This window comes from Chryseobacterium sp. S0630, from assembly GCF_024158915.1.
In the GTDB taxonomy this organism is placed as follows: domain Bacteria; phylum Bacteroidota; class Bacteroidia; order Flavobacteriales; family Weeksellaceae; genus Chryseobacterium.
The window spans coordinates 1-57,671 of the sequence record NZ_JAMZGF010000030.1; the positions used below are offsets into that span (position 1 = coordinate 1).

Sequence of the window (57,671 nt, forward strand, 5' to 3'; positions counted from 1 at the left end):
AAAAATCATCCTAAAAAAATAATATGGGTAGTTTATAAACAAAAACCGCCTCAAGGAAAATGAGACGGCTTCTTTTAGTTTATTTTAATACTTTTAAATAGATTTTCTGGGTTTCATTGTTCAGTTTCACATTGGGGAACTGTTTGTCATAATCAATGAAGATATCACCTTTCTCATCTGCTTTTCCATTTCCATCCGAATCCCAGCTTATGGTTACATAGTATTTTGCCGGACCAGCAGGTTTTGGATTGATTTTACTTTCAGCATCCTTGGGTACCGGAAGATCAATGGTGAATGGCACAGATTTCTGCTCAAATTCTTTCTCTGTAATTAAGCTGGCAGGAGCATCAGCCAGTTTTTCATCCATCCCATACAGGCTAACCTTCAGTTTTGGATTTTTAATGGTAAAATTCTCCGCCCCTGAAAATTCTATTTTAAGATTTTCAGAAGAAGTTTCAGATGTTGAAACTGCTGGAGACGGATTTTCAGCTGTACTTTTGTTTTGTGGCTTGGTGCAGCTTGACAACGTTATTGCCCCTACTGCTAAGAATAATAGAAGATGGTTTCTCATTTGTTATTTATTTTATTATTAAAATTTATATTTCACTGATGAAAGATAACAAATACCGTACCTCAATATTTTCTTATCTTCTATAGAGAATTCACTTCATTCTGTGCTTTCTTGGTCAGGGATTTAAAAACCAGATCATAGGAGTGGTCAATAAGTTTAAAGATCAAATCTCTTTTCAATCCATCTATTGCTACAGAATTCCAGTGGGTTTTATTCATATGATAAGCACCTGTGATCTGAGGATATTGTTCGCGAAGTTCTGCACTCCATTCAGGATCAGTTTTCACATTTACTGATAACGGTTGTCTTTCAAGCCCCATCAGTAAAAATATTTTGGTATCTACTTTCAGTACAAGTGTTTCGTTATCAAACGGAAAACTTTCCGTAACTCCTTTTTTGGCAAGACAGTAATCTAAAATTTCGTTGGCATCCATGTTCTATATGAGTAATAAGTGATAAGTAATGGGTAATGGGTAATGATTAAATTAATTCTTGAATCTTTAATTCAAATTTAGTAAATTTAAGAAAGAAATAATCTCACAAAATCGCAATTATTATGAAAGCTCTGGTAATAGGTGCTACAGGCGCTACAGGAAAAGATCTGGTGAATCAGTTACTCAATGATAAAGAATTTGATGAAGTGGATATTTTCGTCAGAAAACCTGTTGATATTCAGAATAATAAACTCAAAGTTCATGTGGTGAATTTTGAAAAGCCTGAAGAATGGAAAGATATGGTGAAGGGAGATGTGGCATTTTCGTGTCTGGGAACTACCTTAAAAGATGCCGGAAGCAAAGAAGCTCAGAAGAAAGTAGACTTTGATTATCAGTATGAATTTGCAAAAGCCGCAAAAGAAAATGAGGTGGAAGATTATATTCTGGTATCGGCTTATGGTGCAAATCCGCAGTCTAAAATTTTCTATTCTAAAATGAAAGGTGAACTGGAAGAGGCCGTAAAACAATTGCATTTCAACAAGATTACCATTTTTAAACCAGGAATGCTTGAGCGAAAAGATTCTGAGAGAACCGGAGAAGTTTTAGGCAGCCGCATTATTAAATTTGCTAATAAACTTGGGCTGTTAGAAAGTCAAAAACCTTTGCCAACAGATATTTTAGCAAAGGCTATGATCAATTCTTCGAAAATAAAAAGCAATGGCTATTCGAGTATCAAGCTGGGGAACATTTTCTGCTTTGCAGAGAAGAGTAATGAATGATTCGGGGTGCGAGGTAATTGGGTTCGGGTTAAAGATGAAGTTCTCATTATTAATTCCCCTAAACCCTAAATCCTGCTACCTTTCATCTATTACCTATTTTGTTGTTTTGCTGTTCATTTTCTGTCCTAATTTTTCATATTCAATATCATTAGGTTCCCATAGTTCTATTTTATTTCCTTCAATATCCATGATATGGACAAATTTTCCATATTCATAAGTCTCGATTTTATCAACTACAGTTACATTTTCTTTTTTTAACTGCTCAACCAGTTTTTCAAGGTTATCCACTCTGTAATTGATCATAAAATCTTTCTCAGAAGGCTGAAAATATTTTGTTTTTTCACTGAATGGACTCCACTGGCTAAATCCTTTTTTAGAATTATCCGCACCCTGGAACCATTCAAATACAGCTCCATATTGATTGGTATTAAGTCCCAGATGACTTTCATACCATTCTCTCATTTTCTTAGGATCTTTACATTTAAAAAAGATTCCGCCAATACCAGTAACTCTTTTCAAATCATCAGACTTATTTTCCGTAACAGCCTTAAAAGCAAATCCTAACATAAAAGAAGCCAGGATACAAAGGGTAAAAATTATTTTTTTCATAGGGAGCAATTATTAGATTTAAAAATAAAAAAAGTGGATGTAAACACCCACTTGTAAAAATATAGTTTTTTATCTTTATTTCAGATACTTTGTAATAGCTACATCCGTAGGATTTGTAGTGCTTACAAAGGTGTCAATCAATTTTCCGTTTTCATCTACCAGAAATTTCGTAAAATTCCAAAGGATGCTTGTATTTTTTACTCCGTTCAGTTCTTTCTCTGTTAAAAATTTAAAGATAGGTGCTGTATCATCGCCTTTTACAGAAACTTTGGCAGCCATCGGGAATGTTACGCCATAATTTTTCTGGCAGAAAGCCCCAATTTCAGTATTGGTTCCGGGTTCCTGTCCTCCAAAGTTATTGGCCGGGAAACCTACCACTACCAATTTATCTTTATATTGTTCATATACCTTTTCAAGATCTGCATACTGTGGGGTAAATCCACACTCTGAAGCTGTATTGACAATCAGGATTTTCTTTCCTTTGAAATCTGCAAAATTGATTTCTTTGCCATCAAGACTTTCTACTTTGAAGTCATAAATTGTTTTTCCCATAAGTTCTGTGGTTTTAGCTTTAGAAATTTCACTTTTTTGGTTGGTGCAGCTTTGCAGAAATGCCATGAAAGAAAGCAGCAGTAAAAAAATCTTTTTCATGTCTTATAAGTTTATGCAGAGAACTGCAGTTGAATTAAAACTTAAAAATATTAGCCGGGAATACTTTATTGATGTCTACTCTGTTTAATAACATCACATAATCTCCATCTTTTTTAGCACTTGAAGATTCAATTCTGAAAGGCATTACAATGTTTCCCACTTTTTTAAAATCAGAATAGATCAATGTTTCATCTTTTTTCACTTCCTTGATCAACATATAAGTTTTTGTATCAAAATAATACATATTCTTATTTACATTCTTGGTAAGCTCTACTTTATGGCAGTAGATCTCTCCTACTTTTTCTTTTCCAAGATATTTGGCATCAAATCCTTTATTTTCCCAATCAATGAAGTCATTATCAAAGCTTTCCGGCACATATTCAGGATACTCCTGAAGCTTGTTGGCGGCATAATTCATTGCATACCCTTTGGTACCGTCAAAACCTTCAATTGCGGTTTCTTTTCCTCCGGTAGTAATCAATGTTTTAGTAAGATTTGGACGTTGCTGGAAAATTCTTATCGGATATTCATCTTTAATTCCCAAGATTACTTTTCCCTGAAGCAATACTGAGTTTAACAGTTTCCAATTGGTTAACCCTCCGGATAATTCAATGTTTTTGTCAATAATTTCCTTTGCGGTCTGTCCGAATATCACGTGTGAAAATATCAGTCCAAATACTAATAATAACTTCTTCATTAATTTTATTTATAAATTCAAATATAGGGGGATTTATGTAAAATTGCAAAAACGCAAAACAACTAAAAGGCTAATTTGTTTTGCTGATTTTTTTGATTTTAAATTAACTTTCGGGCTTTTTCAAGATCTTCCGGAGTATCAATGCCTACTCCTACGAAATTGGTTTCTATCATTTTGATTTTCATTCCATATTCAAGATAACGGATGCATTCAATTTTTTCTGATATTTCCAATGGTTTCATAGCCAGCTTTGAAAACTGCAATAAGGCTTCTTTCCTGAAAGCATATACTCCAATATGTTTAAAATAGCTTACATCATAAGAAACTTCTCTGTGGAAAGGAATTACGGAACGGCTGAAATACAAGGCAAAACCATTATTATCAGTAATTACTTTTACATTATTCGGATTTTCAATTTCCTCTTTTTCATGCAGTTGTATTTTTAAAGAAGCTAGAGAGATTTCCTGTTGGTTATCATTTCTGAAAACTTCAATCAGCTGACGTAAAGGTTCTAACTTAAGGAAAGGCTCATCTCCCTGAACATTGATCACGATATCACAGTCTATATTCTGTACTGCTTCAGCAATACGGTCGCTTCCGGTCTCGTGCTGTCCTGTCATTACGGCTTTTCCTCCGTTTTTTACGATTTCATCAAAAATAATTTCAGAGTCTGTGGCTACGAATACTTCGTCAAACAGTCCGGTTTCCACTACATTCTGATAGGTTGTGGTAATCACGGTTTTTTCTCCTAAAATCTGCATTAATTTCCCTGGAAAACGGCTTGCTTCGTAACGGGCAGGGATGACAGCGATTATTTTCATTTAATACAATATTAAGTAATTCTTTTTAAATCAGGAGGTTTCATTCCGGCATGTATAAAAGTCCGAAAAAACCTTTTATCCTGAGACCAAATGTAGTGAAAAGTATCTTATTTCCTCTACAAAACAGAGATTTCAGAGTTTAAAAAGAGAGTTTTACGCCTACCATATTGTATTCCCATTGGCGGGATGCAGTGAAGTTGAGACTATATTTTGTCTTTCCTATTGTTCCTTCTGAAGAAGTATATCTGCTTTTTGAGATGGTTTTTCCTATAAAATATCCCATTAATAGAGCCAGCGGATAGTCTGAAGCCCAGTGAACTTTGCTTTGCATCATTTGAAAGCATAATGCTCCTGCCAGTGTATATCCTACAGGTTTGATCCATTTTGCATCCGGATAGTTATCTGCAATCACAGTGATCCCAGCCATGAAAGTGGTTAAATGTCCGGACGGCATTGCATCGTAATTCGAGGTATTTTTACTGAATGCAGAGAAACTTGGAAACGGATTCCATGCGCCTCCTTTATGTCCATATTCTTCAGCAATAAACGGGCTTTCTCTTCCGGTAATTCTTTTAAGGGTTTGAGTGAAAACTCCGGAAAGAATTAAACTTTCCATCAAACCGCTCGCTGTGGCCTGTGCTCTGTAATCATTTTTAATCAATCCATACGTTCCGAAACCAATACCTAATAATACTAATGTAGAACCATTTCCTATAAGATACAGAGTAGATCCGATATCCTTAGGGATTTTAAAAACTCCTCCTACTTTGTGATAGTTGTTATCTTTATCCATTCCCCATTGTTCAGCCAGCTCTCTTGAGTTGTCTATCAGTTTCTGGTCAAATGGCAGGAGAATCAAAGTAGCTGCCACAGCTCCTCCCAGATAATAAGCATGATCTTTGGCTACAAAGTCTTTATTGGTATTGATAAAGTTTCTGGGTAATTTGGTTACAAAATCCAATAATTTAGGTTTCGGATAGGTGCGGACAGATCCGTCTTTTAAAGTGTAGGTTTGTACTTGTGGTAATTCGAGTTCCTTGGGAAGCTCCTTTACCTTCAGTGTATCAACCTCTTGTGAGCATACCAATATTGAAACTGGTAAGAGTAGAAATCTCAGTTTTTTCATCGTGTAATTTTCGACTTTATTATATTCAGGTGTGTAAAAGTCTCAAAGATAATTCCTTGTTAAGTATCTTACAAAGTGATTATTTAACTTTTAATATTTATTTAATTTTTTGATTAATAAACGCAACTTTAATTCAAATATTTGATCAGAAAAATAATTCCATACATCCAGGAGATATAGAGAAAAGAGTAAAAAAGTCCGAATCCAAAACTTTTTAGCAAATTGCCCTTGCATTTTCCTGAGTTTTTGAAAACCAATCTGAAAGCTCTGAAAAAAATCCAGTACAAAGTAGCTCCTAATAATAATACTGACGACCAAAAGAAAAGACCAAAAAAGTAGGAAAGAAAAATGAGTAGAATTGAAATTACAATAATTGCCAGCGTTGAAAAAAACACATATTTTGTTTCAAGAAAAGATTTTCGCGGAAGTTTCATGGTGCTATAAGATATGCAAAAAATGCTTCGACTCCGCTCAGCCTGACATTGCTAATACTAAAAGATATATTTTAACGATGTCATGCCGGACAGAGTCGAAGCATTTATATTTTATGTAAAGATTACTTTAATTTGTTCAAAGCACTTTCCAGTTTTGGAAGCATTACTTTGATCTCATCTACAGCTAATCCTCCTACAGAAGCACGGAACCAAGGTTCAGTTTTTTCTTCTCCGAAGGCTGAGAATGGTACTAATGCCACTCCTGCTTCATTAATTAAATAGAATACCAGGTCTGAAGAGTTTTCAAGTACAGCTCCGTCTGGTTTTGTTTTCCCAATATAGTCTAATTTAATAGTAAGATAAAGAGCTCCCATTGGTTCAATACTATCAACAGCAAGTCCTTTTCCTTTTAAATCCTGAACTCCGTTGTGAAGTACTTTTAAGCTGTTTTCAAGTTTAGCTTTAAAATCATTCACGAAAGTATCTACATTCTCTGAATTTTCATAGAATTTAGCCGTTGCTTCCTGCTCTGGTTTTGGTGCCCATGCTCCAACGTGAGTAAGAAGCGCCTTCATTTTATCAAGGATATGAGCAGGCCCGAATCCCCATCCAACACGTACTCCTGTTGCTGCAAGGCATTTTGAAATACCGTCGATATAGATGGTATAGTCTTTCAGTTCAGGGAAAAGAGAAACCGGATCTACATGCTCAGCACCGAATGTAAGGCAAGAATAGATCTGGTCATACATTAAGTATAGCGGTTTCTGATCTTCACCTCTTTTTTTGTTTTCAGCAATTACGAGTTCACAGATCTCAGAAAGCTGTTCTTTTGTAAACATGGTTCCTGTAGGGTTCAATGGAGAACACAAAGCTAATAACACAGCTCCATCCAAATGAGGTCTTAAATCATCAGCAGTCGGAAGGAAATTGGTTTCAGGCTTTGTTTTTACTTCTACAGCATTGGCTGAAGTAAGGTAAGCATAGTGATTATTGTTCCAGGATGGTGTAGGATATACTACTTTATCTCCTTCATCTACGATCGTTTTGTATACGGCATAGATCAAAGGTCTTGATCCTGCAGTAATCAGAATATCTTCAGGAGAATAGTCAAGATTCCATCTTTTTTTAAGGTCTTTGGAAACTTCTTTTCTTAAAGATAAAAGTCCGTTGGCAGGCGGATAGTTCGTCAGATTATTCTGATATGCTTTCTGAATCTCTTCCTTCAGTAATGCCGGAATAGGATAGATATTAGAATTCAGATCACCAATAGTAAGATTGGCAATTTCCGCTCCTTTTGCTTTTAGATCATTTACTTCGTTACCAATTTTTACAATTTCAGAACCGATCAGGTTCGCTGCTAATTTTGAAACTTTCACTTTTTCTTATTTTAAATTTATATTATCGTTCTCCATGAATCTTCTCATATATTTGATCTACCGGTGTTTGCGCATCAAAAAGGGTGATTACTTCTTTTGCTTTTTTTGCCGTGTTGGAATTCGGATATTTTTTAATCATCCTGTTGAATTCCGCTCTGTTTTCATCGTTTAGTTTTCCGGTTCCTTTGTCCTGTTCTCTTTCGTAAGTGGGTGTATTATCCATTCCTAAAAGATAATCGGACAAATAGTAGTTATAGTCTTGTCTTACAGTCTTTATCAGCTTGCTATCAGGATATTTATTCATGAAATTCTCCCAGAAAATCAATCTATTACCTAATTGTTCCCAGCTGATTATCAATCCTGCATCTGCTGCATAATTGGTTTCACTCTCTTTATCAGTTTGTGAAATATAAGCTTCATAATCCGGAGTTACTTTATTCTTAAAAATAGAAGGATAATATCCCGGAATGGTCCATATTTCAGTTATTCCTTCTCCTACTTCTCTGAATTCAAGACCTGCTTTCTTCAGTTCTGAGGCTATTTTTTTAACGTTATCCGGAAAGTTGTACTGATCCTTATCATAGTTATAATAATTCACATATTTATCCAGGACATCAGTATGAAGGTTCATCAGACATTCTGTATACTTTCCTCTTATTTTTAAATAATTTTCGTATACTCTGTCGTTCTGTTCCGGGCTGTTAGCTGCCATCTCTTTTTCGATTTTGGTACGATACCATTGAAGAGATGTGATATAATCCTCCGTTTTGTTAGCGGATGAACAAGCTGTGTCTATGGGTTTGTACTGATCTTCTTCGAATTCAGTTTTGGTAATCGAATCGTTTACCTGTTTTACTTCTGAAACTGCAGTTTCCTTTTTACAGGAAACTACAGCTGCAGAGAGTATGCATATTGCTATAATTCTTTTTATCATCTGCTGTATTTCAGCGCATTAATCCAGTTTCAAATCTGTTTTAACTGCTCCTATTTTAGCTTCCAATGATTTTAATTTGTCTCTGAAATCGGCTTCTGAAGTAATGGAATCCTTCACTGAAACATAGAACTTGATTTTCGGTTCTGTTCCTGAAGGTCTTACACATACTTTTGTTCCATCCTGTGTGTAATAGATCAAAACATTAGACTTCGGAATATCATTCATTACTTTTTTCTCGTTGGTAGAAACGGTAAGGCTTGTCTGTTCCTTAAAGTCTTTCACTTCTTCTACTAATGAACCAGCCAGTTCTTTCGGAGGATTCTCACGGAAGTTTTTCATCATATTCTGAATTTCTTCAGCGCCTTCTTTTCCTTTTCTTACGATATTGATCAATCCTTCGTAATACATTCCAAGGTCTTCGTAGATCTCAATCATGTACTGATACATTGTTTTTCCGTTGGCTTTGCACCATGCAGCAATTTCACAAGCTACAAGGATACTTCCACAAGAGTCCTTATCACGAACAAAATCCCCGGTCATGAATCCGAAACTTTCCTCACCACCACACACAAATTTTTGTGTTCCTTCTGCTTCGCGGATCATTTTTCCGATCCATTTGAATCCGGTAAGACCTACTTTGCATTCTACTCCGAATTTCTGTGCAATATCAAAGAATATATCGGAAGTTACGATTGTAGAACCGATGAACTCTTTTCCGGTAATTTTCCCTTGTTTTCTCCACTCATTCAGAATATAATATGTAAGGATTGTATTGGTTTGGTTACCGTTTAATAATTGCATTTCACCATCAAGGTTTCTTACTGCAATCCCTAATCTGTCTCCGTCCGGATCTGTTCCGATCACGATATCCGCATTGGTAATTCTTGCCAGATCCATTGCCATTTCCAAAGCTGCAGGTTCTTCCGGGTTTGGAGAATCTACGGTAGGGAAATTTCCACTTGGGATCATCTGTTCTCTTACAAGATCTATTTTTTTGAATCCTGCTTTTTCTAAAGCTTTTGGAATGGTAGTATAGGTTGTTCCGTGGATAGAGGTGAAAACAATATTTAAATTTTCTTTTCCAACATTCTGATACGTAGAATTTTCAATACAAGCATCGATGTAAACATCATCCTGCTCCTCTCCGATCCATTCGATCAGATCATCATTTCCGTTGAATTTAATTTCCTCAAATTTTACAGAATATACTTCATTGATAATGGCTTCATCATTAGGTGGAACAATTTGTGCTCCGTCATTCCAGTATACTTTATAACCATTGTATTCAGGCGGGTTGTGAGAAGCTGTCAATACAATTCCTCCATTACATTTTTTATCACGTACCGTGAAAGACAATTCAGGAGTCGGTCTGTGATCTTTGAAAAGCAGTACTTTGATTCCATTCGCTGTCAGAACATCTGCAACTAGTTTCCCGAATTCTTTTGAGTTATTACGAACATCATAAGCGATGGCCACTTTAATCTCTTCTCCCTTGAACTGCTGAAGCATATAATTAGCCAATCCCTGAGTAGCCTGTCCTAATGTATATTTATTTAAGCGGTTGGTTCCTACCCCCATTATCCCACGCATACCTCCTGTACCGAATTCCAGTTCTCTGTAGAAAGAATCTTCCAGATCAGGGGAATTGCTGTCGATCAACGTCTGTACAGCATCTCTTGTTTCTTTATCGAAGGTATCACTTAACCAAAGTTTCGCTTTTTCTAGTGTATTCATATTTGTATTGTTGTTCTTTTATAGTTTGTAAAGTTCCTAGTTTCTAGTTTAAATAATGCTGTTTTTAATCCAGCTTTTTGTTTTCTACCTTTGTCGTTTTATCAATTTTAAACGCTCTGATAGGGTCATTATAATAAATAAATTTTGCAGTATTCTGTATATGTCCTTTTAAAGAATCTTTTACATTTACTTCTGCATAATTTCCGTTTTTAGAATCAATATTCAAATTGGTAATTTTCCAGTAAGGAGCAATTAAACTTGCTGTATCTGAAATCTTTATAACCGCATCTTTAGACAATCCCAAAAAGTTGGCGCGGCTTCTGTTATGCATTTCTACTTCTGCTCTTCTGGTATTCACAGATCCCATGAAGCTTGCATTATTTTTCATATTAAGTCTGAAATTGTCTGTTTTGATTTCACTTGAAATATTAACTTCCACAGAATCAGAAACAGCAACTTTTTCCAGATTATATTTGGAATAAATCGTTACATTATAAAAATCTACCCCTTTTGTCCCTCTTTTTTCTTTAATGAAAAGGGTTTTGTCTTTTACATCCACATCCAGATTGCTTGCTACATTCGGGTAAGTCTCTATTTCTACAAAATTTTTCGGACCTCTGGCATAAAATACACGGAATTTCCCTTCCAGATCAAGGTTGACGAATTCCGATACATCCACATCTTTCTTTTCAATATTTCCTTTTGGAGATACTTTTCCACAGGAAACCACTGCTGTCAGCATTAATGTGTATACAATTTTTTTCATATTTAAATTTAAATATTCTATAATTACAAATCGTAACGATTTTTACTGAAAATCTCTGAAAGCATTTCTTCATGGCTCTTACAGGACTTTCAATATTACTTTGAACAAAAATAGGATTAAAATTTCTAAAAATCTTTGTCTTTTGACAATAAAATACCTGATAATTTTCAATTTTCAGCTTTTCGGAAAAGGTTATTTCTTATTCTCCTTTTCTTTTACTTTTTTATAAAACCAGGTTTTAGGACTTCCCGCCATTGAAAATAAAAGCAGATGATTTCTATCTACACGGGAAATTTTCATTGGGGTTATATTTTCATCGTCATTGTACTTCATTTTCAACAGATTATTTCCGATCTGATAAGTCCCGCTATTCCCCATTGATATGAAAGTTTTATCTTTATAAAAAGTGAGAATTCCTGTTCCGTATCTGGAATTATTTGTTTTGGTTTTCAGTGTATCTGTATGACGAATTTCACCATCATAAATATCAATAAACTCCCATGAACCAGAGAGTTTGTTGGAGGAACAGGAAATTATCAGGAATAAAAGAAGATAAAAAAGGATTGATTTGAGTTGAAACATTTACGTTAAAAGTTTTTATAAAATTACAAAAAAGCACCCTGTTGACAGAGTGCTTTGTATGTATTGAAATTGGAATGATTATTTTTTGCGTAACCACCCCGTCAAAAATTCTTTGAATTTTCGCCACCCCTCCAAAGGATGGGAATGGTCATACATCAACTAAAGGTTTACATTAACAGATTGATTTTCATTTTACTTCAGATGAACATCCAACTATTATATCACTTCATCAATATTATAATTCTTGTGCTCACGGTTGGTTCTGATAATCATTTCTCCTAAGAACCCTGCTACAAACAGAAGGCTTCCCATAATCATCATGGTTAATGCAATAAAGAACCAAGGATTATTGGTGATTAAATGTCCATAGATTCCTCTTGCCACATCAATGAGTTTAGAAATCCCTAACCAAAGTGCTGAAAGAAAACCAACAATAAACATTAAAGTTCCTACAGCCCCGAAGAAATGCATTGGTCTTCCTCCAAAACGGCTTACAAACCAAAGGGTTATCAAATCCAGGAAACCTCTTACAAATCTCTCAGTTCCGAATTTTGAAGTTCCGTAAGGTCTTGCCTGGTGCTGTACTTCTTTTTCCGTGATTCTTCTGAAACCTGCATTGGCAGCCAATACCGGAATATAACGGTGCATATCTCCGTATACGTCAACAGATTTTACCACCTGTTTTTTGTAGGCTTTTAAGCCACAGTTGAAATCGTGAAGATAAACTCCGGAAACTTTTCTAGCCGCTGCATTGAATAATTTTGACGGAATATTTTTCGTCATTACATTATCAAAACGCTTCTTTTTCCAACCGGAAACGATATCATAATTCTCATGAATCACCATATTATACAGTTCCGGAATTTCTTCTGGAAAATCCTGTAAATCGGCATCCATTGTAATCACTACATCACCGTTTGTTCTTTCAAAAGCGGCATGAAGTGCTTGTGATTTTCCATAATTTCTGGAAAATTTAATAGCGTGGATCTGAGGATACTGAACTTTCATATTTTCAATAATACTCCACGACAAATCCGTACTTCCATCGTCTACAAACCAGATTTCATAAGATAAATTACTGGTTGTGCATACTTTATCGATTCTTGAAAAAAGCTCTTCCAGAGAGTCTTCTTCGTTCAGTAACGGAATAACTATAGATAAATTCATTTAATTTTAATAAAAATTAGGCTTGGTTTGTTTCTTCGGGTTGATGTATTGTTCTTGTTCTGAAAAACGCTCCGAAAAACACCGACAAAACTACGTAAAATATAAGAATTGCTGCAAAATATCCTGAAAAATGACTTGCGGTAAGCATATCTTTTCCTTTAACCGCCTCTGGTGTGAAGCTTTGCAATCTTTCTTTGTATTTCTGATCCAGCTCATCAATATCTTTCTGATGCTTCAGAATTTTTCTTGCTGAAGTATATTCTGTATCCAGTTCTGATTTTTGTCTTTGAACATATTGATAGTTCAACAGGCTTTTAGCTGCAGGATCTACAAAAGTTAAAAAAGCATAAATACTGAAAATGGAAAGAATTCCTCCGATGAACATCGGAACAAATGCTCTTTTGAAAGCTTCCTTGAATTTTACTACTCTATGGTTGTTCCAAAACGATTTTACAGACCAGAAGGCAACTCCGGCATATAAAAGAGGCAAAACAAAAGCATTGGCTTTCAAAGAGATATCAAAATAATTGATTCCTGAGAAAAAAGTATATACTACAAAGAAAACAATCATTGTAGCGATAAAAAGTATAATTCCTAGTGTTGATGGACTTTTCGTCATATTTAAATTTTTAAAAAAAAGTTGAAAATTTTTCCCTCTAAATGTCAGGCGTTTAGCTTTACCACTGCATTTTTTCAACTAATTTTCTTTGATAAAGTTTTGAAGTTTATAAAATATTCCTACCTTTGCAACGGCAAGTCCTAAACAACCAGCTCCTGAGAATCCTCCAGGGTGGGAACGCAGCAAAGGTAATCGGTCGTAGCGGTGTGATTTAGGTAGCTTGCCATTTTTTTTTGGTTTAAAGTAAGAAGAGAGGTAATTTGATAATTATCTTTTTTTGTTTTTAATACCTTACGCATCATATTCATTTTTCTAATTTTCAGATTACCTCCGGTTTCGTTATTGATTAAAATTCGAACGTCTCTCCTAATTTTGGTAAAACAAGTTCTACATTTTTATCAGCAAAATGTTGTAGTGCACTTTCATGATTGATTTCAATGGCAGGGAAAGTATCAAAGTGACATCCGATTACTTTCGGTGTTTTTAATAGCTCTGCTGCTGCAAAAGAAGCTTTTCTAGGGCACATTGTATAGTGGCTTCCGATGGGAAGAATAGAAAGGTCGATGTTTCCGTATAGTCTCGGGAACAGCTCCATATCAGCCATTACTCCTGTATCACCTGCCAAATAGATGTTCTTACCTTCAGGAAGTCTGAAGATATACCCAACAGGAACGCCTCCATAGCTTCCATCCGGGAAAGAACTTGTATGGTGAGCCGGAACCATGGAAATTTTAAGATCGTCGATTTTTGCCGATCCTCCTAAGTTCACATCGTCTCTATTTTTAGCCTGCTGGAAGTAACCGCAAACTTCAGGAACTCCAATAATGGTAGCTTCCGGGTAGTGCTGCAATACCTCTGCTACATCAGCAATATGATCACCGTGCGCATGGGTCAACAGGATGTAGTCGATTTTTTGAGCAGCAATATCAAAACCTGATTCTGCTTTTTTGTAGTTGTAAAAAGGGTCGCTCAAAATTGTTTTGTCCTTGTAGGTGAACAGAAAACAATTTTGCCCTAAGAATTGTATTTTCATTTTAAATTTTAGTTTAAATTTTTAAACACAAATGACTCAAATAATTTCACAAAGAGCACAATGAGATTAGTGACATCCGTGAAAGCATTCGTGCCATCTGTGTTTTCTTTAATTTGTTATTTCGATGGGAATTTATCCTCAATCAATCTTAAATTAATCCCATGTTCCAGATAAGCTTTACAACCGTCTAAAACTGTCGTAAAACCTCCTGTATTGTCATTAATCACTTTCAGCAGATCTTCGCCCGTCTGGCTGAATCCATAGCTTTTAATGATAACCAGAGTTCCTTGTTCCATGGTTTTGAATTCATAGTCTACGTTGGTTGAAGGCTCTCCCCACTCTGTTCTGATGAGCTGGTTTGGAATAATCTGATGAACCTTCACTTCGGATTTCACGCCGTACATTTCCCATTCCCAGGTAATGATTTTACCTTCTTCCAATTTTCCGGTCGATTTGGTAAACCAGAAATGAGTGGTTACTTCCGGATTGATAAATGCTTCAAAAACATCTTCAATCGGTTTTCTGATAAGCATTTGAGCTTCAACATAGACATTAGAACTCATGATATAATATTTTGGATTAGTTAAATAAATTAAGTCCAGCTGCTGTAAGAATAGCCATTACAAAAGTCATAATTCCTACCTGCTTTAAATATTGATCTAATTCCTTCGGCTCTTTTACAGATAATATCTTTCTTCTTAGTTTTGATAGTGGAAATAACAGAATCATTACAATGAAAACGTAATAATTTTGCTGCTGCATAAATCCGTTCATTCCTAAAAATACAAGAATAAGTAGTAAAGGAAGTTGCAAAAGAACCATTTCGTAAATCATTGCATTTTTGAATCCGATTCTCAATGCAAAGCTGTTTTTCCCTGATAATCTATCACTTTCAATATCTCTCATATTGTTCAGGTTAAGAACAGCCATACTCATCATTCCAACAGCTGTTCCGGGTAATAATATATCCCAGCTGAAAGTTTTTGTAAATAAGAAATAACTTCCACATACGGAAACCAATCCAAAGAAGATAAACACGAAGATATCTCCCAATCCCATGTATCCGTAAGGTTTCTTCCCTACTGTATATCCAATTGCTGCAAGAATACATGCTACTCCCAGTCCTATGAAGATATAAAATTCATTCATATAGTTCGGAATGAAGGCTACGTATAGCAAAGCTATGGTAGCCATGAAAGATAATGCTGCGAAAAGGATTACCGCATTCTTCATTTGTTTTGCAGTAATTTTCCCTGATGCTACAGCTCTTGCTTCTGCTTCATTGATTCTTTTGGCGTCGGTTCCTTTTACTCCATCACCATAATCATTGGCATAATTTGATAAAATCTGGTATAAAAGGGTAACCAAAAGAGCAAGCGCAAGGATTTTCCAGTCCCAGATTCCTCCTTCTCCGTAAAGTCTCCATTTCGCAATGAAAGCCCCCATAATAATCCCGCTTAGGGAAAGCGGTAAAGTTCTTAGCCTTGCGGCTTTTATCCAATCCGTCATAAATTTATAAGTAATAGGCAATGGATAATAAGTAATGAAAAATATTGCACATTACTTATTACTCATCACTCATGTTATGATATCCATTGATCTTCTCCGAAGTTGGGTTTTCTTTTTTCAAGAAATGCATTTCTTCCTTCCTGAGCTTCTTCTGTCATATATGCAAGACGGGTTGCTTCACCAGCGAAAACCTGTTGTCCTACCATCCCATCGTCTGTAAGGTTCATGGCAAATTTCAGCATTCTGATAGAAGTTGGAGATTTAGCCAATATTTCCTGAGCCCATTCATAAGCAGTATCTTCTAATTCAGCATGAGGAACTACTTTGTTGACCATTCCCATCTCGAAAGCTTCCTGAGCAGAATAATTTCTTCCTAAAAAGAAAATTTCACGGGCTTTTTTCTGTCCTACCATTTTAGCAAGGTAAGCGGAACCGTAACCACCATCAAAACTAGTAACATCAGCATCTGTCTGCTTGAAAATAGCATGTTCTTCACTTGCTAAAGTAAGGTCACATACTACGTGAAGTGAGTGTCCTCCACCAACTGCCCATCCCGGAACCACTGCGATTACCACTTTCGGCATGAAACGGATCAGACGTTGAACCTCAAGAATATTCAAACGGTGTCTTCCATCTTCTCCTACGTATCCCTGGTGTCCTCTGGCCTTTTGATCACCTCCACTACAAAATGCCCAGCCACCGTCTTTAGGGCTAGGTCCTTCTCCTGAAAGTAATACAACTCCTATTGAAGGATCTTCATAGGCATCATAAAAAGCATCGTATAATTCTGAAGTTGTTTTAGGTCTGAAAGCATTACGCACCTCAGGTCTGTTGAAAGCAATTCTTGCTACTCCGTTAGATTTTTTATAGGTAATATCTTCGTATTCCTTGGCGGTTTTCCACTCGATCATCTTAAAAAAATTTTTCTCAAAGATACGGAATTACAGAGAAATTCTCAGGTTGAAATTTAAGGTTCATCTCTATAAAAAACATAAATTTTGAATGCATGAATTCGGCATGAAGAATTTTCAATAGAAACGGCATAGCAGAGTTAAATAAATTAAACCTAACAGGTTTTAAAAACCTGTTAGGTTTATAAATCATAACAGATCTAAAAACTCCTGCATGAAACATAGAATCCGGATAAGAAGCTCAGCAAACACTTTCCGTTTACAATAAAAAAACCGGAACATTTCTATTCCGGTTTTCATATGTGTTATTATAAAAAATGATTATTTTGCTCCAGCAGCTGTAAGTTCAGCTTCTTTAGCTTTCATTTCTTTAACTTTTTCAATATTTTTAGTTACTACATAAATTTCTTTTAGTGCAGAAACCGCGTCAATACTTTTTGGATTTGCCTTATACCATCCTTCAGCATATGGCAATGCTTTTCCAAATCTTTCTCTTCTAGCATCGATCAATTTAGAAGCTTCGTCTGGTTTATCTTTTCTTAATGCATTAATCTCCCCTACAACTTTAGCATCGTCTCCAATAGTAGTATAAACAAGATTTTGGTATGCATCAGAGAAATCAGGTTTCAGCTCAATAGCTTTTTTAAATGATTCTATAGCATCATTAACAGTCGCAGGGGTTTTAGCCTGCATTACTCCAAGGTTATACCAGTTTGTAGGATCATTTGGATTTTTAGCCAATTGCTCTTTTAATCCTGAAACAAATTTATCTGTGTTTCCAGACTGAAGATATGCTGTAGTCTGAGCTTCTTTAAGCTTGGCATTATTGGGAAATTTCGCTAATCCTTTTTCAATAACAGCAAGAGCCTCAGGGCTTTTAGCATTAAGAAGTAAAGATGCAAGAGTTTCATATAAATCCGGCTCTATACTTTTTGTCTGCTCTGTTTTGAAATCAGAATAGTCTGCGTTTTTCTTCATCAGCTCCCAAGTAGATTTATCAAGGTTTACAACTTGTCCTGTTTTCTTTTCTTTTGCAGTATATGTAGTTTCTACACCTGTAAATCCTGAATTCACAAGATCTGTATATATTTTGATAGACTGATCACTGTTATTAGCTAACGCGTGGCTAAGTCCTGCATAATACATATATATTTTATTGTCCTGACCGCTGGATTTTAATAAGTCATAAACTTCAATAAACTTAGGTGCTGCTGCTGCATAATTTTTTGAGTTATATGCATCCATAGCAACTTTGTTAGCTTCCTGAAGCTGAGCATTTAAAGCAGCTGCATCTTTTTTCTGACCAAAAGCAAAAGTAGATGCCACGATAGCCATTCCTAAAATTAGTTTCTTCATAATAACTATTTTATATTTATATTGTACAATTTATTCTTCAGAATCAGAATTCTCATTTTCCTCTGCTGAGTTTTCATTTTCAGCCTGAGGTGTTACATTGTCATTTTCCTGGTTATCAAATAGCGATCCTACAACTCCTTCTTCTGTTTCTTCAAGTTCTTCAGAATCTTCTTCTACATCTTTATCCATTTCTACTTTTGCAATGGCTGCAATTTCGTCATTTTTCTTAAGGTTGATCAGTTTCACTCCCTGAGTATTTCTACCCATCACTCTCATTTCATCCATTCCCATTCTGATCGCAACACCGGATTTGTTGATAATCATCAATCCGTCTTCGTCTGTTACATTTTGAATAGCGATAAGATTTCCTGTTTTTTCAGTAATGTTAAGGGTAATAACTCCTTTTCCTCCTCTGTTGGTAATTCGGTAGTCTTCTACTGCAGTTCTCTTTCCGTATCCTTTTTCAGATACTACAAGTACTGTTTCGTTCTCTACATCGTTCACAACAATCATACCAATAGCTTCGTCACCTTCTTCAAGCAAGATCCCTCTTACCCCGATAGATCCTCTTCCTACTTCTCTTACTTTCTCTTCAGGGAAACGGATACATTTACCATTTTTAGTAGCAATCATAATCTGAGATTCTCCGTTGGTAAGGTAAGCACCTAATAACTGGTCATTATCTCTAATTTCGATAGCATTTACCCCGTTTACTCTTGGTCTTGAATACGCTTCCAATGATGTTTTCTTGATTGTACCGTTTTTGGTTACCATCACAACGCTCATTTGATTTACATATTCAGAATCCTTAAGATTGTTCGTTCTGATATAAGCTTTAATCTTATCATCCGGTTCAATGTTGATAAGGTTTTGTACCGCTCTTCCTTTTGCTGTTTTAGAGCCTTCAGGAATTTCAAATACTCTTAACCAATAACATCTTCCTTTTTCTGTAAAGAATAACATGTACTGGTGGTTGGTTGCAGAAACAATATACTCAAGGAAGTCGGAATCCCTTGTTGTTGCTGCTTTGTTTCCTACACCACCTCTACTTTGAATTTTATATTCTGAAAGTGAAGTTCTCTTGATGTATCCTGCATGAGAGATCGTAAGAACTACAGATTCGTTAGGGATGATATCTTCAATAGACATTTCTCCTCCTGAATAATCAATTTCAGTTCTTCTTTCGTCTCCGTATTTTTCTTTGATTTCGATCAATTCTTCTTTGATGATCTGGAATCTTCTCGGCTCGTTGGCTAAGATATCTTCCAAATTTGCAATTTCTTTCATGATCGCATCGTATTCATCACGGATCTTATCAAGCTCCATTCCTGTTAAACGAGCTAATCTAAGATCTAGAATAGCCTGAGCCTGAATGTCTGAAAGTTCAAATGCTTCGATCAAGCCTTCTTTTGCAGCCTGAGGGTTTGCACTGTGACGGATAATAGAAATTGCTCTGTCCAGAGAATCCTGAGTTCCGATCACTTTCATGAATCCTTCAAGAATGTGTGCTCTTTCTTTTGCTTTTTTAAGCTCATACTGAGTTCTTCTTACGATTACCTCATGTCTGTGCTCTACAAAGTGATGAATGATATCTTTAAGGTTCAGCTGCTCCGGTCTTCCGTGTACCAATGCAATATTGTTTACACTGAAAGAAGTCTGAAGTGCCGTATATTTATATAATAAGTTAAGAACTACATTCGGGATTGCGTCATTTTTCAATTCGTAAACCACACGAAGTCCTTTTCTATCCGATTCGTCTCTGATCTCGTGGATACCAGGGATTTTTTCGTCTTTAACAAGCTCTGCTGTTCTGGCGATCATTTCAGCTTTGTTCACCTGATAAGGGATTTCAGTAACGATAATCGCGTTTCTGTTTCCGATTTCATCAAAGTTCACTTTAGCTCTTAAAACTACTCTACCTCTTCCTGTATGGAAAGCATCTCTTACTCCGTCATATCCATAGATGATACCACCTGTAGGGAAATCCGGCGCAATAATGTGCTGCATCAGCTCATCAATCGTAATTTCTTTATTATCGATATAAGCACAGATTGCATCTACGGATTCTGACAGGTTATGAGGTGCCATATTGGTTGCCATACCTACGGCAATACCTGAAGTACCGTTTACCAAAAGATTGGGAACTTTAGTAGGCATTACTGTCGGCTCCTGTAAACTGTCGTCGAAGTTATTCTGGAAATCAACTGTTTCTTTGTCTAGGTCTGAAAGAACCTCATCAGAGATTTTTTTCAATCTTGCCTCGGTATAACGCATTGCTGCAGGCGGGTCACCATCCATAGAACCGAAGTTACCCTGTCCGTCTACCTGAGGATAACGTAAGCTCCAATCCTGTGCCATTCTTACCATAGCATCATATACAGAGGAATCTCCGTGTGGGTGGTATTTACCTAATACATCCCCAACAATTCTCGCAGATTTTAAATATTTTCTGTTAGAAAATACCCCTAATCCATACATACCATAAAGTACTCTTCTATGAACGGGTTTCAAGCCGTCTCTTACATCCGGTAACGCTCTTGAAACGATAACCGACATCGAATAATCGATATAAGACGACTTCATTTCATCAACAATGTTGATAGGAATCAGTCTTTCTCCTTCTTTTTGCATAAACAAATTTTATTGTAATGATATTCAAACTCTTAGCTGTAAGTCTGAAAATTATTTATTTCCAATTTTTATTAACGGGCTAATTTACGAAAAAAATGCCGATTTTTGCTGTAGAATTTATCCAAAAAAATCTTAAAAATTCATAAAAATATGAGCGTATTAAGTATAACTTTCCACTGCACGAAAGATAACCTAGAAGAATGGGAAAATTATATTGATGAAACATTGGTTTTAATGACTGAAAACCTGATGGATGTCAACAAATATATTCTTTCTGAGGTACACAGTGACTTTATCGAGGAAGGAAAAAATTATAATCTCCTGTTAATTTTTGATAATGAAGAATTACGTGAAGATTTCATTAAAAGTGAGCTTTTAAATATTTCTGAAAGAATTGAGAAAAAGTTTGGACAGGAAGTGATGGTTTTTAATACTTTCCTTAATCCGAAAAAATCGAGATTATAATTTATAAAAAAAGCACTGAAAAATTCAGTGCTTTTCTTTTTTATCTGTGATGTCCATGACCGCGACCTTTGTGATGATGACCACGATCGTCATAAATATACACTTTCTTTACCTGGCCGGGTGCATAGTACCTTGCACTTCCGCCATAATACCTTTTGGCATGCCCGGGTGGCATTCTTCTTCCATGATGCTCATGTACCACGCAAGAGGACAGCATTAAAACAACTACTGCTACCCCAGCAATTTTCAACATACTTTTCATTATTTTCACTTTTTCAATTTCGATAGCGAAATATATCAATGTTAATGCCAAAAGAAATTGAAATTAAGCTAATGTATGTTAAAAAAGGCTGTTAATATTTTAATTTCATGAACCTATTAATAGCCACTTCTCTTTTTCACCTGTCCCGGAGCATAATCTTTTGCACTTCCTCCAAACACTTTCTTAGCCTGCCCTGGAGGGATTGTATTTCCTCTGGCTCCATTGTCATGAACTACGCATGATGACAGCATAAACATCACAATAAGGACTCCTGTAACTTTAATCAAATTTTTCATTATTTCTATTTTTTCACTTATTAATATAACAAGGGTAATGCCAAAAGTTCAAAGTTCAAGGTTCAAAGTTCAAGGTTTAAGGTTGGAGCATATAGCCTTTTATGGTCAATGGTCAATTTTGCTTCGCAAGTCAATGGTGAATTTTGTTATGGAGACTAATGTGCTTATCAAACAAATTCATCATTCATCATTTATAATTTATAATTCATCATTTATAATTCTTTAAATGACTTCGCTTCTTTTTTCCATCAGAACAAGGTCTTTCCATTCTCCATTAAGCTTTCCTATTTTTTTACGGACTCCTACCATTCTGAAACCGTTTTTCTGATGAGATTTGATGGCCATTTCATTTTCGGAGAAGATATTAGTCTGTAATGTCCAGAATCCGTGATCCTCGCTATCCAAAATGATCTTTTTAAGCAATACCGAACCCAATCCCTTACCTTGGTATTCGTTATCGAAATAAATGCTTACTTCTGCGACTCCCTTAAAACATTCTCTTTTGCTGACCGGTTTCAGGGCACACCATCCTATTACTTCATTATTTTCATTTTCCAGTACCCAACGGCAGTCATTGAAATATTCCATGCTCCAGGCTTCAGCTGTGGGAACTTCTGTTTCCAATGTGGCAATTCCGCCATCTACTCCCTGACGGAAAATCTCAAGAACGCGGGCTTCATCATTGGGAAGCATTTCTCTTAGTTCGTAATTCATCGTATTTAATGGTATTTTCTTTTAAGTTTTCTTTTAATTCTTGAATAATGCGTCTGTTTACTCTTCTCGTCCTGAGAAACCACGCTTATATTTCCATCCACTTCCAACACAGAAAGCTTTACATTATGGATGTTTTCAATCCCATGTTCTCTGATCGCTTCTTCCAATTCGCTTTCTGTAATCTTTACCCGGTTTAAAGCTGCCTGATCCGCTACTCCATCTCTAATCAAAATAACAGGTTCATCTTCCATAAAAGTCTGAAAGGAACGGCTGGAAAACATAATCCTTTTCAGAATAAAATTAGCAACAAACAAAACTAATGCCGCAATAATCCCGCCCTGAAGAGAGGTATCAGGTCCTACCATTGCATTCTGAACAGCATTTGAAATAAGTAATAATAGTACAACATCCCCTGCATTAAGCTGAGAAAGCTGGTTTTTACCAAATAAACGGATTGCAATCACCATAAAAAGGTAAACGCAAAGGGAACGGACAGCAACGTTAAGAATAGGATCCACAATTTTTTTTATCTACTCAAATGTATCGATTTTTGCGATTCGTAAAAAATATTTTACGGACAGATTTTGGTATACATTTTGAGCTTGGGATTCTGATAAACACCACAAAAAAAATAATATCAAATGAAAAAACTATTTCTCTGTTTAGGAATATTCCTGTTCTTCGTGTCTTGCAAAAAAGACAAACCTCAGCCTGTCATATCTCCAGAGTCAGCCATTACTGAAAAAGTAAATGAATTGTATACTCAGTATGGCAAATCTAATGAAGCAATTTACAACCAGCCGATTCCGGATACTTTGTTTTCTCAGGATTTAAAAAAAGTTTTAGATAATGCTATAAATGCCTCAAAAGCAGATATTGAAAGGGTAAAAAAGAGTGATCATCCTGATGAAAAGCCCTTAATTTTTGAAGGAGCTATTTTCTCCAGCTTGTATGAAGGGTTCACAAGTTACACCATCAAGTCTGTCAAGATACAGGATAAAACCGCTGAAGCACTGGTATCCTTTGAATATGATATGGGTTCATCTAAAGAAACCTGGATGGATACAGTACATCTGCCCCATACAGATAAAGGATGGAGAGTAGATAATGTTACTTTTGATAAGATAGGAAATTCTAAAGATCTTAAAGCAAGATTAACAGAATTTGTTGAAAGTACAAAATAATAGAAAAACCGCTTATAAAAGCGGCTTTATTTTTTTAAGGGCATTGAACGATTGGAATATCACTGCAAATTACTTTATTTGCCCATTCACAAAATGTACAGTATTTTACTGGTGCTCCTCCGTACACTGACTTCAAATCTGATTTTGTCAGCTTTTTAAAATTTTTCATATAGTTTTAATTTTATGGTAGCCCAAAACTAAAACTTTACGGTTTATTGTTTATTACAACTTAATCTGATAAGTTTTCATTATTCACACATGATTGAATAATATGCTATGAATACTATCTGCTGTGGATCTCTACTGTCACAGGCATTACGTAAGTATAAGCAACCATATTATCAGTTAATTTTTTGCGGTCTACTTTATAATCAAGATCACTTAATACCGTTTCAATTTCTTTGCTTACGGTTTTACAGTCTCCACTGGAGTGAACATTTACAATTTTTCCGTTTTTGGCAATATCAAATTTCACCACTGAGTTTACGGTTCCCTGCTTGTAATCAGGGTTGGTAAGGTCAAAATTGGCTTCTAATTTATTTCTGATATCGTTAAACGTTTCACTTCTACTCAGTTGAATTTCCTGAATGGTATTATGATCTGTAGTTTGAGCTTTAGCGGTGTTCAAAACAGTGGCAAATCCGCAAACGAAAAGTGAAGCCATTACTATTTGAATTCTATTTTTCATAACTAACTGGTTTTAAATGTTATACTAACCTATTTTTGTATCTCTTAACCAAAGTTATTAAAAATAATTCATATTAATTTTACATTCAGTTAACATTGGCTTAACATTAAAATTTAATTAATTGATTATCAATGTAATAAATTTTAAAAATAATTGAAAATTTAATATTGGAGGGTTATTTTAAGCATAAAAAAGGCTAAACTATTTAAGTTTAGCCAATAATTATCTCTATTTTTATTCTGAAATCTACTCCAGTTCCCTCTTCAAAAACTTCCCTGTCAAGCTTTTCTTAGACTTCACAATTTCCTCAGGAGTTCCCTGTGCAACGATCTGTCCGCCATACTTTCCTCCTTCCGGTCCTACGTCAATAATATGATCTGCTAATTTGATGACATCCATATTATGTTCGATGATGATGAATGAGTTTCCTAGTTCTACCAATTGATTGATAGCATCCATCAGAATTTTCACGTCTTCAAAATGAAGTCCTGTAGTGGGTTCATCAAGGATATAAAGGGTGTTTCCGGTTTGCCTTTTCGCCAGTTCGGTTGCTAACTTGATACGTTGCGCTTCACCTCCAGAAAGGGTGGTCGATTGCTGTCCAAGCGTAATGTATCCCAAACCTACATCCTGTAATGTTTTCACTTTTGCAAAAATCTTAGGAATCGGCTGGAAGAAATCTACCGCTTCATCGATCGTCATGTCCAATACGTCAGAAATTGATTTTCCTTTGTAACGAACTTCCAGGGTTTCTCTGTTGAAACGTTTCCCGTTACAGGTTTCACAGTGTACGTATACATCCGGAAGGAAATTCATTTCGATCACTTTTAATCCTCCACCCTGACAGGTTTCGCATCTTCCGCCTTTTACGTTGAAAGAGAATCTTCCTGGCTTATACCCACGGATTTTACTTTCCGGCAGTTCTGCAAAAAGGTTTCTGATATCGGTAAACATTCCGGTATAGGTCGCAGGATTCGAACGTGGCGTTCTTCCGATTGGAGTCTGATCTACATCTACAATTTTATCAATATTATCTAACCCTTCAATCTTTTTGTATGGTAACGGTTCCTGAACCGCTCTGTAGAAATGTTTGTTAAGGATCGGATACAATGTTCCGTTAATCAAAGAAGATTTTCCGCTTCCTGAAATTCCGGTTACTACAACCAGTTTTCCAAGAGGAATATCCAGGGTTACGTTTTTAAGATTGTTCCCTGTAGCTCCTTTTAAAACAATATTTTTACCGCTTCCTGCTCTTCTTTCTTCAGGAATTGCAATTTTTCTTTTTCCATTGATGTACTGAGCAGTGATGGTATCTGCTTTCAACAGGTCTTTTGGTTTTCCCTGCCAAAGGATTTCTCCACCGAATTTTCCTGCTCTCGGACCAATATCCAGTACCTCATCGGCTTCAAGAATCATGTCTTTATCATGCTCTACCACCAATACTGAGTTTCCGATGTCTCTCAGGTTTTTCAGAGAATGGATCAGTCTTTCATTATCTCTCTGGTGAAGCCCGATACTTGGCTCATCAAGGATATACAATACATTGACCAGTTGAGAACCGATCTGTGTTGCCAGACGAATTCTCTGTGATTCTCCTCCAGAAAGGGTTTTTGAACTTCTGCTCAGACTTAAATAATCCAACCCTACATCCAGTAAAAACTGAAGTCTGGTTTCAATTTCTTTTAAGATCTCGTGAGCAATGATTTTATTTTTTTCTGAGAATTTATCTTTAACGTCGGCTAACCAGTCTTTTAAATCTGCTAAGCTTAATCCATTAACTTCCGCAATATTTTTTCCATCAATTTTAAAACTTAAACTTGAAGGCTGAAGACGGGTTCCATGACATTCCGGGCAGGTTTCTTCTGTGGTGAAATGTCTTTCCAGTAAAATGGCTTCATAAGATTCTCTTTCATCAATAATTTCTTCCATGAAAGCAATCAAACCATCAAAACCAATTTTTATTTTCTTGGTAATTCCTGCGTATTTCAGGTCTTTATTGAATTCTTTATGACATCCGTTGTAGATATAATCCAGTGCTTCTTCCGGAATATCCTGCAAAGGTGTTGTTAATCCTAATCCGAAGATTTCAAGAATATTTTTTATTTGTGACAGAATCCACTTGTTGGATTTGATATCTTCCAAAGGCAATAATCCTCCCTGATTGATTGACAGTTTAGGATTATCGATGAAATAATCGGTATTGATCTTTTTAATGGTTCCAAGACCTTTACAATTCGGACAGCTTCCTTTTGGAGAGTTGAATGAGAAAGTATTGGGTTCAGGCAGTGCCAAAGAATGTCCGGTTTCAGCATCCATCAGGTTCTTGGAAAAGTATTCGATATCTGTACTTCCCAGTTTCTGAATTCCAATAATGCCTTCTCCCATTTCCATTGCAGTACGCAATGATTTTTCCATTCTGCCTTCCGAAGCATTCTCACCGATAATCCAACGGTCGATAACGATATCGATGTCGTGGGTTTTATAACGGTCAAGTTTTAAATCATATTCAATATCCTGCAGCTCACCATCAATTCTTGCCTGTCCGTAGCCTTTTTTAGCCATCTGAACAAAGAGTTCATGATAATGTCCTTTTCTGGAACGCACCACTGGTGCCAAAAGCATGATTTTTTCTTTTTTATAGTTTTCTTTGATGGTTTCAAGGATCTGATCTTCGGTATAGCTTACCAACTTCTGTCCTGTAGACAAAGAGTAAGCATCCGAAACTCTTGCATACAAAAGACGCAGAAAGTCGTACAGCTCAGTAACCGTTCCTACGGTAGAACGCGGATTTTTATTGGTTGTTTTCTGCTCGATAGCAATAACCGGAGAAAGTCCTTCAATTTTATCTACATCAGGACGCTCCAACCCACCTAAAAACTGACGTGCATAGGCAGAGAATGTTTCGATATAACGACGCTGGCCTTCCGCAAAAATGGTATCAAAAGCCAATGACGATTTTCCACTTCCGGAAAGGCCGGTAATCACGACCAATTCATTACGTGGAATTTTTACATTAATATTTTTAAGATTGTGTTCACGTGCTCCGTAAACTTCTATATATTCTGTTGATTTGCTCATAATTTGGAGTGACTTTGCCTGAAAATCACAACGTGCAAAAATACGAAATTTTATAGACTTTTTTTGAATATAAAAGGGATAAAAGTTTCATAAAAAATTCTTAGGTTTTGTTAACGTATTGAACCCGTTGTTATTGAATTTTTCCGGAATGATTTCTTATTTTTCAGATCATTATGTTTTGGCTGAAGCCAATGGAAAGCTCATTTATTAAAAAACGGGCTCCCTTCGACTATGCTCAGGATAATAGCCCGTTCCTATTGATATCATTCAAAAATGCCGCAATTGATACGGCATTTATATTTTAAACTTATTTATTTTTAAAGAAATTATATATCCTGGAAATCAACATCTTCATTGGTAATTCTTACAATATATTCAATTCCGTCAATGGCTTTGGCAATAATCTGGTTTCTGATGATATTGGCCATATTTTCCCAATAGGCTCTTCCGTAAAAAGAATAGTTTTGGGGAACAATTTCTACCTCAACCGTTCTTACAAATCCTTCTTTTGGTTTGTTGCTGATCATGGTTCCTCTTCTTACTCTTACTTCTCTTACCTCATCTTTCAGAATCATGCGGCAATAATTCTTAACGTCTTCCAAAGAAATGATCTTATCTCTGGTCGTCAGTGCATATTTGTAAGCCTGAATACTATCAGTTCCTTTCTGCTCTTCAGATCCTCCTAATGTTTCTGTAAGCAATACCACAGTCTGAGATTTCAGCTGATTGGAAAGTTCAGTTCCTGGTCGCATATGATTGGCAAGTGTACAGTGTGTTACCCAGAAAGAAGCGTAAGTATGATCTGTTTTTTCTACAGGTTCCATGATTACATAATTCAGTTCCTGTCTGATATTCCTTTTGGCATTGTTTACTTTCTGCACCATGGTTTTCATTTTATCAGACATTTCGCTGAGAACTCCTTTTACATTATCTCTGTTCAAGAGGGAAAATGCTGCAATTTCATCTCTGGTCAATTCCAGTACATTAGCAATCATATCCACAGCGTTTCTGCTGGTGAAACGTTCCATTCCTCCTTTTCTTACAGTATACAATCCTTTTTTAAGATCATCAGCCGGAGTAAAAGGAATTTCGGTATATTTTCTTCCGTCACCATCCTGTACTTCATCTACATAAAGGAAATGCTCTCCTTCGTCTGTTACCAAAGGAATATTATTCCCCATGATATCAAGGCTGTATTCTGTTTTTTTCCAACCTCTGTTATAGATAGGAAAAGCATTCAGGACAAATGAGAAATTATCTAAGATTTCTGCTGAAAATTGTGGTGGAAACTCAAAAGTAAGCCACAGATAACTTTTATTGTCCAGGAATTTAGAAATTTCTTCTTTTCCTGCGAGGAAATCAAGGTTCTGTGGAAGCTGTCCCGGTTCTGAGAACAGACTTTGAGAGATTCCCGTTACTTCAATAAATTTATGGCGATAGATACTTTTAATATCCTCAATCACCTTATTTCTGATGGATTGCTCTTTGAACATCTGCTCATAACCATCATTCTGACTTTCTGTAAGGTAGCTTAATCCTTCTCTTACAAACAGAGGATTTCCATTACTTGTTACAGAGATGTAAGGCAATAATTTGTATACGAAATCAAGGTGTTCAAAAGCCGGATTGGAGCAGAATATGCTCAGATATTTCGGAAAGTTTTCACTTACATATTTGCTTACATCTACTCCGATTGTAATTTTCCTGTAATCTTCAGGTTTTCCCTGAAATCTTGCAATAGGAATTTTATTGAATCTATCATCGATGCTGTAGCAGGTATTTCCTACAAACATGATAGAAGTATGAACTTTATTGATTCTTACATTTCCTACCGGAGTAAAAGGAATGTTCAGCTGCTTGTCTGATTCTGATTTTACAGTGGAAGTCATCTGTTTACGGAAGAAAAATTCCGTGTGTTCCAATAAAATCTCAGAAGACTCATAAGGCTGCGTAAAAGCTACAGAATGAGCCGGAATCGGATGGGTATAGATGGACGGTGTAAGTAATTTTGCCAGTTTTTCCAGTATACGGGCATTTACCGTCTGTATTTCATTATTCGCTTTGAAAACTTCTGTACTGAATGCATCTATCAACAGTTTTACAAAAGGATCTAAAGACTGTGGACTTCTCAATCCCCATACCTTTGTTGCATTCTGCAGCATTCTTGCTTTTACAGATTCTTTGGAATAAATATTCTGATCTAAATTCATAATTTTCTTTCGCTGTTAAAAATATTAATCAATAGACATCGGACTTAGAAACAATTCTGTGGAAAAACTAAAACGTTCTCCTGTTTCTTCCATTTTTGCATTGATGGCAATTCTTACTTTCTTTTTAATTTCGGTGTGTTCTTTAGTATCGTAACTGTGCTCTACGAATTGTATATGAGCATCAATCTGCGGGTTTACGATTCTTGGTTCATATTCCTGAATCTGTCTCCTTAAGCTTTTGATAAAAACGCTTTCCCAGATGGCACTTGTAACTCCATTATCGAATTCAAGGTTCCAAACATCGTTTCCATAGTTTTCATCATATCTGTTCTCCCCTTTTTTGGTGGTGATCAGCAGCATAATATTGTGGGCAATACTTTCTCCCATATCGCAGGTATCGATACTTCCGCCTTCGGTCATTAAAGTAGACGGTACGAAAGGCATTCTGTAATTTGGTGTATCCATAGCTTATTGTTTTTACTTCATGGTCCTGTTTTAAAAACGAAATACCAAATTACACATTTTCGACAAATAATGATTACAATACTTTAAATATTATTCAAAAATAAGGGCCTTCAAACTGAATTGAAAGCCCTTTAATCTGTTATATTTTTATGTTATTTTAAGCATTTGCTTTTTTTCGGTTGATAAAATAGTACACGGGAAGTCCCAGCAATACCAAAACAAAACCAGGCCATGTATACTGCTGTTTGTAAATAAGCAACAGGATACAGAAACAAGTTCCGATTACAAGGTAAATAACAGGTGTTACCGGATAAAGCCATGTCTTATAAGGTCTTTCCAGTTCCGGCTGTTTCATTCTTAAATAAATCACTCCAAAAACCGTAATCATATAAAACAGAACGATCACGAAAGAGATCATATCCAATAAATTTCCGTACTGCCCGCTCAAACACAAAATGGAAGCCCAAACTCCCTGCATCCATAAGGCATTTTCAGGAACTTCATTTTTATTATTTTTTTCTGCGGATTTAAAGAACATTCCGTCTTTTGCCATTGTCTGAAAAACTCTTGCTCCCGCCAGAATCAATCCGTTATTACATCCAAACGTAGAAATCATAACTAATAAAGCAATGATGATAGTTCCTGCACTTCCAAAAATATTCTGGGATGCTGCTACCGCTACTCTATCATTGGCTGCAAATGCAATCCCATCTCTGTCCAGTGCATTTAAGTAGACATAATTTACAGCAATATAAAGGATCATTACAGCAGATGTACCGTAAATCATTGATTTTACAACATTCTTTTTAGGGTTTTCAATTTCTCCGGAAACGAATGTTACACTTTCCCAGGCAACGGAACTGAAAACAGATCCTACCATGGCAGCAGCAATTCCGCCTAAAAGAGTCATTCCTCCGATGGGTTCCCAACCTTCTTTAAGGAAATTACCACTCAAATCTTTTTTAAGATTATTGAAAGAATCTGTTCCCCAGCTGAAATTTTCTGCTAAATGAGAAAGGTCTACCAGTATAAAACCGGCAGCAATTAAACCTAACAATGCAATAATTTTGGAACCGGTAAAGATATTCTGAAGAATTTTTCCACTCTCTACTCCTCTGGTATTGATGTACGTAAGCAAAAGAATTACAGCAATTGCCAGAATCTGTATCCATGTAATTTTAAATTCACCACTCTGGAAAATAGGGGCAGCATCGTTTAATGAAGGAATCAAATACGCTGTAAATTTACCAAAAGCCATTGCTACGGCTGCAATTGTTCCGGTTTGTATTACGGTAAACAATCCCCATCCGTAAAGGAATCCCATTCTTTTACCAAAGATTTCTTTCAGATAAGTATATTGCCCTCCGGCCTTCGGAAACAGTGCAGACAGCTCTCCATAGCTTATGGCGGCTGCTACGGTCATCACTCCTGTAATTACCCATACGATAATCAGCCAAAAACCTGATCCCAGGTTTCGCATCATATCAGCGCTTACAATAAAGATCCCGCTTCCGATCATAGATCCCATCACCAGCATGATGGCATCCCATAGTTTCAGTTTTTTTTGCATAGTCAAGTATAGGGGTCAAATATAATCAAATCTGTCTTTGATTTTCAAATTTGTTGAAAATTCATCAAAACACCTGTTTTTTGTCATTTTTTATTCCTTTATGATTCAATTTTAATTAGTATTTTTGAGAAAAATATTAAACATGAAATTTAAAGTTTTATTATTTGCTGCCGCTTTAACAAGCTCTTCATTAGCATTTGCTCAATCCGGACCGCCGGAAGGGAAAGCTTTGGTAGGTGATACTTATGGAAGTCAGGTTACTTCATCTGCTGAATCCAAAGCGATCACCGTAGATAAATTGAATAAGCAGCTTAAAAAAGACAACAAAAAAGTTGAGAATGTATCTATTAAAGGAAAAGTAACCGACGTATGTGACAAAAAAGGTTGCTGGCTTACCATCCAGACAGAAGATAATTCTAAGTTTTTTGTAAAAATGAAAGACTATGCTTTCTTCGTACCTACAGCTTTAAAAGGGAAGAATGTAGTATTGGAAGGAAATGCAGAAAGAAAAGTAACTTCTGTCAATGAGCAGAAGCACTATGCGGAAGATGCTAAGAAACCTCAGTCTGAAATTGATGCAATTACACAGCCTAAAGAAGAGATCAGATTTGTAGCGAACGGAATTAAAGTGGTTAAGTAAACTTTAATTATTGAATAAAATTTATAAAATTAGGTTTTGGCTAAAGCCAGATGAATATTTTTTAGCATTCAATGGGCTAAAGCCCATTTCTATTGAATTTCCGATGATAGATGCTTCGACAGGCTCAGCATGACAAGGCTAATACTATATGTTATATTAACATTAAAAATATCGGTATCATGCTTTTTCCAAAGGTAAAATCTGTGGAAATCTGTGGAATCTGTGGGAAACTATACCATATTTGGTTGAAGCCAATGGCTGTTACTTTTATTGATAAATGGGCTAAAGCCCATTCCTATTGATATTAAATTAGTTTATATTTTTAATTTAATATTAATTCATTACAGGAAATAACTATAGAAAATAATTAAAATAAAGCCGATAATTTAAATTATCAGCTTTATTTTTTTAGAGTTGTTTAAACTTAGTGCTGGATATATAATAAGAACTTAAGAAACAAAGGATAGTTAAGATATATCATTCTGAAGTAAAGCTTAAAGCGAAGCTTCTCTTAATACTCTTCAAATCTTATTACCTCTTAATGGTTTAAATTCTTTAATCTTCAATTTTAAATTCTACCACACTATCCAGTTTCGGATATTTAGTTGCAGAAATAAATTTCTTTCCGGTACAGTCTATTTCCAGCCAACCTTTCTTTTGTTTTACATCACCTGCTTCCATTACAAAAGGAATAAAAGAGATTTCATTTTTCCCTTCTTCTTTGATCTCTCTGTACTGAACGGCTATATCCAGGATACATTCATGGTCTGTATTCAGCTTTACATTTCTGTAAATAATATCATAATGCGTTTCCTGGTTCTCAGGAATTTCAAGGTAAGTTTCCCATCCTGTAATATCAGAGTTCAGTTCACTGATTGCTTTCAATGCATAATAAAGAGCAATTGTATAATATTTTCTTGTTCCTGTTCTGGTATAGTCTTCTACAAAGTGTCCACCTTCAAATAAAATGGTTGGCATTCCTGCTTTGATAAAATTATCTCCGGTAGAAGTCGGATAAAACTCATCAGAATATCTCCCAATCTGGTTGGGAATCATTTCTTTTAAATGGTTATACACACTTCCAATAACTGCCATACATTTTTTTCTGTTTTCAGTAACGGTACGTTCTACGTTTTCGGAAGGTGCCAAAAAGGAAAGTGTAGCAGGATGAATTCCATCTGTAGTAAATATGGTTCTCTGCTCATGAAGGTTGAGTGCATAATCATATTTTTTGGAAGCGGCTGCTTTTTTCAGGAATTTAATCTCTTTACTGGCTTCGTTATGAAAATCTCTGTTCAGATCAATATCAGCAGCATTCAGTCTGGTCCATCTTTCAGATCCGTCCGGATTCAGCATGAATATAAAATCAAGTTTTATTTTACTGAACACATCCTCTTTCAGCTCCGGAGCTTTATCAAGACTTACTAAAAGGTCAAGCATTGCATGAGTAGCATTGGATTCATTTCCGTGCATTTGTGACCAGGCCAATACCTGAATGTTTCCGGTTCCGATGCTTAACTGATAAATAGGTTTATCTAAATAGGATGTTCCGATCTCCTGAATATAATCGCTGAGATTGGTCTGTAGATAAGAAAATAATTTTTCAGGGGAAATATAGCGATTTGAGAAATCGGGGTTTTGAGAATAGATCTGTTCAAAATTCATTTTAGGAATAGTTTACAAGAATCAAATTTAGCCATTTTTAGTCAAAAACTTAAATTAACATTTGTAAATATTGGTAAAATTAACAAATTTACATTTGACATCTGTTTTGAAAATTGTTTACAAGGTTTAAATTGGTTGCTTTTAGAGTTCTAAAAACAAGTTAACACTTGTAACATCATTAAACAGTACTGCAAGACAAATTGTCTGTGGATAAAATTGTGGATTGCGAATAATTTAATTTAATACATTTAAAACATTAAAATTCAGTCATTTATGAAATTCATCTCAATTGTTTTTATAATGATGCTTTAAGTGATAAAAAGGCTTTTTTTCGTCATTTAAGAGTTATTTTATTAAACATATACATTGTGGATAACCTTGTTGTTTAACGGTGTATACATATGTAAAACCAGTAAATAACCAAACAGATTTCTGAAAATAACTCAAATAACACTTTTTATAAGAGTTTTAATCTTTAATAAAATAAGTAGTTTAACAGGAATACTATTTTCCTTTCAATTTCGTCCAATATGGGCTTAAAATGGTGTATTTACAACAGTAATTTACCAATGTAATTCTGATAAAAATGCTTTTATATGCATTATATGAGGTATTTATCGATAATTCTGTTTCCAGAAATGATTTAAGTAGTTTAATAATGTATATTCTATTTTTAAGGATATTTAATGGACAAAATAACTCCATCAATGGGCTAAATTTACATTTTTAAACCAGTATTTAGGAAAAATAAAAGTCTTTTAATAGATATAAATAATCTGTGGAGCATTGTAATGGTACATTAGTCTAATAAGTAAATACAATTGTAATTTAGCTATAAATAGTTGATTTTAAAATAATTAAAATTAAGTTACAAATGTATACAAAGAAAATCTTCAGTTATTTACATTTGTATTTTGCATTTGTAAATTATATATATTACATTTGTAAAATAATTAATGACTTATTTTTATGAGTTTAAATGAAAGAATTTCCAAAATTATAGAGTATTCTCATCTTACTCCTTCTGAGTTTGCTGATGAGATTGATGTACAGCGTTCGTCTATTTCGCATATCACATCAGGAAGAAACAAACCGTCTCTTGAATTTATCATAAAAATAAAATCCCGTTTCCCGGAACTTCTTTGGGACTGGCTGGTTACCGGTGAAGGTGAGATGCTGAAATCCCAGCTGCCCGAATCAGAAATTAACGAAGAATATCCCGAAGAGGAAAAAATAAAGACAACTCCACTACCCGACCTTTTCACGATGATGAATGATGATGATGAATTTGGAAGTGATGAAACTGAAAGAGAAGCTCCAAAATCAACCTCTGGAGAATCGGTTATACCAACCCAGGATAAAGCTCCAGAAAAAATATCGGATTCTCAGCGATTAGAAAATTCCGGCGATCATATTTTAGGTCAACTATTTGGTAATCAACAAAGTAAAATAAAACGTATTGTTCTGTTCTACGAAAACGGAAAATTCGAAAGTTTTGAGCCTTAAAAAAACCTGATCAAAGAAAATGATCAGGTTAAAAAATATTTGAAGAAGAAAACTAAAGCTATTGCTTTATTTTATTTTTAAAATTTTTACAGGATACCAGTTGATAGAGTTTTTCTTTTTTATGATCATCTGTTCCTATAATTATAGTTTTTACAATTTGGGCTATTTAAAAGGGGTAATAGTACTGAATTATTATATGGTTGGGCTTCTGTTCTAAGACAGAATTATAACAGTAATTGAAAACATTTTTTTGCATTAGTTTTTATGGCTCTATCAAATATAATTATTTAAAATCAAATCAGCAATAAAAATAAAATTATTTTAATATATAATCACAACAATAGACAATTGTTTCGATTATTATTAATCACCCTATTTCCCCAGTCGCTTAATTCCAATAAAAAAGACCCACAAAACTGCAGGTCTAATAATAGATATATTAAGAACAATATTCTTATTTCTTTCTTCTTTCAAGTTCTTTTTTGATCAGTCCAAGCTCTCTTCCGGTTTGTCCGGCTACAGAGGTGTTTTCCTGGGCTCTTCTCGTCAAATAAGGTACAACGTCCTTTACAGGTCCATATGGAAGATATTTAGCCACATTATAGCCTTTATCAGACAAATAGAAGGTAATATTATCACTCATTCCGTAAAGCTGTCCGAAATAAACGTGTGGATTGCCGTTTTCCAGAGATTTTGCTTTCATTTTATCCATAATCAGCTCTGAAGAGATTTCATTATGAGTTCCAAAGAATGCTGAAACCTTATCCAAATGATCCATTACGAAGTCAATTCCTGCATTATAGTTCTTATCTGAAGCCTCTTTGGTTGGCTGAATAGGATCTGGATATCCTTTTTCTGCAGCTCTGGCTCTTTCTTTTTCCATATAAGCACCACGAACAATCTTGTACCCGATGAAGTAATTCTTTTCTCTTGCTCTTTGAAGGTTGGCTTCCATATATTCCAGTCTTCCTGTTCTGTACATCTGGATGGTATTCCAAACGATAGGTTTCTGCTGGTTATATTTCTCCATCATCTCTTCACAAAGATGGTCTGCTGCATCCTGCATCCAGGTTTCTTCAGCATCTACCATTACTTTTTTATCATGTTCATGGCAAAGACTGCATACTTCATCAAATCTTTTTACAACTCTTTCCCATTCTTCTTTCTGACTGGTAGTAAGCTCCGCTCCTTTTCCAACAGCTTCATAAAGATCAATTCTTCCGAAAGCAGTAGGTTTAAATACAATAAAAGGAATCGCCGGATTTCCTACTGAGAATCTTACAATGTCCTTAATTTCTTTGCAAACCGCATCAAAGGTTTCCTCATCTTCCTTCCCTTCAATGGAATAATCAAAAATACTTCCAACTCCTCTTTTGAATAGCTGCTTTACAACTTTCATACTTTCTTCACGGGTTTCACCACCACAGAACTGCGCAAATAAAGTATTTTTTACAATTCCGGTTACGAAAGGAAAGTTGTTGTGTACTGTGAAATTCAGAACAGATGTTCCAAGGCTTGTAAGAGCCGGCTGTTCAATCATCTTAAACATCCAGTAAGCCTTTCTCAATTGTGCATCAGACTTGTCTGCAAATGCAATTTTAGTATCATTAAAAATGGGCATTCCTATTTATTAAATTTAGTTTTGCAAAGGTAATAATAACCTCAGTTTATTTAAAGAATTTTTTTACAATTTATGCTCTATTCCATTTAAAAGCATTGCGATGATTCCAATGAAAACCCAGAATCGTAATACGTTCAGTGTAAGAAAGTTACTCCTTCTGGAAGCGTTTAAAAGAAGATAAATACATATAATCATGACAAAAAGCCCTCCGGCAAAATAATAGGCCATGAATCCGGTGATACCGGTTTTTGTAATAATCTTCATTGAAACTACCATGGTAACGATCAGTAAAGAAGTGAGAATAATTTTTGTATTTCTGCTTTTAAAATAATTGGGAATTGTAGTATATCCGAATGTTTTATCCACACTTCTGGTAAGAGTATCTTTCACAATATCAATACACAACAGAATAAGAAACAGAAAGACAGCCATCAGGAAAACCTTTTTGGAAAAGGTTTCGTAATACACCATCATTCCAAAGAACGGATACAAAGTGAGACTGACAAAAGTAAGATTATTCAGGATTAATATTCTGCTCAGTTTATGGCTATAAAACCACATAAAAAACTGATAGACTACAAAAAAAGCAAATACGTTATGAGAAATCATCCATGCTACTCCCAAAGAAATAGCACTGAGCGCCAGATAAGCATAGAGAAAATATTTTTGTTTGATAAAGCTCTGAACCCTTGTTCTGAAAGGTTTTACTACATGATCTTTCTCCAGATCGTAGAATTGGTTGATAATACCACCCGCCAGAATCGTAAGGACGGTACAAAAAATAATACCGTGAACTTTAAAATCAAAGACAAATTTTCTGAAAGATTCATCCTGGTTGAACAGGAAAAAAGTAGAAACATAGAGTGCAAATGTCAACAGAGCAGCTACAAAAAAACGTGCTCCAAGCAAAAAGCCCACAAATTGTGAAAATCTGTAAAATAGAGATTTTGAGAAATAGTTTTTAGATTGGAAAGGTTCTTTTTCAGAATTCATTCCAATCTATTTAAAATCTGTAAATCACTTCTTTTTGGAAGCCATCAAGCATTTTTTCTGCTTTTGCATAGTCTTTGGTAAATCCTAAGATATAGCCGCCTCCACCGCTACCGCACAGTTTCAGATAATAAGCGTTAGAATCCAGTCCTTTTTTCCAGATATTAAAAATACTTTCAGGAATCATTGGTCGGAAATGTTCATAAGCCCAGTGAGAAAGCTTTTTAAGATTTCTGAAGAATGGGTTCATGTCTTTTTTAAGGAAAGATTCGATACATGCGTTGTTATAACGGATGAACTCTTCTTTAAGGGTTTTACGGAAACCTTCTGTTTTCATTTTTTCAAAGAAAATCTGGATCATAGGTCCTGTCTCACCAGTCATTCCGGAATCAATCAGGAAAATGGCTCCTTTTCCTTCTTCACCTTCCGGGATATTTACCCTGTCTAAATTTTCTTTATTTTCAATAAGGATTGGCAGATTCATGTAACAGATCAGTGGATCCATTCCTGAACTTTTTCCATGGAAATAGCTTTCCATTTCACCAAAAACAGCTTTTAATTTTTTAAGATTATCTTTTGAAATGTTTTCAGGGTTCAGCTTGCTGACTGAATATTTTTCAAAAATAGCAGCTACCAAAGCCCCGGAACTTCCCACTCCATATCCCTGAGGAATATTAGAATCAAAGAAAAGTCCGTTTGAAATATCGTTTTTGAAGCTCTCGATATCCAACTTAAAATCGTCGGAAAGATCAAGTGCTGTAAGAAATTCAGAATATTTCTGCAGATGTCTGTTGGAATTAAGCTCAAATTCAGAACTCAAATCTGAAAATTTCAAAGTTCCTTTATAGAAGCTGTAAGGTACTACAAGCCCCTGGGAATCTTCAATCATTCCATATTCTCCAAACAGGATTATTTTTGCATAAAATAAAGGGTTGGTCATATTGACAATAAATCTTTTTGCAAAGTTAAAAATTATTCCGCTGAATATAAGCAAAACTCAGGCCGAATTGTCTTCTATTTTACTTTCTTCAGTTCTTCTATTAAAATTACGAAAAAAATATGATAAATAAATATAATTCCATGGATAAAATTCAATGAATTACCTTGATAAAAAAAAGACGTTAAAAATAACGTCTTTTCAATTTTATAATGTTTCTCTGTCTGTTCTCATTTTGACCTTCAGGAATCGGATTAAAACTAATCCTGCTCCAAAGAATATGGTCATTGATAAAGCGGCAATACGCATATTATTGAAGTGTTCAATCAATGTTGCAAAGATGAATGTTCCGATAATGATGGCAATTTTCTCCAAAACATCATAGAAGCTGAAGTAAGTAGTGTTTTCCATCGAGTTCTCCGGAAGCAGTTTTGAGTATGTGGACCTGGACATCGCCTGAAGGCCACCCATTACCAAACCTACTACTGCTGCCACTCCATAAAACTGATATTCTACTGTAGGATTTTCTTTGTTCAGGAAATAAGCCCAAAGACAAGCTATAATCCAAAGGATGATCGCAATTGAAATAACATTTCTGTTTCCAATTCTCTTGGACAGTCTTGAGAAAATAACCGCTCCGATAATAGCTTCAATCTGAATCACCAGAAGGGTTCCGATCAGTTTATCCTGAGCAAGATTAATTTCACTCTTTCCAAATAATGTAGCCATCAGGAAAATGGTCTGCATTCCTACACTGTAAAAGAAGAAACTCGATAGGAAGAATTTCAGATTTCTATCTTTGAAAAGTTCTCCTCCTACTTTAAACAGCTCATGAAAACTTTCTTTTGCAATATCTTTATAGAAGCTCAGGTTATCTTTAAATACCTCAAAAAAACCACCCTGCTCTTCATGTTTTTTGAAGATATTCTTATAGTTCAGTAGTACTAAATCTTTAGGAAGTTTATCTTTCACATCCCCAAATTGAGGAAGGTGTTTGAATGTATATTGAGAAAAACCGAACCACCATGCTCCTGTTAAAAGGAAACTGATTCTTGTAAATAATAGCTGTTGGGCTGCTCCTTTGGCAAAAACCTGAATCAATACCAAACAGATGACCACTAAAACTACAGAACCAATATATCCGTAAACATATCCTCTTGCAGAAAGTGCATCCTGTCTGTCCGGTGTGGCAATATCCGGGAGGAAAGAGTTGTAAAAAACTAAACTTCCCCAGAAACCGACACTGGCTGTAATACTGAATAAAAATCCTAAAAATACATTATGCATTCCCGTAAACATGGCCAATCCCATACAAGATGTGGCACCAAGATAACAGAAAAACTGCAGGAAAGACTTTTTGTTTCCAATAGTATCCGCTAATGAAGATAAAAATGGAGACAGTAATACCACAACAAAGAATGATATGGTAAGGGAATATCCATACACGGCATCCGGTTGATATTCTTCGCCAAAAATTTTGATCATATGCCTTACCGGAACATCAATCCATGTTTTTGTTTCCGCTATATATTCTTTTTTCTCGTAAGCGGTGGTAAGAATTGAGTAATAAATGGGGAAAATGGTAGAGGTAATCACCAGGGAATAAACAGAATTTGCCCAGTCATATACCGCCCAGGCTTTCATAATTTTCGGATTATTCTTTATGTTTTTAGGCTGTCGATTCTCAGTTTCAGACATTTCAAATATATATTAGTAGCACAAAAATAGAAAAACTACTGAATATTCTATGGTTTTTAATGTTATTTTGAAAATAATAATTGTAGGGTATTGAAATCATTCAGCAAAGTTTTAATCTTACTTTATACTTTATAGGGTCTGAAAATCCTTCATCTATGTTGTATTGACCAATCTGAATATGACTGAAGATCTCATCATTCTATTCTGTAACGAAAAAATCGGGGTACACAGACCCCGATTTTTATATTTTAAACACACAATGTGTTTGTATATGCCAATTATAAATTTTCAATCACAATTGCAGAAGCACCACCACCACCATTACAGATAGCAGCAGCTCCATATTTCGCATTATTTTGCTTCAATACGTTGATCAATGTAACGATGATTCTTGAACCTGAACTTCCCAGTGGGTGTCCTAATGCCACAGCACCTCCGTTTACGTTTACTTTAGCAGCATCTAATCCTAAGATTTTGTTGTTAGCTAATCCTACTACTGAGAAAGCTTCGTTGAATTCGAAGAAATCGATATCTGAAACTTCTAATCCTGCTTTTTTAAGAGCGATAGGTAAAGCTTTTGCCGGAGCAGTTGTAAAGTTTTCAGGCTCATGTGCTGCATCAGCGTAAGAAACGATTTTTGCAAGAGGTTTCAGTCCAAGCTCTTCCATTTTTTCTTTGGAAACAAGGATTAATGCAGAAGCACCGTCATTCAATGTAGATGCATTTGCTGCAGTTACTGTTCCTTCTTCTTTTTTGAATACGGTAGGAAGGGTTGAAATTCTGTCAAAGTTTACCGCTTTATATTCTTCATCTTCAGCAAAGATTACAGGCTCTCCTTTTCTCTGAGGAATAGAAACCGGTACAATTTCTTCGTTGAATTTACCTTCGCTCCAAGCTTTTGCAGATCTTTTGTAAGATTCTACAGCGAAGTTATCCTGATCTTCTCTTGTAATATTATAGTCTACAGCACATTTTTCTGCACATACTCCCATATGCACTTTGTTGTACACATCTGTAAGACCGTCAAGTACCATTCCGTCAAGCATTTTGATATCGCCTAATTTTGTAGCAACTCTTGCATTGTAATAATGAGGAACTAAAGACATATTCTCCATACCTCCTGCAACAATTACCTCAGCATCACCAGCTTTGATAGCCTGAGCTGCCATTGTTACAGCCTTCATTCCTGAAGCACAAACTTTATTTACTGTAGTAGAAGGTGTATTGATTGAAAGACCTGCTCCTAAAGCAACCTGACGAGCCGGCGCCTGGCCTTCTCCTGCCTGAAGAACATTTCCCATATAGATTTCCTGAACATGATTAGGATCTAAACCAATTTTATCTAATGCTCCTTTTACGGCAGTTGCTCCCAGTTTTGTAGCCGGAACTGTTGATAAGCTTCCCATAAAACTCCCCATAGGTGTTCTTACTGCGGAAACAATGAATACTTCTTTCATGTATATAATTTTTATTTTAGCTAAAACGGAATAAAGATTCCGCTTTTATAGTTAGAATTTATTTCACTTTTACGTATACCAGATCAAACTGAGTCCCTTCAATTTTGGTATTCACTTTCAGAAGATTATCCTGAGTGGCTACTATTTTATTATTGAAGACATCTCCTATCTGTGCGGGATCATTTTTATCGGATTTTTCCATCACGATTGCTTTATAATTGCAGTCGTCCACAAAAACCAATGTCGATTTGATATAGTCTTTTCCATTATTGAAATATTCGGTTTGAACATTATCTTTAATAGTCATATACCATATTGCTTCCGGATAATTGGGTCTTACAAACTTCCCTTCTTTTATATTCGCGCATTTAGGCGGATTATCCGGTTTCTTCTGTTCTGTTGCCTGAGCATGAATCTGTGTAGCTGTTGTCAACAAAATACCTGCTGAAAATATTTTTAAGAAGTTCATATTTATATTTGTGTTCTGTTGTTAACTTTTTTATTTCCTCCTGCAAAAACCATCAGAAAAGCGCCTAAAAACTCTACAGCCCAACCCCACTTTAATTTAACAATTCCTGCAAAAGTTTCCTGCCAGGATTTGAAAGGTAAAAAGCTAAAGTATTGCAGTGACTGCATTTTCACAGCAATCAGGGTGAATCCGAATAAAAGAATAAGCAGAATACCAAAGAATCTGACAATTTTAGCACTGTTATTTACAATTCCAAAAACTGCACATGCCGAAAAAATCCAGCACGCAATAGCAAGATAATGATCAAGCTTCCAATAGTTCCAGTTCCCGATAACAGGCACATGCACCAATGGTAAAAAGCTGCCTACAATTACTAATAGTAATCCTAATAACTGAATATTTTTCATATTTACTAAAGTGCCAAAATACAAAAAAAAACACACTTTTAAATAGTGTGTTTTAAAAATAGGAATTCTGCAACCGAACACTTGTTAGCTATAAAAAATAACTAATATTTCTAATTATTATATAAATAAAAAAGAGATTTATTATCAAATTAAAAATTAACATTTGCTATTTCTATCCCGATCTGAAGTCCATATTTTTTCTTGAGCAAAGCATTATTATTAAATGCAGGGGTAAAATCTTTCTGAATGAACAGATTAAATCCGGCATAACTGATTCCTAATTTTCCTCCGAAAATAAAATCATTCAATCCGTGCATCATTTTCTCCTTTTCTACAATTCTACCAGAATATTCATTAGAGTATTTGATATAGTTATGATTTTCTATTCTAACTCCTCCATAAATACCTACTACCAAAGCAAGCTGATTCTTTTTGTTGTCCAGATACTTTACTCCGTCATATTCCCTATATTTTGGATTTAAAACAAATTTCAAGTCTACCGGAACAGTTAAATAAGTGCTGTAAAGAGCTGTTCTTTTAAGATTACCCCGATTAAAATCCCCTATGAATAAGTTATTCTTGTCCTGCATGAAAACCTGCCCGTATTTGGGGGTATACACATCAGATCTCATCCCAAGTCCGAAACGATAGAAAAACGGACTGGTATAACTTCCGATCTGGTTTCCATACCATAGGGCAATCTGCCAGGAATTGATCACCGTATTTTTCACATCTGAATCTTTATTATAAAAACTGAAAGGTTCATTTTTGGCAGTCAGGCCCGCTCCTCCCATTCCAATGGTAATCTCCAGTGTCTGCAGATAATTCTTAGGATGATTGTTTTTCTTCCTTTCATTGAGTTTCATATTAATTCCGTTGAACCCAAGCCAAAACTCATTTCTCCCTGATTTTACGGTATCATTTGATTTGAAAACAGCATCTTTTACAAGTTCTTTGGTTGCCGCTTCAAGATCCTCTTTATTGGCATCGATTTTTTCATTAATAATCTGTTGGTATTTCGTAGCAATTGCTGTACGCTGTTGCTGCTTCTCGTCGGAAGTGATCTTCTTTTTCTTAAAATCTTTGTCTAGTTTGTCCAGCTCTGAATTCATTTTGCTCTTTTCAGCCACGACTATACTATCAATTTTTTTTGAATAAATATTCAGGCCATTTCCCTCTGATTCCTGAGCAAAGCCATAGCTAAAAGCCATTACAGAAGTCATTACTATTAGTTTTGTTTTCATATTTTATTAATTTCAAGACAATATTGGGGCTCTGTCCCTTCTTTGGGGCAGTTTTTCTACGATAAAAAGAATGATTTTTTATTTGCTTTCAAGAGAATCAGAATACACTGTCACTCCAAAAACTTTAAAAGAATTAGGACTTTTAACCTTAATTTGGGTAATATCCAAAGCTCCGAATTTTCTGATATCGGTTCTGTTTTCTTCCCGTTTTTTCTGAAACTCTCTTCCCTGAAGAAGCTCATCGGCATTGATATATTCTGATTTCTTCTCTTTTGCAAAAGGCACTTTGTTGGTAGCAAAATCCATATTCCTTTCCAATATGGGAGCTTTAATCTCATAATCTGCCACTATAACCTGCTCTTCTTTGTTGATTCTGAACTCTTTCTTCTGTGTAATTTCTTCCTGTTGATAAGCTTTAGGAATAGTTAAGTTTTCTTCTGTATTTTTTTTGTCTACTTTAATTCCTGTTTCTGTATTCTCAGCTACATGTATATCAAAATTGAGAATAGACGGTTCTGCTCTTTCCTGAGCCTGTTGTCTATGCACAAGAGTATTATTGATAGGAGCAATATGATTTTGATTAAAATAAAGCAATATCCCTACTGAAAACAACAGCACCAGCACAGCAGTGTATTTCCACCACTGAAAAGGCTTTTTAAGGCTCATAGCAGAACTCTTATCCTCTTTTGGGTCTATTTGTTCTATTCTGCTCCAAAGATCTGCAGAAGGCTTTATTTCAAGCTTTTCGTAATCAGATTTTAATTGTTTCAGGAGTTCTTGTTTCATTTTCTTTTGCTTTTAAAAATTCAGCAAGCCATTTTTTTGCTTTACTCAGCTGGCTTTTGCTGGTTCCTTCGGAAATATTGAGAATCTCTGCAATTTCACTATGCTTTTTCTCTTCAAAGACATAAAGATTAAAAATCAGCCTGTATCCTACTGGCATTTGAGAAAATATTTCTTCAATATTAATTTCTTCGGGATATCCATCATCTGTCTCACTATACTCATCAGCAATTTCTACATCTGCATAAAGAATATTTTTATTCTTCCGGATGAAACTGATAGAATCATTCACAATAATTTTCCTAAGCCAGAACGGAAAACTTTTCCAGTCTCTGCATTCATCAAGTTTTGTAAAACATTTCATAAACCCATTCAGAAGAATATCTTCTGCATCATGAAGGTTATTGACATAAGAATTTGCAATGGCCAGCATCTTGGGAGAAAACATCTCGTAAAGAGCTTTCTGCCCTCTCCGGTCCTGTTTTTTAGCCAATAAAAAATTCTCTTCGATGTACTTCATGGATTTGTTTCTATTAATAAGACGTTACGTTTCGCAAAAGGTTGCCTTGAAAATAAAAAAAATTGCATTTTTTTTCAAAAATGCAATTTAATATCTTAATAAATGTAAGTTTAAATTAATGTTTTACTGACGAAACATCTTCCGGGTTATGTTTGTGTTTAAACAATACGGCAAAGAAAATCGCAAGAATTAATGCATAGATTGCAAAAGAAAGCCATATCTGCTGCCAGTCTTTTACCATCACTATAGAGGAAAGCGTTCCGTCTGAATTCACAGCAGCATTAAAACTCTTCTTTAAAATGTTCAGGAAAGTAGGATTGTCAGGTGTTGTTTGCAGATAAGCAGACAGGTCTGAAGCTGTAGAGAACTTATGGGTAAAGAACTTATCAATAGCCCATCCTGCGGCATAACTTCCAAAAACGGCTCCAAAACCATTTGTCATCATCATGAATAATCCCTGAGCCGAAGAACGTATCTTTTTATCGGTAGTCGTTTCTACGAAAAGTGACCCTGAGATATTAAAGAAATCGAAAGCCATTCCGTATACAATACATGAAAGAACGATTAACGAAAGTCCAAATCCGTCCGGCACCCCATAAGCAAAGAATCCGAATCTTAAAACCCAGGCCAGCATCGATATCAACATTACTTTTTTAATTCCAAATTTCTTCAGGAAGAAAGGAATTGCCAAAATAAACAGGGTTTCTGAAACCTGAGAAATTGACATAATAATGGTAGATCTCTTTACTACAAATGAGTCTGCATATTTAGGAAAATGAGCAAATTCACTTAAAAATACGTCACCATATGCATTGGTAAGCTGAAGTGCAGCTCCCAAAAGCATTGAAAACATAAAGAATAATGCCATTTTATAGTTTCCGAAAAGCTTAAATGCATTCAATCCTAATTGCTCAGATAATGGTGAATTTTTGTCAATCAGTTTTTGTGGTGGACATTTTGGAAGTGTAAGGGCATAAATTCCTAAGAAAATTGCTACAACACCTCCGATATAAAACTGACCTTCTGTTTCTTTATTCCCACTAAGATTTGTAATCCACATGGCAACAATAAAACCAATAGTTCCCCATACACGAATCGGCGGGAAGTCTTTCACCACATCCAGATTATTATTTTTCAGGATTGTATAAGAAATTGAATTGGCAAGTGCAATGGTAGGCATGTAGAAACACATGGCCACGAGCATTACCGAAAAGAAGGAATTCGGATCTGCAGAATGAGGCAGTATAAAAAGAATAACCCCATAAAGAATGTGTAATACTGAAAATATGCGCTCCGCATTTACCCAGCGGTCAGCAATAATTCCAGTAATGGTTGGCATAAAGATGGAAGCAATTCCCATTGTTCCGAACACAGCTCCAAACTGAGTTCCTTCCCAATGTTTTGTGCCAAACCAGAAGTTTGCCATCGTAATCAGCCATGCTCCCCAAACGAAAAATTGGAGAAAACTGAGGATGGTCAGTCGTAATTTTAAATTCATAGTTTATATAAAAAGTATCTCTTTAGTCAATTTTCTTTTTCCTCCTCTTGATTTCTTCCTGAATTTCAAGGGCAGTATCATAGTCTTCTTCTTTAACGGCTTCATCTAATAATTTCTGAAGCTCTTCCATAGAAAGAGATTTTAAGTTATCTTCTGTCTGTACAGTTTCTGAGAAAGATTGATCTTCTTTTGAAACATCTTCCAGTTCCAATAAAATCCCGGCTTCATTTAAAACCTGCTGCGTTGTAAATATGGGCGCATCAAATCTTACGGCCATAGCAACAGCATCGGAAGTTCTGGCATCAAGGATCAGTTCTTCTTCGGTTACTTTATTTTTAAAGTTGATATTTGAAAAGAAAACTCCGTCTACAATCTGATAGATAATGACCGAAATCAACTCATAATTGGCAGAAACTATAAATTTTGTAAATAAATCATGAGTAAGAGGACGCGGTGGATGAATATCTTTCTCCAATCCGAGAGAGATAGACTGGGCTTCGAAATTTCCTATAACAACAGGTAATTTTATGTGTGTTTCTTCATGCTCCAGTAACAATGCGTAAGCCCCCGACTGGGTCTGGCTGTACGATATTCCGCGAATAATTAGCTGCTTATAATCCATAGCTACAAATATAGATTAATTTTTTATTGTGTTTTCACTTTTTTACGCAAAAATAAAAGCCCGGAAAGCCGAGCTTTTATCTGTATTGTTGATGATTGTCAAACGTCAATAGTGAATTTTGCTTCGCAAGTGAATTATTTAATTAAAAATTGACAAGCAAAGCGAATTAACTATTCACAATTCACTTTCTTATCCTTTAATTGCTTTAATTTTCTCTGTTAGGGCAGGAATAATCTGGAAAGCATCTCCTACTACTCCGTAGTCAGCAGACTTGAAGAACGGTGCTTCAGGATCACTGTTGATTACTACGATAGTTTTTGAAGAGTTTACTCCGGCAAGGTGCTGAATAGCTCCTGAAATTCCTACTGCAACGTAAAGATTAGGTGCAATTGCTTTACCTGTTTGTCCTACGTGCTCTGTGTGAGGTCTCCATCCGATATCAGAAACTGGTTTAGAACATGCTGTAGCTGCTCCTAAAACGTTTGCTAAATCTTCGATCATTCCCCAGTTTTCAGGTCCTTTCATCCCTCTACCAGCAGAAACAACAACTTCAGCTTCTTTAAGGTCTAATTTACCTGAACTCTGCTCGTGAGAAATCACTTTAGTATCTTCATTAGCAACAGATAAGTTTTTCACTTCTTCTGAACCTGATACTGCGTTTTCTTTAACACCGAAAGCATTTTGAGAAACAGTAACGATTACTCCGTTTCCTTCTGCTTTTGCATGCATGAAACCTTTTCCTGAGAATGCTCTTCTTTTTACCTGGAAAGGAGAAAGGCTTTCAGGAGCTTCCAATGCGTTAGTAATTAAAGAATAGTTCTTCATTACCGCAAGCATAGGAGCAATGGAAGAAGCATCAGTAGTGTGAGGGAAAACGATGATATTTCCGTCTGCCACTTCACTTACAGCCTGTGCAAATGCTTTTGCTGAGAAATTTTTAAGACCTTCGTCTTTGATATTGATAACATTTGATGCTCCATATTTGTATAATAAATCTGAAGAATCTGTTGGGTTTACAGAGATTGCCGTAACGGTATCTCCTGCTTTATCAGCGATAGCTTTAGCATAAGAAACTGCTTCAAAAGCTGCTTTTTTGTAAACTCCGTTTATATTTTCTGCGTATACGAATACTGCCATTTCTAATTTGTTTAAGGTTTAACGTCCAAGATTCAAGGTTATCTAATTCTGAATATTCATGAAATTCAGATCATGTCTGATGACATCAAATTTTATCCTGAATCTTTTTACTTTTTACTTGATTCTTATTAAATTACTTTAGCTTCTTCGTGAAGTAATCTTACCAATTCATCAAGATTATCCGGAGAAACCATTTTCACAGCAGCTCTTGGCGGAACGCTGTCATAAGATACTCCCTGAACTTTTACTTCTGAAGAAGAAGGTTCTACTACCTGCAAAGGTTTTGTTCTTGCAGACATAATTCCTCTCATATTCGGGATGATAAGATCTTTCTCATCTACTAATCCTTTCTGACCTGCAATAATTGCCGGTAATTTTACAGAAATAGTTTCTTTTCCTCCTTCAATTTCTCTTACTGCAGTAGCTTCGCTTCCGTTAACATCTAGTCCTACTGAAGCGTTTACGAAAGGTTGGTTTAATAACTGAGCTACCATTCCAGGAACAGAACCTCCGTTATAATCGATAGATTCTTTTCCGCAAAGGATAAGATCATATCCTCCGTTTTGAGCTACAGCTGCAATTTCTTTTGCTGTAGAATAGCTGTCTTTTGGATCAATATTTACTCTTACTGCATCGTTAGCACCAATTGCTAAAGCTTTTCTGATTACAGGTTCTGTAGCAGCATCACCTACGTTGATTACTGTTACTGTTGCTCCCTGAGATTCCTGAAGTTTAACCGCTTTTGTCAACGCAAATTCATCTAGAGGATTAATTACCCACTGAATTCCGTTTTTGTCGAAAGCAGATTTGTCTGCTGTAAAGTTAATTTTGGAAGTAGTATCCGGAACACTACTAATACAAACTAATATTTTCATATGTTGTTCTTAATTTTTTTATTGGTCATATGTAACCTTAAGGTTTCATGTGTACTATTTTATTTTTTCCCTTTTGGTGCATAAAATCATGACAGTTTATGCAGAGATTTTGTTTGAATTAATTTTTGCTAATATAAATAAAAAATATATTATGCATGCATAATACTTATTAAATTATTATTCAATACATTAGATGTAGTTACTTAGCTGGTTTCGTTGCCCTAAACTCTATTTTACTTGGCAAAACTCTTGGATTCATCTTTAAAATATCCAATATAAGATTCCCCATATCTTCAGGCTGGATCTTCCAACTGTCCTTTTCAGACGGAATATTTCCATTAAAATGAGTTGCAACGGAACCTGGCATAATCACCGTAGATTTAATATTGTATTTTCTTAAATCGATCATGGCAGCCTGTGTGAAACCTACCACACCGAATTTTGAAGCGTTGTATCCTGTGCCATTCTCAAAGAAGTTAGCTCCTGCGAGGCTGGAAATGGTAATATAGTAGCCTTCTGACTTTTTCAGTTCTTCCACAGAAGCTTTTAAGGTATAAAAAACACCGGTAAGATTTGTTTCTATCATATCATTCCACTCCTCTGCCGTCAACTCATCTACGGGCTTAAAAATACCCAATCCTGCATTGGCAATAATATAATCCAGTCTACCAAACTTTTCAACGGTATATTTTACAGCTTCCCGTTCACTTTCCAGGCTTCTCACATCAGAAACAATCCCCAAAACATTTTCTGAATATTGCTTAAGCTCTTCTTCTGCCTTCATTACATCTTCTCTTTTTCTTCCTGAAAATGCTACAGAAATCCCATTTTCAAGTAAAATTTTCGCAATCCCGAAACCTATTCCTTTGGTTCCTCCTGTTATATAAGCTGTTTTATTATCTGACATATGATTGAAATTTTTAATTCTCTAAAATAACAAAAACGCTCCAATTGGAGCGTTTTGCTGATACTAAGATTTATCAGTAATTATTTTTTGATGAACTTCTCTGTGAAGTTTCTTCCTTCTGTTTCTATATTCAGTAAATACGCTCCGGCAGACAGGTTTCTAACATTTACCTGATCTCCGTTTAACGTTACATCCACTTTCTTTCCAGACATATCATATGCTTCAACATGTTTGATTTTGTTAGGCGTTGTGATTTTTATAACATCAGTAGCCGGGTTTGGATAGATAGACAGTTTTACGTCATTTTTAACCGCGTCTTTTGTAGACAAGGCTGCTTCATTATTAATTTTGATATTATCGATATAGGCAGAACCTCCATAGTTATCATGTACAAAATCCATTCTGTTAATATTATTGTTACTGAATGGTTGTCCCGTATAAATTAGAGCATCATTCAGATAATATTGGATTCCTGTAGCCGTAGAAACTAATTTTACTCTGTACCAGGTATTGGCATTCCAGGTTTGATTGGTATTGACTAAATTATTTGAACCTGCTGTTGCAATCAGAATGCTTCCATCATAAGAGAAGTCAATATACGTAACGATTCCTCCTGATCCTGTTGTACTTACTGTTCTAAAAACAAAATCTGAACTTGATGTACTTTTTTGAGTCAGTCTTACGTCAAATGACTGTGTAAAGCTATTATACGTTAATGGTGTCGTAAAGGTATAAAAACCTCCCATTACAGGACTCTGCTGTGGCCCATAAGGAGCATCTGTTGTTATTTTAAAACTGTTTGACCCCTGACTTGCCATTTCACCGGATACCAATTGACTTGTCAGATATACCGGCGGTGTTGCTCCATTATTAGTCGTAACCCAGCCCTGCTGCCCATTAATGTTTCCTGCTGTATACCCTTCACCAGCTTCAAAAGAAATAGTTTGCTGAGCAAAAGATGAGATTGAAATCAACGAAATTGCGAAAATGTAAAATTTCTTCATGATATTTTTTAGTTTTGAGCAAATATATACGTTTTAAATCTAAAAAGCAAAACATATGAATATTTTACGCATTTTAACAAATTAACATAATATTTTTAACTAAAAACAATAAAGATATTAAATCCAAGAAGATACAACAATTTCGAAAAATCATCCACAAATACACCAAAACACTAAAAAGAACACATGTTTTCAGAGGTACGAAATAATTTATCTGATGATCACTTTTTCAGTAAAATTTCTTTCTTCAGTTTTTATATTGACCATATATATTCCTTTGGGTAAGCCTTTTACCTCTATTTTATTATGGTTTATTTCAGTCTTTATCAGCTTACCTGTTTCGTCATGGATTTCTATACTTTTTACTTTGGCAGCAGTATTGATATTGATAAAATCAGTTGCCGGATTAGGATAAAGAGATATTTTTTTAGTATTTGCATTGGAATCCTGAACACCCATTGTTCCCAACTCGCTATTAATTTTAATATGATCAATATAAGCTGACCCCAGCGAATTATTATGAACAAAACGAAGCTGGTTTATATTCAATGAACTTGCTGCTGTACCTGTATAGATCAGCAAATCATTAAGGTAATACCGTACATCTGTGGCGCTTCCTACTACTTTTAACCGATACCAGGTATTCGACAGCCAGGCGGAAGGTGTAGAAATAAGATTCTGTATGCCAGATAACATATCCAGGATCTTTATCGACCCGGTTTTTCCAAAATCCAATCTTACGACAAACTGGTCATCAATATTGTTTACAGCCTGAAAACCAAAATCAGAACCGTTGAGCTGTGACATATTGATATCGAATGATACAGAAAAATTATTGTAAGCAAGAGGAGCCGGCAGGTTATAAAAACCTCCGATGATTGGCTCAGCCTGCGTTCCATACGTATTTTCTTTGACAATTCTCAGGGAACGGCTTCCATCACTGGCTTTATCTAAACTGATGATCTGATGGGTAACATTTTCCGGTACACCTCCTGTAGGTGTACTGATCCAGCCAGCCTGTCCATTGACATCTCCCACGTTGAATCCCTCAATAGGCTCAAAGGATATGGCTTGTTGGGCGAAAAAACATAGTGACGATAGTAAAAATGCAATTGAGTAGTATTTTTTCATGGTAAATCGAGTTTTGTATTAAAAATATAAACTTTCAATGAATAGTGAAATAACTTATTGCAAATAAAAAATTAACCCATTTATTTTCAGCGAATTTAATTTTCAAAACCTTGAAAAGACTTCGCTAATAATTGATAAAAGAGCAAAAAAATAAGGCATCTCTTTGCAGAAACACCTTATCATATCTTATTTTCGATTCATTATTTTGAATAATTCTCAAAGAATAACGGAATACTTTCAATCCCTTTGTAGAAATTGAATAGCCCGTAATGTTCGTTTGGAGAGTGGATCGCATCAGAATCCAACCCAAAGCCCATTAATACAGACTTAGCTCCTAAAACCTGCTCAAACATTGCTGTAATCGGGATACTTCCTCCACCTCTGTACGGAAGAACTTCTTTCCCGAATGCTGATTCCATTGCTTGTTTTGCCGCAGCAAATTCTTTCGTATCCGTTGGCAAAACGTAAGGCATACCTCCGTGGTGAGGGGTTACTTTAATTTTTACCGTATCGGGAGCAATCTTTTCAAAATATTTCGTGAACTTCTCTGTAATTTCCTGAGGAGTCTGATAAGGTACCAAACGCATTGAAATTTTAGCAAAAGCTTTTGAAGGAATTACTGTTTTCGCTCCTTCTCCTGTATAACCGCCCCAGATTCCGTTGCAGTCTAAAGTAGGACGAATAGAAGTTCTTTCTAAAGTTGTATATCCTTTTTCCCCTTCGATATTGCTTAATCCGATTGATTTCTTGAATTCTTCCGGATTGTCTTTCAATTTGTTCATTTCAGCTCTTTCAGCATCTGAAACAGTTTCTACATTGTCATAGAATCCGTCAATGGTGATATGACCGTTTTCATCAATCAGATTGGCGATCATTCTTGAAAGAACGTGAATAGGGTTCGGAACTGCTCCACCGTAAAGACCTGAGTGCAGGTCTCTGTTTGGACCTTCCACTTCTACTTCTACATAACTTAAACCTCTTAAACCTGTTGTTACAGTAGGTTGTTCATTACTATAAATGTGAGTATCAGAAATTAAGATACAGTCGCAAGCTAATTTCTCTTTATTTTCATTTACCCAGTCTCCTAAGCTTACAGATCCTACTTCTTCTTCTCCTTCTAAGATAAATTTAACGTTGCAAGGAAGAGTATTGGTCTTCATCATCGCTTCAAAAGCTTTCAAATGCATGAAAAACTGCCCTTTATCATCAGCAGAGCCTCTTGCGAAGATAGCTCCTTCAGGGTGTAATTCAGTTTTTTCAATATAAGGCTCAAAAGGTGGCTTTGTCCATAATTCCAATGGATCCGCCGGCTGAACATCATAGTGTCCGTATACCAAAACTGTAGGTAAATTTTTATCTAAAATCTTTTCCCCGAAAACAATTGGATATCCTTTTGTGTTGCAAACTTCCACATTATCAGCGCCTGCATTTTTAAGGTGTGCTGCCACTACATCTGCACATTTCAAAACGTCATCTTTATACGCCGGATCTGCAGAAATAGAAGGTATTCTCAATAACTCAAATAATTCATCCACGAAACGCTGTTTGTTTTCGTTAATGTAATTTAATGTCTCTTGCATTGTAAAAATTTATTTTGTTAAAATTAAAAAAAATGCCCGGCAGGAACAAACAAAAAGGGAGGATTTTACCAACCTCGTGTTAATGAACCTTATAGCCCTCTTTTTTAATAAAAAAATGCCCTGCAGAAACAGGGCACTTATATATTTTGTACTTCTAATTAGTGTTCAGCTTTTGGCGCTTTATCAGCTTCAGCAGGTTTTGCAGCCGCAGTACTGTCTGTTTTTGGAGCAGCAGCTTCTGGTGTTGCATGAGCCTCTTCTTTATGCTCTGCAGCTCCAGCTTCATGTCCGTGAGCTTCTCCCTGAGGGTCGTCAGAATATCTTTCTACTCCTTCTTCAAGTTTCAAAGTACCTCTGTTTCCTCCTTGTGGAACTTTCTTACAGCTTACCGCTACCGTTGCAATCGCTAAACATATAACTAATTTTTTCATATGTAAAATTATTTTTTTTAAAAGGTAATATGAAACCGCACTATTTTAGTCTATTATGACCTTCCAGATAGCAAGCGATCTCATGCTTAAATTTTTGATTGCCCAAAAGTAAGAAATCCTGCTTTTTTCGGCAACATTTTTATACTGATTTTAATATTATTTTCCCTTTTTTGGATTGGGTAAAAATAAGATACTGGTCTCCTCCGTCTTTTAAACCATATTTCTTTTTGATTTCTTCAGGTTTTAGAGGGTAGTTTTTTGTAATAATATTAAACTGACCTTTCTTTTTAATACTTTTAGAATCAACAGTTTCCATTTCTAAAATTCTTCCGGGGAAGTCTTCAATTCTTTCGCGGGAAGTATAAAGATGGCTATTGGGATGAAGCTTTTTTAATCCAAATTTCTGGGATATCAAATTAAAGACTCCAGCCTTCAAAATGGAATGATTGGGGATGTAAATGTATCTTTCAGGTTCAGAATATTCGGATTGGGCAGTTTCTTCTTCCCCAAATGTAAAGCTAAAGACAGATTCTTTGCTTTCAAGGTTCACACAATTACAGATGATTTTATCCGTATTTTCGTTGGAAAGAAATACGACAACTTCTTTCACATCATTTTTCAGAGCGATAATATCAATCCTGGAAATACCCGGCAATACTGAAACAAGGTATTTAAGATCAATCAACGGAGAAAGTTTAATCACTACCTGATTGGAGATAGAGCGTAGCTTTTCCTGAATCTCAAGAATATCAGGAGACAGATCTTCCAAAAGAAAAACTTTGTTTTTTTGCTCGTCTCTTCTGGCCGGATCAAGATAAATAACATCAAAATGTTCCTGATTTTCATTCAGAAAATCTTCAAGCTTAAGATTGATAAATTTCGCTTTGCGACCTAAAATACCCCAGTTATTTTCAACAATCTTTAAAAGTTCAGTATTCTGTTCTACTAAAGTGATATTATCAAAATTTTGAGACAGATAAAAGGCATCAATACCAAAACCGCTTGTCAGGTCAATGAATTTATTTCCTTTTAGAAATCCTGATTTATATAGAGCCGTTTTTTCTGAAGAAGACTGTTCAAGGTTAAGCTGTGGCGGGAAAAGAATGCCTTCTTTTAAGAGAAACGGAAACTTTCTCTCTGCAACCAGCTTTCCTTTGATCTGCTGAACAATTTCATGCATAGAAACCTCTGAAAACGGAGATTTTTTCAGGAGTAATGCATGTAAATCTGAATTCAGATTTGCGTTGATATAATTTTGAACTTCTTTGTTTATTAATTTAACCACAGATGACGCAGATTTTCACAGATGTTTATGTTTTATTTTTTTGCATTCAAATGCTGATATATTTCTTTTTTATTATTCTAACATTTTATAATCAAAATGTTTAAATTCAGGAAATTTATTCTTAACCACAGATGACACGGATTTTCACAGAGGTTTATGTTTTATTTTTTGCATTCAAATGCTGATATATTTCTTTTTTTATTATTCTAACATTTTATAATCAAAATGTTTAAATTCAGGAAATTTATTCTTAACAACAGATGACACGGATTTTCACAGATGTTTATGTTTTTTCTGTATTTCACCATATAAATTATTTCTGTTTTTCTTATCAACTAAAAAATATGCGCAATCATCTGCGAAAATCTGCGTCATCTGTGGTTATCTTTAGAAAGCTAATCTAAATTCCCTCTTATTTTCCGAAAAATACTTTTGCTAATATAATCAGTATTAAAGTTAACCAGAATACCTAATTTCAATCCTGTTAGCTTTAGATAGGTTAATAACTGCTGATGATGAATATTTGCTATTTCCGTTACAGCCTTCACTTCTATGATAATTTTATCTTCAACAATTATATCAGCAACAAAGCTAGAATCAATAGTGATATCCCTGAATTTAATCTTCATCGGAACTTGAGTTCTCACTTTTAATCCATTATTCTCCAGTTCATAAGCCAAAACTTTCTCATAAACCTTTTCCAATAAACCTGGTCCAAGCTCATTATATACCGAAAAAATAGATTTTCTGATATAAAAACTTATCTCATTTTCATTCATTTGTGTATAATTTATTTTCTACAGTTTACCTGTAAAAATCTGTGTCATCTGAGAAATCTGTGGGAACAATACAACTTATTCAAACATTTCAGCCCAACGAACGGCTTTTATTTCTTTTTCGTTGTAAAGATCTCCGATAGACTTTTTAACGTCTAATTTAGGGTATAAATTCACTCCGATCAGCTTTATTTTCCCTTCTTCAATCCATTGCTGCTCTTCAATAGCATGAGCATAGATTTTTTTCTGAACAACCCCCTGTTTCAACAGTTCTAAATATCCTCCAGCTTCTTCAATCTCAACAAATAAATCCCATGCTTTTTCAGCAAACTGCTGGGTAATATCTTCCACATAGTAACTTCCATTAGAAGCATCTTCAAATACATTGATAATACTTTCGTAAGCCAGAACGATCTGTTGTTTGAAAGAGATCTCTTCCGAGTTATCTGTACTTCTGTCAACAAGATAATTGTTAGAGAAAACGGCATCTGCCCCGCCAATCATGGCAGAAGCAAGCTCCAGTGTAGAACGGATAAGGTTATTTTCGTTGTCAGCAACCGCTTTATTCCGCAGTGAAGTTTCGGCAAAGATGTAAGGAACTTCGTCCAGTCCGTATTCTTTGGAAAGCTGATTAAAAATGATTTTAAAAGCTCTCAGTTTGGCCATTTCAAAGAAATAACTTCCTCCTACAGCTATTCTGAAGATCAGTTTACTTAAAACTTCAGCACCATAAGCTTCCACCAATTCCTTAGTTTTTGCAAGAGCAATTCCAAGCTGTTGATAGATAGCAGCTCCAGCATTCTGATGGAGTGAGAT

General features: G+C 35.3%; 58 protein-coding genes and 1 other RNA gene (1 of these 59 running past the window's edge). 7 read left to right on the forward strand and 52 right to left on the reverse strand.

Translation table 11 applies throughout. The annotated features are described in order from the left end of the window. Positions 1–79 precede the first annotated feature (79 nt). Positions 80–571, reverse strand: coding sequence for a hypothetical protein (locus NK356_RS13865; protein ID WP_034697741.1), 492 nt, complete (start codon positions 569–571; stop codon positions 80–82). 80 nt (positions 572–651) lie between these two features. After that, complete coding sequence (locus NK356_RS13870; protein WP_034697738.1) at positions 652–1,005, reverse strand: MmcQ/YjbR family DNA-binding protein; 354 nt, start codon at positions 1,003–1,005, stop codon at positions 652–654. Between the two features lie 122 nt (positions 1,006–1,127). On the opposite strand from NK356_RS13870, the gene NK356_RS13875 reads away from it, so the two are divergent. Then, the gene (locus tag NK356_RS13875; RefSeq protein WP_034697735.1) at positions 1,128–1,784 is read left to right on the forward strand and encodes an NAD(P)H-binding protein; all 657 of its coding nucleotides are present in this window, start codon (positions 1,128–1,130) and stop codon (positions 1,782–1,784) included. Positions 1,785–1,877: 93 nt separating this feature from the next. On the opposite strand, the gene NK356_RS13880 is transcribed toward NK356_RS13875, so the two are convergent. From NK356_RS13880 to NK356_RS13935, 12 genes are all read right to left on the reverse strand, one after another. Next, entirely contained in the window at positions 1,878–2,393 is a 516-nt protein-coding gene (locus NK356_RS13880; RefSeq protein ID WP_367399307.1) for a VOC family protein, read from the reverse strand. A 75-nt stretch (positions 2,394–2,468) separates the two neighbouring features. After that, positions 2,469–3,044 carry a glutathione peroxidase gene (locus tag NK356_RS13885; RefSeq protein ID WP_034697733.1) on the reverse strand — a complete coding sequence of 192 codons (576 nt, stop codon included), beginning with the start codon at positions 3,042–3,044 and terminating at the stop codon, positions 2,469–2,471. A gap of 34 nt (positions 3,045–3,078) precedes the next feature. Beyond that, the gene (locus tag NK356_RS13890; RefSeq protein WP_034697731.1) at positions 3,079–3,741 is read right to left on the reverse strand and encodes a hypothetical protein; all 663 of its coding nucleotides are present in this window, start codon (positions 3,739–3,741) and stop codon (positions 3,079–3,081) included. A gap of 98 nt (positions 3,742–3,839) precedes the next feature. Beyond that, positions 3,840–4,562, reverse strand: coding sequence for a 3-deoxy-manno-octulosonate cytidylyltransferase (kdsB, locus tag NK356_RS13895; RefSeq protein ID WP_034697729.1), 723 nt, complete (start codon positions 4,560–4,562; stop codon positions 3,840–3,842). A 139-nt stretch (positions 4,563–4,701) separates the two neighbouring features. Continuing rightward, the gene (locus NK356_RS13900) at positions 4,702–5,688 is read right to left on the reverse strand and encodes a phosphatase PAP2 family protein (RefSeq protein WP_051934503.1); all 987 of its coding nucleotides are present in this window, start codon (positions 5,686–5,688) and stop codon (positions 4,702–4,704) included. A 556-nt stretch (positions 5,689–6,244) separates the two neighbouring features. Next, positions 6,245–7,498 (reverse strand): aminotransferase class I/II-fold pyridoxal phosphate-dependent enzyme, encoded by a 1,254-nt coding sequence (locus tag NK356_RS13905; RefSeq protein ID WP_253317255.1) that lies wholly within the window; start codon positions 7,496–7,498, stop codon positions 6,245–6,247. A 22-nt stretch (positions 7,499–7,520) separates the two neighbouring features. After that, positions 7,521–8,432 carry a hypothetical protein gene (locus NK356_RS13910; RefSeq protein WP_253317256.1) on the reverse strand — a complete coding sequence of 304 codons (912 nt, stop codon included), beginning with the start codon at positions 8,430–8,432 and terminating at the stop codon, positions 7,521–7,523. 18 nt (positions 8,433–8,450) lie between these two features. Further along, positions 8,451–10,166: a phospho-sugar mutase gene (locus NK356_RS13915; RefSeq protein ID WP_034697723.1), complete on the reverse strand. Its 1,716-nt coding sequence runs from the start codon at positions 10,164–10,166 to the stop codon at positions 8,451–8,453. Positions 10,167–10,230: 64 nt separating this feature from the next. Then, positions 10,231–10,932 carry a DUF2807 domain-containing protein gene (locus tag NK356_RS13920; RefSeq protein WP_253317257.1) on the reverse strand — a complete coding sequence of 234 codons (702 nt, stop codon included), beginning with the start codon at positions 10,930–10,932 and terminating at the stop codon, positions 10,231–10,233. 192 nt (positions 10,933–11,124) lie between these two features. Next, positions 11,125–11,514, reverse strand: coding sequence for a hypothetical protein (locus tag NK356_RS13925; protein WP_253317258.1), 390 nt, complete (start codon positions 11,512–11,514; stop codon positions 11,125–11,127). A 216-nt stretch (positions 11,515–11,730) separates the two neighbouring features. Then, positions 11,731–12,681 carry a glycosyltransferase family 2 protein gene (locus NK356_RS13930; RefSeq protein ID WP_034697713.1) on the reverse strand — a complete coding sequence of 317 codons (951 nt, stop codon included), beginning with the start codon at positions 12,679–12,681 and terminating at the stop codon, positions 11,731–11,733. A 16-nt stretch (positions 12,682–12,697) separates the two neighbouring features. Next, the gene (locus NK356_RS13935) at positions 12,698–13,300 is read right to left on the reverse strand and encodes a DUF4199 domain-containing protein (protein WP_034697710.1); all 603 of its coding nucleotides are present in this window, start codon (positions 13,298–13,300) and stop codon (positions 12,698–12,700) included. Between the two features lie 131 nt (positions 13,301–13,431). Here NK356_RS13935 and ffs point away from each other — a divergent pair. Continuing rightward, positions 13,432–13,529, forward strand: an RNA gene (gene ffs, locus NK356_RS13940) — signal recognition particle sRNA small type. Between the two features lie 117 nt (positions 13,530–13,646). Here the strand turns inward: ffs and NK356_RS13945 are convergent. From NK356_RS13945 to gyrA, 6 genes are all read right to left on the reverse strand, one after another. Continuing rightward, the gene (locus NK356_RS13945) at positions 13,647–14,333 is read right to left on the reverse strand and encodes a metal-dependent hydrolase (protein ID WP_034697707.1); all 687 of its coding nucleotides are present in this window, start codon (positions 14,331–14,333) and stop codon (positions 13,647–13,649) included. A 116-nt stretch (positions 14,334–14,449) separates the two neighbouring features. Then, positions 14,450–14,896 (reverse strand): SRPBCC family protein, encoded by a 447-nt coding sequence (locus NK356_RS13950; protein WP_034697703.1) that lies wholly within the window; start codon positions 14,894–14,896, stop codon positions 14,450–14,452. Positions 14,897–14,912: 16 nt separating this feature from the next. Further along, positions 14,913–15,842: a 1,4-dihydroxy-2-naphthoate octaprenyltransferase gene (menA, locus tag NK356_RS13955; RefSeq protein WP_253317259.1), complete on the reverse strand. Its 930-nt coding sequence runs from the start codon at positions 15,840–15,842 to the stop codon at positions 14,913–14,915. 74 nt (positions 15,843–15,916) lie between these two features. Then, the gene (locus NK356_RS13960) at positions 15,917–16,753 is read right to left on the reverse strand and encodes a 1,4-dihydroxy-2-naphthoyl-CoA synthase (RefSeq protein WP_034697698.1); all 837 of its coding nucleotides are present in this window, start codon (positions 16,751–16,753) and stop codon (positions 15,917–15,919) included. Positions 16,754–17,074: 321 nt separating this feature from the next. Continuing rightward, positions 17,075–18,109 carry a M48 family metallopeptidase gene (locus tag NK356_RS13965; RefSeq protein ID WP_253317260.1) on the reverse strand — a complete coding sequence of 345 codons (1,035 nt, stop codon included), beginning with the start codon at positions 18,107–18,109 and terminating at the stop codon, positions 17,075–17,077. A 30-nt stretch (positions 18,110–18,139) separates the two neighbouring features. Continuing rightward, on the reverse strand, positions 18,140–20,740 hold the full coding sequence (gene gyrA / locus NK356_RS13970) for a DNA gyrase subunit A (protein WP_034697691.1): 2,601 nt from the start codon (positions 20,738–20,740) through the stop codon (positions 18,140–18,142). Between the two features lie 150 nt (positions 20,741–20,890). Here gyrA and NK356_RS13975 point away from each other — a divergent pair, with 150 nt between their 5' ends. After that, positions 20,891–21,205, forward strand: a complete 315-nt coding sequence (locus NK356_RS13975) for a DUF4286 family protein (RefSeq protein ID WP_034697690.1) — start codon at positions 20,891–20,893, stop codon at positions 21,203–21,205. Between the two features lie 40 nt (positions 21,206–21,245). Here NK356_RS13975 and NK356_RS13980 read toward each other — a convergent pair whose 3' ends face one another. The 4 genes from NK356_RS13980 to NK356_RS13995 all read right to left on the reverse strand — a co-directional run bounded on the left by NK356_RS13980 (position 21,246) and on the right by NK356_RS13995 (position 22,995). After that, positions 21,246–21,506 carry a hypothetical protein gene (locus NK356_RS13980; protein ID WP_081906509.1) on the reverse strand — a complete coding sequence of 87 codons (261 nt, stop codon included), beginning with the start codon at positions 21,504–21,506 and terminating at the stop codon, positions 21,246–21,248. Between the two features lie 77 nt (positions 21,507–21,583). Continuing rightward, a complete protein-coding gene (locus tag NK356_RS13985) occupies positions 21,584–21,763 on the reverse strand; it encodes a hypothetical protein (RefSeq protein ID WP_051934501.1) in 180 nt (59 codons plus the stop codon). Positions 21,764–21,985: 222 nt separating this feature from the next. Continuing rightward, entirely contained in the window at positions 21,986–22,477 is a 492-nt protein-coding gene (locus tag NK356_RS13990; protein WP_034697685.1) for a GNAT family N-acetyltransferase, read from the reverse strand. Between the two features lie 5 nt (positions 22,478–22,482). Beyond that, positions 22,483–22,995 carry a DUF421 domain-containing protein gene (locus tag NK356_RS13995; RefSeq protein ID WP_034697682.1) on the reverse strand — a complete coding sequence of 171 codons (513 nt, stop codon included), beginning with the start codon at positions 22,993–22,995 and terminating at the stop codon, positions 22,483–22,485. Between the two features lie 123 nt (positions 22,996–23,118). Between NK356_RS13995 and NK356_RS14000 the strand changes: the two genes are divergently transcribed. Then, on the forward strand, positions 23,119–23,661 hold the full coding sequence (locus NK356_RS14000) for a hypothetical protein (protein WP_253317261.1): 543 nt from the start codon (positions 23,119–23,121) through the stop codon (positions 23,659–23,661). A gap of 283 nt (positions 23,662–23,944) precedes the next feature. Here NK356_RS14000 and NK356_RS14005 read toward each other — a convergent pair whose 3' ends face one another. The 5 genes from NK356_RS14005 to NK356_RS14025 form a co-directional block, all read right to left on the reverse strand. Further along, positions 23,945–24,349: a hypothetical protein gene (locus tag NK356_RS14005; protein ID WP_034697677.1), complete on the reverse strand. Its 405-nt coding sequence runs from the start codon at positions 24,347–24,349 to the stop codon at positions 23,945–23,947. Positions 24,350–24,595: 246 nt separating this feature from the next. Then, positions 24,596–27,427, reverse strand: a complete 2,832-nt coding sequence (gene uvrA, locus NK356_RS14010) for an excinuclease ABC subunit UvrA (RefSeq protein WP_034697674.1) — start codon at positions 27,425–27,427, stop codon at positions 24,596–24,598. 326 nt (positions 27,428–27,753) lie between these two features. After that, on the reverse strand, positions 27,754–29,637 hold the full coding sequence (locus tag NK356_RS14015) for a type VI secretion system baseplate subunit TssF (RefSeq protein ID WP_253317262.1): 1,884 nt from the start codon (positions 29,635–29,637) through the stop codon (positions 27,754–27,756). A gap of 24 nt (positions 29,638–29,661) precedes the next feature. After that, positions 29,662–30,102 (reverse strand): GPW/gp25 family protein, encoded by a 441-nt coding sequence (locus NK356_RS14020; RefSeq protein ID WP_002979175.1) that lies wholly within the window; start codon positions 30,100–30,102, stop codon positions 29,662–29,664. Between the two features lie 157 nt (positions 30,103–30,259). Next, positions 30,260–31,672, reverse strand: coding sequence for an APC family permease (locus NK356_RS14025; RefSeq protein WP_034697668.1), 1,413 nt, complete (start codon positions 31,670–31,672; stop codon positions 30,260–30,262). A gap of 142 nt (positions 31,673–31,814) precedes the next feature. Here NK356_RS14025 and NK356_RS14030 point away from each other — a divergent pair, with 142 nt between their 5' ends. Then, complete coding sequence (locus NK356_RS14030) at positions 31,815–32,312, forward strand: DUF4920 domain-containing protein (RefSeq protein WP_253317263.1); 498 nt, start codon at positions 31,815–31,817, stop codon at positions 32,310–32,312. Positions 32,313–32,491: 179 nt separating this feature from the next. Next, a complete protein-coding gene (locus NK356_RS24165) occupies positions 32,492–32,614 on the forward strand; it encodes a hypothetical protein (RefSeq protein WP_301287991.1) in 123 nt (40 codons plus the stop codon). Positions 32,615–32,867: 253 nt separating this feature from the next. On the opposite strand, the gene NK356_RS14035 is transcribed toward NK356_RS24165, so the two are convergent. Then, positions 32,868–33,977 (reverse strand): M14 family zinc carboxypeptidase, encoded by a 1,110-nt coding sequence (locus NK356_RS14035; protein ID WP_034697663.1) that lies wholly within the window; start codon positions 33,975–33,977, stop codon positions 32,868–32,870. Between the two features lie 969 nt (positions 33,978–34,946). On the opposite strand from NK356_RS14035, the gene NK356_RS14040 reads away from it, so the two are divergent. Next, positions 34,947–35,483 carry a helix-turn-helix transcriptional regulator gene (locus NK356_RS14040; RefSeq protein WP_253317264.1) on the forward strand — a complete coding sequence of 179 codons (537 nt, stop codon included), beginning with the start codon at positions 34,947–34,949 and terminating at the stop codon, positions 35,481–35,483. Between the two features lie 454 nt (positions 35,484–35,937). On the opposite strand, the gene NK356_RS14045 is transcribed toward NK356_RS14040, so the two are convergent. From NK356_RS14045 to NK356_RS14150, 22 genes are all read right to left on the reverse strand, one after another. Continuing rightward, positions 35,938–37,104 (reverse strand): proline dehydrogenase family protein, encoded by a 1,167-nt coding sequence (locus tag NK356_RS14045; protein ID WP_034697657.1) that lies wholly within the window; start codon positions 37,102–37,104, stop codon positions 35,938–35,940. A gap of 63 nt (positions 37,105–37,167) precedes the next feature. Beyond that, positions 37,168–38,097: a UbiA family prenyltransferase gene (locus tag NK356_RS14050; RefSeq protein ID WP_034697654.1), complete on the reverse strand. Its 930-nt coding sequence runs from the start codon at positions 38,095–38,097 to the stop codon at positions 37,168–37,170. Between the two features lie 10 nt (positions 38,098–38,107). Further along, positions 38,108–39,034: a mevalonate kinase gene (locus NK356_RS14055; RefSeq protein ID WP_253317265.1), complete on the reverse strand. Its 927-nt coding sequence runs from the start codon at positions 39,032–39,034 to the stop codon at positions 38,108–38,110. 204 nt (positions 39,035–39,238) lie between these two features. Further along, positions 39,239–40,729, reverse strand: coding sequence for an MFS transporter (locus NK356_RS14060; RefSeq protein ID WP_253317266.1), 1,491 nt, complete (start codon positions 40,727–40,729; stop codon positions 39,239–39,241). Positions 40,730–41,007: 278 nt separating this feature from the next. Next, the gene (locus NK356_RS14065) at positions 41,008–42,186 is read right to left on the reverse strand and encodes an acetyl-CoA C-acyltransferase (RefSeq protein ID WP_034697648.1); all 1,179 of its coding nucleotides are present in this window, start codon (positions 42,184–42,186) and stop codon (positions 41,008–41,010) included. Between the two features lie 58 nt (positions 42,187–42,244). After that, complete coding sequence (locus NK356_RS14070; RefSeq protein WP_034697647.1) at positions 42,245–42,655, reverse strand: hypothetical protein; 411 nt, start codon at positions 42,653–42,655, stop codon at positions 42,245–42,247. Between the two features lie 2 nt (positions 42,656–42,657). Next, on the reverse strand, positions 42,658–43,062 hold the full coding sequence (locus tag NK356_RS14075; protein WP_034697646.1) for a hypothetical protein: 405 nt from the start codon (positions 43,060–43,062) through the stop codon (positions 42,658–42,660). A gap of 149 nt (positions 43,063–43,211) precedes the next feature. Beyond that, the gene (locus NK356_RS14080) at positions 43,212–44,306 is read right to left on the reverse strand and encodes a hypothetical protein (RefSeq protein WP_253317267.1); all 1,095 of its coding nucleotides are present in this window, start codon (positions 44,304–44,306) and stop codon (positions 43,212–43,214) included. Positions 44,307–44,384: 78 nt separating this feature from the next. Beyond that, positions 44,385–45,092, reverse strand: coding sequence for a hypothetical protein (locus NK356_RS14085; protein WP_253317268.1), 708 nt, complete (start codon positions 45,090–45,092; stop codon positions 44,385–44,387). Further along, positions 45,058–45,609: an RNA polymerase sigma factor gene (locus tag NK356_RS14090; protein WP_034697643.1), complete on the reverse strand. Its 552-nt coding sequence runs from the start codon at positions 45,607–45,609 to the stop codon at positions 45,058–45,060. The genes NK356_RS14085 and NK356_RS14090 overlap by 35 nt, the downstream gene beginning before the upstream one ends. Positions 45,610–45,724: 115 nt before the next feature. Beyond that, the gene (locus tag NK356_RS14095; RefSeq protein ID WP_034697641.1) at positions 45,725–47,107 is read right to left on the reverse strand and encodes a nucleoside permease; all 1,383 of its coding nucleotides are present in this window, start codon (positions 47,105–47,107) and stop codon (positions 45,725–45,727) included. 22 nt (positions 47,108–47,129) lie between these two features. After that, positions 47,130–47,729, reverse strand: a complete 600-nt coding sequence (locus NK356_RS14100) for a bifunctional nuclease family protein (protein ID WP_034697639.1) — start codon at positions 47,727–47,729, stop codon at positions 47,130–47,132. A 189-nt stretch (positions 47,730–47,918) separates the two neighbouring features. Further along, positions 47,919–48,866: an electron transfer flavoprotein subunit alpha/FixB family protein gene (locus NK356_RS14105; protein ID WP_034697637.1), complete on the reverse strand. Its 948-nt coding sequence runs from the start codon at positions 48,864–48,866 to the stop codon at positions 47,919–47,921. A gap of 128 nt (positions 48,867–48,994) precedes the next feature. Then, a complete protein-coding gene (locus NK356_RS14110) occupies positions 48,995–49,741 on the reverse strand; it encodes an electron transfer flavoprotein subunit beta/FixA family protein (protein ID WP_253317269.1) in 747 nt (248 codons plus the stop codon). 199 nt (positions 49,742–49,940) lie between these two features. Beyond that, a complete protein-coding gene (locus NK356_RS14115; RefSeq protein ID WP_253317270.1) occupies positions 49,941–50,648 on the reverse strand; it encodes an SDR family oxidoreductase in 708 nt (235 codons plus the stop codon). 80 nt (positions 50,649–50,728) lie between these two features. Further along, positions 50,729–51,652: a T9SS type A sorting domain-containing protein gene (locus tag NK356_RS14120; RefSeq protein WP_253317271.1), complete on the reverse strand. Its 924-nt coding sequence runs from the start codon at positions 51,650–51,652 to the stop codon at positions 50,729–50,731. Between the two features lie 210 nt (positions 51,653–51,862). Beyond that, positions 51,863–52,783 carry a T9SS type A sorting domain-containing protein gene (locus tag NK356_RS14125; protein WP_253317272.1) on the reverse strand — a complete coding sequence of 307 codons (921 nt, stop codon included), beginning with the start codon at positions 52,781–52,783 and terminating at the stop codon, positions 51,863–51,865. Positions 52,784–52,983: 200 nt separating this feature from the next. Next, positions 52,984–54,363 (reverse strand): dipeptidase, encoded by a 1,380-nt coding sequence (locus NK356_RS14130; RefSeq protein ID WP_034697626.1) that lies wholly within the window; start codon positions 54,361–54,363, stop codon positions 52,984–52,986. A 158-nt stretch (positions 54,364–54,521) separates the two neighbouring features. Then, positions 54,522–54,794: a hypothetical protein gene (locus tag NK356_RS14135; protein WP_047429856.1), complete on the reverse strand. Its 273-nt coding sequence runs from the start codon at positions 54,792–54,794 to the stop codon at positions 54,522–54,524. Between the two features lie 139 nt (positions 54,795–54,933). Then, entirely contained in the window at positions 54,934–56,079 is a 1,146-nt protein-coding gene (locus NK356_RS14140) for a class I SAM-dependent methyltransferase (RefSeq protein WP_253317273.1), read from the reverse strand. 395 nt (positions 56,080–56,474) lie between these two features. Then, positions 56,475–56,858 (reverse strand): GxxExxY protein, encoded by a 384-nt coding sequence (locus NK356_RS14145; RefSeq protein ID WP_034697623.1) that lies wholly within the window; start codon positions 56,856–56,858, stop codon positions 56,475–56,477. A 75-nt stretch (positions 56,859–56,933) separates the two neighbouring features. Then, positions 56,934–57,671: the 3' portion of a methylmalonyl-CoA mutase family protein gene (locus NK356_RS14150; protein WP_253317274.1), read on the reverse strand. It continues 426 nt past the right edge of the window; 738 of the gene's 1,164 nt are visible here — the last part of the coding sequence; the start codon falls outside the window, past its right edge; the stop codon is at positions 56,934–56,936.

Bases quoted from the DNA above. Each gene is read 5' to 3' on its own strand.
- NK356_RS14065 (WP_034697648.1), bottom strand. From the start codon at position 42,186: ATGAAAGAAGTATTCATTGTTTCCGCAGTAAGAACACCTATGGGGAGT.
- NK356_RS13960 (WP_034697698.1), bottom strand. From the start codon at position 16,753: ATGATCGAGTGGAAAACCGCCAAGGAATACGAAGATATTACCTATAAA.
- NK356_RS14105 (WP_034697637.1), bottom strand. From the start codon at position 48,866: ATGGCAGTATTCGTATACGCAGAAAATATAAACGGAGTTTACAAAAAA.
- NK356_RS13925 (WP_253317258.1), bottom strand. From the start codon at position 11,514: ATGTTTCAACTCAAATCAATCCTTTTTTATCTTCTTTTATTCCTGATA.
- NK356_RS14060 (WP_253317266.1), bottom strand. From the start codon at position 40,729: ATGTCTGAAACTGAGAATCGACAGCCTAAAAACATAAAGAATAATCCG.
- NK356_RS14005 (WP_034697677.1), bottom strand. From the start codon at position 24,349: ATGAAAAATAGAATTCAAATAGTAATGGCTTCACTTTTCGTTTGCGGA.
- NK356_RS13865 (WP_034697741.1), bottom strand. From the start codon at position 571: ATGAGAAACCATCTTCTATTATTCTTAGCAGTAGGGGCAATAACGTTG.
- NK356_RS13885 (WP_034697733.1), bottom strand. From the start codon at position 3,044: ATGAAAAAGATTTTTTTACTGCTGCTTTCTTTCATGGCATTTCTGCAA.
- NK356_RS13930 (WP_034697713.1), bottom strand. From the start codon at position 12,681: ATGAATTTATCTATAGTTATTCCGTTACTGAACGAAGAAGACTCTCTG.
- NK356_RS13985 (WP_051934501.1), bottom strand. From the start codon at position 21,763: ATGAAAAATTTGATTAAAGTTACAGGAGTCCTTATTGTGATGTTTATG.
- NK356_RS13900 (WP_051934503.1), bottom strand. From the start codon at position 5,688: ATGAAAAAACTGAGATTTCTACTCTTACCAGTTTCAATATTGGTATGC.
- NK356_RS13880 (WP_367399307.1), bottom strand. From the start codon at position 2,393: ATGAAAAAAATAATTTTTACCCTTTGTATCCTGGCTTCTTTTATGTTA.
- kdsB (WP_034697729.1), bottom strand. From the start codon at position 4,562: ATGAAAATAATCGCTGTCATCCCTGCCCGTTACGAAGCAAGCCGTTTT.
- NK356_RS14055 (WP_253317265.1), bottom strand. From the start codon at position 39,034: ATGACCAACCCTTTATTTTATGCAAAAATAATCCTGTTTGGAGAATAT.
- gyrA (WP_034697691.1), bottom strand. From the start codon at position 20,740: ATGCAAAAAGAAGGAGAAAGACTGATTCCTATCAACATTGTTGATGAA.
- NK356_RS14075 (WP_034697646.1), bottom strand. From the start codon at position 43,062: ATGAAAAATATTCAGTTATTAGGATTACTATTAGTAATTGTAGGCAGC.
- NK356_RS13935 (WP_034697710.1), bottom strand. From the start codon at position 13,300: ATGACGAAAAGTCCATCAACACTAGGAATTATACTTTTTATCGCTACA.
- NK356_RS14070 (WP_034697647.1), bottom strand. From the start codon at position 42,655: ATGAACTTCTTAAAAATATTTTCAGCAGGTATTTTGTTGACAACAGCT.
- NK356_RS14045 (WP_034697657.1), bottom strand. From the start codon at position 37,104: ATGCCCATTTTTAATGATACTAAAATTGCATTTGCAGACAAGTCTGAT.
- NK356_RS14050 (WP_034697654.1), bottom strand. From the start codon at position 38,097: ATGAATTCTGAAAAAGAACCTTTCCAATCTAAAAACTATTTCTCAAAA.
- NK356_RS14085 (WP_253317268.1), bottom strand. From the start codon at position 45,092: ATGAAACAAGAACTCCTGAAACAATTAAAATCTGATTACGAAAAGCTT.
- NK356_RS13875 (WP_034697735.1), top strand. From the start codon at position 1,128: ATGAAAGCTCTGGTAATAGGTGCTACAGGCGCTACAGGAAAAGATCTG.
- NK356_RS13920 (WP_253317257.1), bottom strand. From the start codon at position 10,932: ATGAAAAAAATTGTATACACATTAATGCTGACAGCAGTGGTTTCCTGT.
- NK356_RS14000 (WP_253317261.1), top strand. From the start codon at position 23,119: ATGAAAAAACTATTTCTCTGTTTAGGAATATTCCTGTTCTTCGTGTCT.
- uvrA (WP_034697674.1), bottom strand. From the start codon at position 27,427: ATGAGCAAATCAACAGAATATATAGAAGTTTACGGAGCACGTGAACAC.
- NK356_RS13870 (WP_034697738.1), bottom strand. From the start codon at position 1,005: ATGGATGCCAACGAAATTTTAGATTACTGTCTTGCCAAAAAAGGAGTT.
- NK356_RS13910 (WP_253317256.1), bottom strand. From the start codon at position 8,432: ATGATAAAAAGAATTATAGCAATATGCATACTCTCTGCAGCTGTAGTT.
- NK356_RS14030 (WP_253317263.1), top strand. From the start codon at position 31,815: ATGAAATTTAAAGTTTTATTATTTGCTGCCGCTTTAACAAGCTCTTCA.
- NK356_RS14080 (WP_253317267.1), bottom strand. From the start codon at position 44,306: ATGAAAACAAAACTAATAGTAATGACTTCTGTAATGGCTTTTAGCTAT.
- menA (WP_253317259.1), bottom strand. From the start codon at position 15,842: ATGACGGATTGGATAAAAGCCGCAAGGCTAAGAACTTTACCGCTTTCC.
- NK356_RS13965 (WP_253317260.1), bottom strand. From the start codon at position 18,109: ATGAAGAAACTAATTTTAGGAATGGCTATCGTGGCATCTACTTTTGCT.
- NK356_RS13945 (WP_034697707.1), bottom strand. From the start codon at position 14,333: ATGAAAATACAATTCTTAGGGCAAAATTGTTTTCTGTTCACCTACAAG.
- NK356_RS14115 (WP_253317270.1), bottom strand. From the start codon at position 50,648: ATGTCAGATAATAAAACAGCTTATATAACAGGAGGAACCAAAGGAATA.
- NK356_RS14145 (WP_034697623.1), bottom strand. From the start codon at position 56,858: ATGAATGAAAATGAGATAAGTTTTTATATCAGAAAATCTATTTTTTCG.
- NK356_RS24165 (WP_301287991.1), top strand. From the start codon at position 32,492: ATGCTTTTTCCAAAGGTAAAATCTGTGGAAATCTGTGGAATCTGTGGG.
- NK356_RS13915 (WP_034697723.1), bottom strand. From the start codon at position 10,166: ATGAATACACTAGAAAAAGCGAAACTTTGGTTAAGTGATACCTTCGAT.
- NK356_RS14015 (WP_253317262.1), bottom strand. From the start codon at position 29,637: ATGAATTTAGATCAGAATATTTATTCCAAAGAATCTGTAAAAGCAAGA.
- NK356_RS14090 (WP_034697643.1), bottom strand. From the start codon at position 45,609: ATGAAGTACATCGAAGAGAATTTTTTATTGGCTAAAAAACAGGACCGG.
- NK356_RS14095 (WP_034697641.1), bottom strand. From the start codon at position 47,107: ATGAATTTAAAATTACGACTGACCATCCTCAGTTTTCTCCAATTTTTC.
- NK356_RS13975 (WP_034697690.1), top strand. From the start codon at position 20,891: ATGAGCGTATTAAGTATAACTTTCCACTGCACGAAAGATAACCTAGAA.
- NK356_RS14125 (WP_253317272.1), bottom strand. From the start codon at position 52,783: ATGAAAAAATACTACTCAATTGCATTTTTACTATCGTCACTATGTTTT.
- NK356_RS13990 (WP_034697685.1), bottom strand. From the start codon at position 22,477: ATGAATTACGAACTAAGAGAAATGCTTCCCAATGATGAAGCCCGCGTT.
- NK356_RS14135 (WP_047429856.1), bottom strand. From the start codon at position 54,794: ATGAAAAAATTAGTTATATGTTTAGCGATTGCAACGGTAGCGGTAAGC.
- NK356_RS13890 (WP_034697731.1), bottom strand. From the start codon at position 3,741: ATGAAGAAGTTATTATTAGTATTTGGACTGATATTTTCACACGTGATA.
- NK356_RS14025 (WP_034697668.1), bottom strand. From the start codon at position 31,672: ATGCAAAAAAAACTGAAACTATGGGATGCCATCATGCTGGTGATGGGA.
- NK356_RS14130 (WP_034697626.1), bottom strand. From the start codon at position 54,363: ATGCAAGAGACATTAAATTACATTAACGAAAACAAACAGCGTTTCGTG.
- NK356_RS14020 (WP_002979175.1), bottom strand. From the start codon at position 30,102: ATGGATACACCAAATTACAGAATGCCTTTCGTACCGTCTACTTTAATG.
- NK356_RS14040 (WP_253317264.1), top strand. From the start codon at position 34,947: ATGAGTTTAAATGAAAGAATTTCCAAAATTATAGAGTATTCTCATCTT.
- NK356_RS14120 (WP_253317271.1), bottom strand. From the start codon at position 51,652: ATGAAGAAATTTTACATTTTCGCAATTTCGTTGATTTCAATCTCATCT.
- NK356_RS14100 (WP_034697639.1), bottom strand. From the start codon at position 47,729: ATGGATTATAAGCAGCTAATTATTCGCGGAATATCGTACAGCCAGACC.
- NK356_RS13950 (WP_034697703.1), bottom strand. From the start codon at position 14,896: ATGAGTTCTAATGTCTATGTTGAAGCTCAAATGCTTATCAGAAAACCG.
- NK356_RS14035 (WP_034697663.1), bottom strand. From the start codon at position 33,977: ATGAATTTTGAACAGATCTATTCTCAAAACCCCGATTTCTCAAATCGC.
- NK356_RS14110 (WP_253317269.1), bottom strand. From the start codon at position 49,741: ATGAAAATATTAGTTTGTATTAGTAGTGTTCCGGATACTACTTCCAAA.